Source organism: Bradyrhizobium sp. ERR14 (assembly GCF_014198235.1).
Classification (GTDB): domain Bacteria; phylum Pseudomonadota; class Alphaproteobacteria; order Rhizobiales; family Xanthobacteraceae; genus Bradyrhizobium.
The window spans coordinates 1-55,038 of sequence record NZ_JACIHD010000008.1 but is presented as its reverse complement, the minus strand read 5'-3'; the positions used below and the strand labels follow the sequence as shown (position 1 = coordinate 55,038).

The 55,038-nt window shown below is 64.3% G+C and carries 56 protein-coding genes and 1 pseudogene (1 of these 57 only partly in view); 38 read left to right on the top strand and 19 right to left on the bottom strand.

Annotation, left to right across the window (positions count from 1 at the left end; genetic code table 11):
• A protein-coding gene (locus GGD62_RS22620) for an aminotransferase (RefSeq protein ID WP_183710506.1) crosses the window boundary here: on the top strand, window positions 1–802 show its 3' portion. Its footprint begins 380 nt before the window's first position; the window shows 802 of its 1,182 coding nt (coding positions 381–1,182); the start codon falls outside the window, past its left edge; the stop codon is at window positions 800–802.
• 2 nt (window positions 803–804) lie between these two features.
• On the top strand, window positions 805–1,917 hold the full coding sequence (locus tag GGD62_RS22615; protein WP_183710308.1) for a polyamine ABC transporter substrate-binding protein: 1,113 nt from the start codon (window positions 805–807) through the stop codon (window positions 1,915–1,917).
• Between the two features lie 39 nt (window positions 1,918–1,956).
• Here the strand turns inward: GGD62_RS22615 and GGD62_RS22610 are convergent, their stop codons facing one another.
• The 6 genes from GGD62_RS22610 to GGD62_RS22585 all read right to left on the bottom strand — a co-directional run bounded on the left by GGD62_RS22610 (window position 1,957) and on the right by GGD62_RS22585 (window position 6,729).
• Window positions 1,957–2,889, bottom strand: coding sequence for a lipid A biosynthesis lauroyl acyltransferase (locus GGD62_RS22610; RefSeq protein WP_183710307.1), 933 nt, complete (start codon window positions 2,887–2,889; stop codon window positions 1,957–1,959).
• 8 nt (window positions 2,890–2,897) lie between these two features.
• Complete coding sequence (locus GGD62_RS22605; protein WP_018320949.1) at window positions 2,898–4,175, bottom strand: beta-ketoacyl-ACP synthase; 1,278 nt, start codon at window positions 4,173–4,175, stop codon at window positions 2,898–2,900.
• 19 nt (window positions 4,176–4,194) lie between these two features.
• Window positions 4,195–5,400, bottom strand: a complete 1,206-nt coding sequence (locus tag GGD62_RS22600; RefSeq protein ID WP_183710305.1) for a beta-ketoacyl-ACP synthase — start codon at window positions 5,398–5,400, stop codon at window positions 4,195–4,197.
• Window positions 5,397–5,867 carry a 3-hydroxyacyl-ACP dehydratase FabZ family protein gene (locus GGD62_RS22595; RefSeq protein ID WP_092252447.1) on the bottom strand — a complete coding sequence of 157 codons (471 nt, stop codon included), beginning with the start codon at window positions 5,865–5,867 and terminating at the stop codon, window positions 5,397–5,399. The genes GGD62_RS22600 and GGD62_RS22595 overlap by 4 nt, the downstream gene beginning before the upstream one ends.
• A gap of 10 nt (window positions 5,868–5,877) precedes the next feature.
• Window positions 5,878–6,165 carry an acyl carrier protein gene (locus tag GGD62_RS22590; protein ID WP_007592476.1) on the bottom strand — a complete coding sequence of 96 codons (288 nt, stop codon included), beginning with the start codon at window positions 6,163–6,165 and terminating at the stop codon, window positions 5,878–5,880.
• A 222-nt stretch (window positions 6,166–6,387) separates the two neighbouring features.
• A complete protein-coding gene (locus GGD62_RS22585) occupies window positions 6,388–6,729 on the bottom strand; it encodes a hypothetical protein (RefSeq protein WP_018320952.1) in 342 nt (113 codons plus the stop codon).
• Window positions 6,730–7,067: 338 nt separating this feature from the next.
• Here GGD62_RS22585 and GGD62_RS22580 point away from each other — a divergent pair, with 338 nt between their 5' ends.
• Entirely contained in the window at window positions 7,068–7,697 is a 630-nt protein-coding gene (locus GGD62_RS22580; protein WP_183710303.1) for a ParB-like protein, read from the top strand.
• 23 nt (window positions 7,698–7,720) lie between these two features.
• Entirely contained in the window at window positions 7,721–8,407 is a 687-nt protein-coding gene (locus GGD62_RS22575; RefSeq protein WP_018320955.1) for a hypothetical protein, read from the top strand.
• A gap of 24 nt (window positions 8,408–8,431) precedes the next feature.
• On the opposite strand, the gene GGD62_RS22570 is transcribed toward GGD62_RS22575, so the two are convergent.
• The gene (locus GGD62_RS22570; protein WP_177236918.1) at window positions 8,432–8,587 is read right to left on the bottom strand and encodes a hypothetical protein; all 156 of its coding nucleotides are present in this window, start codon (window positions 8,585–8,587) and stop codon (window positions 8,432–8,434) included.
• A 267-nt stretch (window positions 8,588–8,854) separates the two neighbouring features.
• On the opposite strand from GGD62_RS22570, the gene GGD62_RS22565 reads away from it, so the two are divergent.
• The 6 genes from GGD62_RS22565 to GGD62_RS22540 all read left to right on the top strand — a co-directional run bounded on the left by GGD62_RS22565 (window position 8,855) and on the right by GGD62_RS22540 (window position 15,822).
• Window positions 8,855–8,998, top strand: a complete 144-nt coding sequence (locus GGD62_RS22565; protein ID WP_179730950.1) for a hypothetical protein — start codon at window positions 8,855–8,857, stop codon at window positions 8,996–8,998.
• A gap of 197 nt (window positions 8,999–9,195) precedes the next feature.
• Complete coding sequence (locus GGD62_RS22560) at window positions 9,196–9,363, top strand: hypothetical protein (protein WP_177236920.1); 168 nt, start codon at window positions 9,196–9,198, stop codon at window positions 9,361–9,363.
• On the top strand, window positions 9,360–11,936 hold the full coding sequence (locus GGD62_RS22555) for an HAD-IC family P-type ATPase (RefSeq protein WP_183710301.1): 2,577 nt from the start codon (window positions 9,360–9,362) through the stop codon (window positions 11,934–11,936). The genes GGD62_RS22560 and GGD62_RS22555 overlap by 4 nt, the downstream gene beginning before the upstream one ends.
• Window positions 11,937–12,469: 533 nt before the next feature.
• Window positions 12,470–14,458 (top strand): TonB-dependent siderophore receptor, encoded by a 1,989-nt coding sequence (locus GGD62_RS22550; RefSeq protein ID WP_312014276.1) that lies wholly within the window; start codon window positions 12,470–12,472, stop codon window positions 14,456–14,458.
• A 5-nt stretch (window positions 14,459–14,463) separates the two neighbouring features.
• Window positions 14,464–15,609, top strand: coding sequence for a PepSY domain-containing protein (locus GGD62_RS22545; RefSeq protein WP_183710299.1), 1,146 nt, complete (start codon window positions 14,464–14,466; stop codon window positions 15,607–15,609).
• Between the two features lie 45 nt (window positions 15,610–15,654).
• Window positions 15,655–15,822, top strand: a complete 168-nt coding sequence (locus GGD62_RS22540) for a hypothetical protein (protein WP_312014275.1) — start codon at window positions 15,655–15,657, stop codon at window positions 15,820–15,822.
• A gap of 3 nt (window positions 15,823–15,825) precedes the next feature.
• On the opposite strand, the gene GGD62_RS22535 is transcribed toward GGD62_RS22540, so the two are convergent.
• Both GGD62_RS22535 and GGD62_RS22530 read right to left on the bottom strand, forming a co-directional pair.
• Window positions 15,826–16,341, bottom strand: coding sequence for an MgtC/SapB family protein (locus GGD62_RS22535; protein ID WP_183235888.1), 516 nt, complete (start codon window positions 16,339–16,341; stop codon window positions 15,826–15,828).
• Between the two features lie 291 nt (window positions 16,342–16,632).
• Window positions 16,633–18,372 (bottom strand): ATP-binding protein, encoded by a 1,740-nt coding sequence (locus GGD62_RS22530; protein WP_026202466.1) that lies wholly within the window; start codon window positions 18,370–18,372, stop codon window positions 16,633–16,635.
• A 415-nt stretch (window positions 18,373–18,787) separates the two neighbouring features.
• Here GGD62_RS22530 and GGD62_RS22525 point away from each other — a divergent pair, with 415 nt between their 5' ends.
• Window positions 18,788–19,756, top strand: a complete 969-nt coding sequence (locus tag GGD62_RS22525) for a catechol 2,3-dioxygenase (RefSeq protein ID WP_183710297.1) — start codon at window positions 18,788–18,790, stop codon at window positions 19,754–19,756.
• Here GGD62_RS22525 and GGD62_RS22520 read toward each other — a convergent pair.
• Both GGD62_RS22520 and GGD62_RS22515 read right to left on the bottom strand, forming a co-directional pair.
• Entirely contained in the window at window positions 19,753–23,274 is a 3,522-nt protein-coding gene (locus GGD62_RS22520) for a molybdopterin cofactor-binding domain-containing protein (protein ID WP_183710295.1), read from the bottom strand. The genes GGD62_RS22525 and GGD62_RS22520 overlap by 4 nt on opposite strands.
• A pseudogene (locus tag GGD62_RS22515) lies at window positions 23,274–23,755 on the bottom strand ((2Fe-2S)-binding protein). Before GGD62_RS22515 ends, GGD62_RS22520 begins: the two are co-directional and overlap by 1 nt.
• A 251-nt stretch (window positions 23,756–24,006) precedes the next feature.
• Here GGD62_RS22515 and GGD62_RS22510 point away from each other — a divergent pair.
• The 9 genes from GGD62_RS22510 to GGD62_RS22470 all read left to right on the top strand — a co-directional run bounded on the left by GGD62_RS22510 (window position 24,007) and on the right by GGD62_RS22470 (window position 32,871).
• The gene (locus GGD62_RS22510; protein WP_018320968.1) at window positions 24,007–25,464 is read left to right on the top strand and encodes a hypothetical protein; all 1,458 of its coding nucleotides are present in this window, start codon (window positions 24,007–24,009) and stop codon (window positions 25,462–25,464) included.
• A complete protein-coding gene (locus GGD62_RS22505) occupies window positions 25,461–26,357 on the top strand; it encodes a UPF0280 family protein (RefSeq protein WP_183710293.1) in 897 nt (298 codons plus the stop codon). Before GGD62_RS22510 ends, GGD62_RS22505 begins: the two co-directional genes overlap by 4 nt.
• Before the next feature lie 15 nt (window positions 26,358–26,372).
• Window positions 26,373–26,957 (top strand): amino acid synthesis family protein, encoded by a 585-nt coding sequence (locus tag GGD62_RS22500; protein ID WP_179730938.1) that lies wholly within the window; start codon window positions 26,373–26,375, stop codon window positions 26,955–26,957.
• Between the two features lie 77 nt (window positions 26,958–27,034).
• Complete coding sequence (locus tag GGD62_RS22495) at window positions 27,035–28,237, top strand: ABC transporter substrate-binding protein (protein ID WP_018320971.1); 1,203 nt, start codon at window positions 27,035–27,037, stop codon at window positions 28,235–28,237.
• A 202-nt stretch (window positions 28,238–28,439) separates the two neighbouring features.
• A complete protein-coding gene (locus GGD62_RS22490) occupies window positions 28,440–30,329 on the top strand; it encodes an ABC transporter permease (RefSeq protein ID WP_183710503.1) in 1,890 nt (629 codons plus the stop codon).
• Complete coding sequence (locus tag GGD62_RS22485; protein WP_183710291.1) at window positions 30,326–31,117, top strand: ABC transporter ATP-binding protein; 792 nt, start codon at window positions 30,326–30,328, stop codon at window positions 31,115–31,117. Before GGD62_RS22490 ends, GGD62_RS22485 begins: the two co-directional genes overlap by 4 nt.
• Entirely contained in the window at window positions 31,114–31,818 is a 705-nt protein-coding gene (locus GGD62_RS22480; protein ID WP_018320974.1) for an ABC transporter ATP-binding protein, read from the top strand. Before GGD62_RS22485 ends, GGD62_RS22480 begins: the two co-directional genes overlap by 4 nt.
• Before the next feature lie 14 nt (window positions 31,819–31,832).
• The gene (locus GGD62_RS22475; RefSeq protein WP_018320975.1) at window positions 31,833–32,288 is read left to right on the top strand and encodes a MarR family winged helix-turn-helix transcriptional regulator; all 456 of its coding nucleotides are present in this window, start codon (window positions 31,833–31,835) and stop codon (window positions 32,286–32,288) included.
• Between the two features lie 193 nt (window positions 32,289–32,481).
• A complete protein-coding gene (locus GGD62_RS22470; protein ID WP_183710289.1) occupies window positions 32,482–32,871 on the top strand; it encodes a hypothetical protein in 390 nt (129 codons plus the stop codon).
• Between the two features lie 10 nt (window positions 32,872–32,881).
• Here GGD62_RS22470 and GGD62_RS22465 read toward each other — a convergent pair whose 3' ends face one another.
• Both GGD62_RS22465 and GGD62_RS22460 read right to left on the bottom strand, forming a co-directional pair.
• Window positions 32,882–33,571 (bottom strand): hypothetical protein, encoded by a 690-nt coding sequence (locus tag GGD62_RS22465; RefSeq protein ID WP_183710287.1) that lies wholly within the window; start codon window positions 33,569–33,571, stop codon window positions 32,882–32,884.
• Between the two features lie 125 nt (window positions 33,572–33,696).
• Window positions 33,697–34,893 carry an amidohydrolase family protein gene (locus GGD62_RS22460; RefSeq protein WP_183710285.1) on the bottom strand — a complete coding sequence of 399 codons (1,197 nt, stop codon included), beginning with the start codon at window positions 34,891–34,893 and terminating at the stop codon, window positions 33,697–33,699.
• A 157-nt stretch (window positions 34,894–35,050) separates the two neighbouring features.
• Between GGD62_RS22460 and GGD62_RS22455 the strand changes: the two genes are divergently transcribed.
• The 7 genes from GGD62_RS22455 (at window position 35,051) to GGD62_RS22425 (ending at window position 38,704) form a co-directional block, all read left to right on the top strand.
• Entirely contained in the window at window positions 35,051–35,824 is a 774-nt protein-coding gene (locus GGD62_RS22455; protein ID WP_092252482.1) for a ferredoxin--NADP reductase, read from the top strand.
• A gap of 105 nt (window positions 35,825–35,929) precedes the next feature.
• Window positions 35,930–36,256: a hypothetical protein gene (locus GGD62_RS22450; protein WP_018320980.1), complete on the top strand. Its 327-nt coding sequence runs from the start codon at window positions 35,930–35,932 to the stop codon at window positions 36,254–36,256.
• Window positions 36,257–36,344: 88 nt separating this feature from the next.
• Window positions 36,345–37,613, top strand: coding sequence for a cytochrome P450 (locus tag GGD62_RS22445; protein WP_183235878.1), 1,269 nt, complete (start codon window positions 36,345–36,347; stop codon window positions 37,611–37,613).
• A gap of 141 nt (window positions 37,614–37,754) precedes the next feature.
• Window positions 37,755–37,940: a hypothetical protein gene (locus GGD62_RS22440; protein WP_183710283.1), complete on the top strand. Its 186-nt coding sequence runs from the start codon at window positions 37,755–37,757 to the stop codon at window positions 37,938–37,940.
• 13 nt (window positions 37,941–37,953) lie between these two features.
• Window positions 37,954–38,154 carry a hypothetical protein gene (locus GGD62_RS22435; RefSeq protein ID WP_183710281.1) on the top strand — a complete coding sequence of 67 codons (201 nt, stop codon included), beginning with the start codon at window positions 37,954–37,956 and terminating at the stop codon, window positions 38,152–38,154.
• A 15-nt stretch (window positions 38,155–38,169) separates the two neighbouring features.
• Window positions 38,170–38,433, top strand: a complete 264-nt coding sequence (locus GGD62_RS22430) for a hypothetical protein (RefSeq protein WP_183710279.1) — start codon at window positions 38,170–38,172, stop codon at window positions 38,431–38,433.
• Window positions 38,434–38,461: 28 nt separating this feature from the next.
• Window positions 38,462–38,704: a hypothetical protein gene (locus GGD62_RS22425; protein ID WP_183710277.1), complete on the top strand. Its 243-nt coding sequence runs from the start codon at window positions 38,462–38,464 to the stop codon at window positions 38,702–38,704.
• A gap of 37 nt (window positions 38,705–38,741) precedes the next feature.
• Here the strand turns inward: GGD62_RS22425 and GGD62_RS22420 are convergent, their stop codons facing one another.
• Window positions 38,742–39,992: a DUF763 domain-containing protein gene (locus GGD62_RS22420; protein WP_183710275.1), complete on the bottom strand. Its 1,251-nt coding sequence runs from the start codon at window positions 39,990–39,992 to the stop codon at window positions 38,742–38,744.
• Between the two features lie 128 nt (window positions 39,993–40,120).
• On the opposite strand from GGD62_RS22420, the gene GGD62_RS22415 reads away from it, so the two are divergent.
• Complete coding sequence (locus tag GGD62_RS22415) at window positions 40,121–41,263, top strand: mechanosensitive ion channel family protein (protein ID WP_092252494.1); 1,143 nt, start codon at window positions 40,121–40,123, stop codon at window positions 41,261–41,263.
• Window positions 41,264–41,275: 12 nt separating this feature from the next.
• On the opposite strand, the gene GGD62_RS22410 is transcribed toward GGD62_RS22415, so the two are convergent.
• The 3 genes from GGD62_RS22410 to GGD62_RS22400 all read right to left on the bottom strand — a co-directional run bounded on the left by GGD62_RS22410 (window position 41,276) and on the right by GGD62_RS22400 (window position 44,181).
• A complete protein-coding gene (locus tag GGD62_RS22410; RefSeq protein WP_179730923.1) occupies window positions 41,276–42,199 on the bottom strand; it encodes a PepSY domain-containing protein in 924 nt (307 codons plus the stop codon).
• 190 nt (window positions 42,200–42,389) lie between these two features.
• A complete protein-coding gene (locus tag GGD62_RS22405) occupies window positions 42,390–43,190 on the bottom strand; it encodes an ABC transporter substrate-binding protein (protein WP_179730921.1) in 801 nt (266 codons plus the stop codon).
• A 10-nt stretch (window positions 43,191–43,200) separates the two neighbouring features.
• The gene (locus GGD62_RS22400) at window positions 43,201–44,181 is read right to left on the bottom strand and encodes a tripartite tricarboxylate transporter substrate binding protein (protein WP_183710273.1); all 981 of its coding nucleotides are present in this window, start codon (window positions 44,179–44,181) and stop codon (window positions 43,201–43,203) included.
• Between the two features lie 116 nt (window positions 44,182–44,297).
• Between GGD62_RS22400 and GGD62_RS22395 the strand changes: the two genes are divergently transcribed.
• The 8 genes from GGD62_RS22395 to GGD62_RS22360 all read left to right on the top strand — a co-directional run bounded on the left by GGD62_RS22395 (window position 44,298) and on the right by GGD62_RS22360 (window position 51,488).
• The gene (locus GGD62_RS22395) at window positions 44,298–45,008 is read left to right on the top strand and encodes a TetR/AcrR family transcriptional regulator (protein WP_183235872.1); all 711 of its coding nucleotides are present in this window, start codon (window positions 44,298–44,300) and stop codon (window positions 45,006–45,008) included.
• A gap of 74 nt (window positions 45,009–45,082) precedes the next feature.
• Window positions 45,083–46,042, top strand: a complete 960-nt coding sequence (locus GGD62_RS22390) for an amidohydrolase (RefSeq protein ID WP_183710270.1) — start codon at window positions 45,083–45,085, stop codon at window positions 46,040–46,042.
• Entirely contained in the window at window positions 46,042–46,926 is an 885-nt protein-coding gene (locus GGD62_RS22385) for an amidohydrolase (protein ID WP_179730914.1), read from the top strand. Before GGD62_RS22390 ends, GGD62_RS22385 begins: the two co-directional genes overlap by 1 nt.
• Complete coding sequence (gene dctA / locus GGD62_RS22380; protein ID WP_183710268.1) at window positions 46,923–48,227, top strand: C4-dicarboxylate transporter DctA; 1,305 nt, start codon at window positions 46,923–46,925, stop codon at window positions 48,225–48,227. Before GGD62_RS22385 ends, dctA begins: the two co-directional genes overlap by 4 nt.
• 64 nt (window positions 48,228–48,291) lie before the next feature.
• Window positions 48,292–49,005 carry a PIG-L deacetylase family protein gene (locus GGD62_RS22375; protein ID WP_183710266.1) on the top strand — a complete coding sequence of 238 codons (714 nt, stop codon included), beginning with the start codon at window positions 48,292–48,294 and terminating at the stop codon, window positions 49,003–49,005.
• Window positions 49,002–49,685 carry a 4-carboxy-4-hydroxy-2-oxoadipate aldolase/oxaloacetate decarboxylase gene (locus tag GGD62_RS22370; protein ID WP_183710264.1) on the top strand — a complete coding sequence of 228 codons (684 nt, stop codon included), beginning with the start codon at window positions 49,002–49,004 and terminating at the stop codon, window positions 49,683–49,685. The genes GGD62_RS22375 and GGD62_RS22370 overlap by 4 nt, the downstream gene beginning before the upstream one ends.
• 19 nt (window positions 49,686–49,704) lie before the next feature.
• Window positions 49,705–50,574 carry a hypothetical protein gene (locus tag GGD62_RS22365; RefSeq protein WP_183710262.1) on the top strand — a complete coding sequence of 290 codons (870 nt, stop codon included), beginning with the start codon at window positions 49,705–49,707 and terminating at the stop codon, window positions 50,572–50,574.
• Window positions 50,574–51,488 carry a DUF1932 domain-containing protein gene (locus GGD62_RS22360; RefSeq protein ID WP_409333959.1) on the top strand — a complete coding sequence of 305 codons (915 nt, stop codon included), beginning with the start codon at window positions 50,574–50,576 and terminating at the stop codon, window positions 51,486–51,488. The genes GGD62_RS22365 and GGD62_RS22360 overlap by 1 nt, the downstream gene beginning before the upstream one ends.
• On the opposite strand, the gene GGD62_RS22355 is transcribed toward GGD62_RS22360, so the two are convergent.
• Together GGD62_RS22355 and GGD62_RS22350 are read right to left on the bottom strand one after the other, a co-directional pair.
• Complete coding sequence (locus tag GGD62_RS22355; protein WP_183710260.1) at window positions 51,478–51,825, bottom strand: hypothetical protein; 348 nt, start codon at window positions 51,823–51,825, stop codon at window positions 51,478–51,480. The genes GGD62_RS22360 and GGD62_RS22355 overlap by 11 nt on opposite strands.
• 206 nt (window positions 51,826–52,031) lie before the next feature.
• On the bottom strand, window positions 52,032–53,273 hold the full coding sequence (locus GGD62_RS22350) for an amidohydrolase family protein (protein WP_183710259.1): 1,242 nt from the start codon (window positions 53,271–53,273) through the stop codon (window positions 52,032–52,034).
• Window positions 53,274–53,416: 143 nt separating this feature from the next.
• On the opposite strand from GGD62_RS22350, the gene GGD62_RS22345 reads away from it, so the two are divergent.
• Together GGD62_RS22345 and GGD62_RS22340 are read left to right on the top strand one after the other, a co-directional pair.
• Window positions 53,417–53,836 (top strand): nuclear transport factor 2 family protein, encoded by a 420-nt coding sequence (locus GGD62_RS22345; protein WP_179730904.1) that lies wholly within the window; start codon window positions 53,417–53,419, stop codon window positions 53,834–53,836.
• Window positions 53,837–53,996: 160 nt separating this feature from the next.
• A complete protein-coding gene (locus tag GGD62_RS22340) occupies window positions 53,997–54,905 on the top strand; it encodes an amino acid ABC transporter substrate-binding protein (RefSeq protein ID WP_183710258.1) in 909 nt (302 codons plus the stop codon).
• Window positions 54,906–55,038: the final 133 nt, after the last annotated feature.

The window sequence follows — 55,038 nt, the reverse complement described above, 5'->3', positions numbered from 1 at the left end:
CTATCTGCCGATCATCCGCCAGGCCGGTGGCATTCCGCGCCTCGTACGGCTCGAGCCGCCGCACTGGCGGCTGAATGAGGACATGCTGAAAAGCGTCTTCAATTCAAAGACCAAGGCGGTGCTGTTCAACAACCCCTTGAATCCTAGCGCGGTGGTTTTTCCGCGCGAGGATCTCGAGCTGCTCGCACGCTACTGTCAGGAGTTCGACGTCATCGCGATCTGCGACGAGGTCTGGGAGCACGTCACCTTCGACGAGCACAAGCACATCCCGCTGATCACCATTCCCGGCATGCGCGAGCGCACCATCAAGGTCGGCTCGGCCGGCAAGATCTTCTCGCTGACGGGCTGGAAGATCGGCTTCGTCTGCGCCGCGCCGCCGCTGCTGCGCGTCGCCGCCAAGGTGCATCAGTTCCTGACCTTCACCACGGCGCCGAACCTGCAGGCCGCCGTCGCCTACGGCCTCGGCAAGCCGGACGAATATTTCCTGTCGATGCGGAAGGACCTGACGCGGAGCAGGGACCGCCTGACCAAGGGGCTGGAAAGCCTCGGCTTCCCCGTGCTGAAGTCGCAAGGCACCTACTTCCTCACCGTCGACCTGTCGCCGCTCGGGCTCAACGAGAGCGACACCGAGTTCTGCTGGCGGATCGTCAAGGACTACAAGGTGGCGGCGATCCCGGTGTCGGCGTTCTACGAGCAGGACCCCGTGACCTCGGTGGTGCGCTTCTGCTTTGCCAAGAAGGACGAGACGCTCGACACCGCGCTGGAGCGGCTGTCGGACGCGGTGCGTGGACGCAAGAGGTAGAGATGACCAATGTCGGCCGCTCCGGGCTTTGCCGTGCTTTTGCAATCGCCGCCGCGCTGACGTTGCTTTCCGCTCCCGTTAGGGCCGAGGAGCGGGTCGTCAATTTCTACAACTGGTCCAACTATATGGCGCCGGATGTCCTCGAGGCCTTCACCAAGGAGACCGGCATCAAGGTCGTCTACGACACCTTCGATGCCAACGAGACGCTGGAGACGCGCCTGATGGCCGGCAAGTCCGGCTACGACGTCGTGGTGCCCACGGCCTATTTCCTGCAGCGCCAGATCAAGGCCAACATCTTCCAGAAGCTCGACAAGTCGAAGCTGCCGAACCTGGAAAATGCCTGGCCGATGGTGACCAAGAACCTTGCGACCTACGATCCCGGCAACAACTACGCCGCCAACTACATGTGGGGCACGACGGGCATCGGCTACAACGTCGCCAAGGTGAAAGCGATCCTGGGGCCGGATGCCAAGATCGACAGCTGGGACATCGTCTTCAAGCCGGAGAACCTCGCCAAGTTCAAAGACTGCGGCGTGCACATGCTCGATTCCGCCGACGACATCTTTCCGGCGGCGCTGAATTATCTCGGGCTCGATCCGAACTCGACCAAGCAGGCCGACCTCGAGAAGGCCGCCGATGTCGTCGCAAAAGTCCGCCCCTCCGTGCGCAAATTCCACTCGTCTGAATATCTGAGCGCGCTCGCGACCGGCGAGATCTGCTTCGTGGTCGGCTGGTCCGGCGACATCATGCAGGCCCGCGCGCGTGCCGCCGAGGCGAAGAGTGGCATCGAGATCGGCTACGCCATTCCGAAGGAGGGCGCGCAGATGTTCTTCGACAATCTCGCGATCCCCGCGGATGCCAAGAACGTCAAGGAAGCCTACGAGCTGATCAACTATCTTTATCGCCCGGACGTCGCCGCCAAGAACTCGGACTTCCTGTCCTACGCGAGCGGCAACCTCGCCAGCCAGAAGCTGGTCGATCCGAAGATTTTGAACGACAAGAACGTCTATCCGGACGAGGCGACGCTCGCAAAACTGTTCGTCATCACGGCGCGCGAGCCGGCGACCCAGCGCACCATCAACCGGCTCTGGACCAAGGTGAAGACGGGGCGGTGAGGGGCATTCGTCGCTCCGCTCTTCGCAATGACGGCGTAACTACCGCCACCTGCGATGCAGCCAGAGCCACTGCTCGGGATGCTCGCGCACCCAGCCTTCCACCACGCTGGTGATTGCCTGGGTCGTGCCCTGGATGTCGATCTTGCCGTCGGCGTCGCGCACCGGCTTGACCTCTTCGGTGAGCTCGCCTCGAAAGCGGCCATCGGGCAGGCGGATGATGCGGACGCCGTGGATCGGGCATTCGACCTGGCGCAAGAGGCGGGCCAGCATCGGGTTGGCGCGGGTCTTGCGGCCGAAGAAGGTGACCTCGACGCCGGCGGTCAGATACTGGTCGATCAGCATGGCGACATGCTTGCCGTCCTTGAGCGCCTGCGCGAGCCGCAGCGGCGCGTCGCGGCCCGCCGGGATCAGCGTGCCCATGTTGACCTGGCGCATCTCCTGGATGATGCGGTCGGCGGAGGCGATGTTCGGCCGGCGATAGAGGATCGCGGTATCCAGCTCATGCGCGACGGCAGCGAGCGCCGGCAGCTCCCAATTGGCGAGATGCGCGGCAAAGATCAGCGCCGGCTTGCCGTCGTCGCGAATCTGGTCGAACAGCTCGATGCTGCGCGGCGACAATTCGATCCGGCTTTTTTCCGGATGGTCGCGATCGTAATCCCAGACATGGTCGATATGGGCGAATTCGGCGCCGACGCGGCCGAGATTGTCCCAGACGCCCATCAGGATCTGTTCGATCTCCTCGGGCGACTTCTCGGGAAACGCCGCGGTGAGGTTGGCGCGGCCGATGCGGTGCTCGCGCAGGCGCGGTCCGATCATCTTCACGACGCGCGCAAAGAAGTCCGAGGTCTTGGCCGGATCGAAATAGCGCGTGGTGCGCAGCATGCCCACGGTGGCGGCGCCGATCAGGCTGCCGCCGATCGATTTTGCAGCCTCCCGCGCGCGGGCCTTCGTCCTCGCAGGAAGCAGCGCCATGCGTCCGGTCAGGCCGGTTCGCGGGTCAGGATCAGCGAGGCGTTCTGGCCGCCGAAGCCGAACGAGTTCGACATCACCGCGGTGACGCGGGCGTCGCGCGCCTTGTTGCCGACGACGTTGAACAGGATCGTCGGATCCGGCGTCTCGTAGTTGATCGTCGGCGGGATGCGCTGATGCTCGAGCGTCAGCAGCGAGAAGATCGCCTCGACCGCCCCGGCGGCCGAGATGGTGTGGCCGACCATCGACTTGTTGGAGGTGACCGGAATCTTCTGCGCGAGCTCACCGAACACGGCCGATGTCGTGTTGAACTCCATCTTGTCGTTCTCGGGCGTCGCAGTGCCGTGCGCGTTGATGTGGTCGATCTGGTCCGGCGTCATGCCGGCATCGGCCAGCGTCTTGTTCATGCAGCCGATGATCGGCTTGCCGTCGGGCGAAGAGCGGGTGCGATGGAAGGAATCGGTGAGCTCGCCGCAGCCGGCGATCACGCCGAGGATCTTTGCGCCGCGCGCGGTGGCGGCCTCAAAGCTTTCCAGCACGAGCGCGCCGGCGCCTTCGGCCATGACGAAGCCGTCGCGGTTCTTGGAGAAGGGGCGGGAGGCCGCCTGCGGCGGATCGTTCTGGGTCGACAGCGCCGAAAGCAGCGAGAAGCGTACCAGGGCTTCCGGATTCACGGTGCCGTCGGTCGCAACGCACAGCGCAGCGTCGGTCTCGCCGCGGCGGATCGCCTCGACGCCGAGCTGGATCGAGGTGGCTCCGGACGCGCAGGCCGTCGACAGCGAGATCGGCGAGCCCTTGGTGCCGAAGGTCTCGGCGAGATGTGCGGCCACCGAGCCGAACATGAAGCGGTGATGATAGGCGCTGTACTTGCCGCCGCCGGAGATACGCAAGAGATCGTCATAGTTGAAGTCGAGCGCGCCGACGGCGCGGCCGAGCTCGCGGCGCTGCGGCCATTCGACCTCGACCGGCGCAACAGCGAGGAAGAGGGGCCCCGGAAAATCGGCCTTGGCGCCGATGCCGGCCTGCTCGAGCGCTTCCTCCGTCACGAGCTCAGCCATCCGCTCGGACAGGCCGGTGGAGGAGAACGGATCGACGCTGACGAAATCGACGGTGCCGGCCATCGTGGTCTTCAGGCCGTCGACCGGAAAGCGCGTGATGGTGCGGATGCCGGATTCGCCGGCAACGAGCTTGGCCCAATTGTCGGCCTTGCCGGCACCGAGCGAGGTCATGATGCCCATGCCGGTGACGACGACGACGGGGCGCCCGAGTTTATCGCGTGGTGCAGTCATGTCGATTCCCCCGGGTGAGCTAGCTAACTGCCTCGACCAGCGCCATGCCTTCGCCGCGCCAGTGTCCGGCTCCCACCACCACAATCTGGGTGGGCGCTCCCTGCATTTCAATCTCGGTCCCGGTGGAATCGTTCGGCGGGAACAGCGCACCGCGCGAGATCGACAGCGCGGCGAGCGCGATGCCGAGCGGGAATTGCGTCTCCATGGTGTGGCCGAACATCGTGCCGGTCGAACGCACCGGGAAGTCGGCATGGCCTTTCAGGAAGTCGCGCTCTTCGCTTGTCGCGGGCTCTGCACCGGTCGCGCCTGAGATGATCGCGCCCTTGCCTTCGCGCCTTGGCAGCTTGGTCCACAGCTGCTCCAGCGTCGCGGCCATGTCGCCGGGCTGCTTGCGCCGGGCGAGGTCGGCGACCACGCTCGACAGTCTTGCGAACGGCTTTGCGCCGCGCGCTTGCGCGTGTGCTTTCGACTCCAGCACCAGGAAGGCGCCGGCAGATCCCAGCGCGAAGCCGGCGTGGTCCTTGCGCGCCCAGACCGGAGCGAACTTGTCCTTGAGGTTGAAATCGCCGAATTCGTAGAGGACGAGCAAATCCTTGCGCTCGCCGTTATGCGAGCCGCCGACCAGCGCAATGTCGCTCTCGCCCGAGGCGATGCGCGCCAGCGCGATGCGGGCGGCATCGGCGCCGGCGACCTCTTCGCCCATGAAGGTGCGCGAGGTGCCGCCAAGTCCGTGCACGATCGCGATGTTGCCTGCGAGCAGGTTGGAGAGCTGCGCCAGGAACAGCGTCGGCCTGAGATCGCTCATCAGCCGTTCGTTGAGGAAGCCGGGCGCGTTCGCCCCCTTGGCCTCGGCCGTCAAGACGCCGGTGTCGACGTTGAGATCGCGCTCGCCGCCGCCGGCGGCCACCACCATGTCGATCTTCGACAGGATGTCCTTGTTGCCCTTGATCCCGGCGGAATCGAGCGCAAGGCCGGCGGCGTAGGTGCCGATGCGCTGCCAGGCTTCCATCTGGCGCTGGTCGCCCTTCTTCGGGATCTGGCTGTCGAAGCTAACAGGCGTCAAGGGATGCACGACGTAGGGCGCAAAGCCCTTCTCGTCGACATTGATGCGCTTCTCGGCAAGCGCGGCCCAGTTGGCGTCCAGGCCCTCGCCGAGCGAGGTCGCGAGTCCAATGCCGGTGATCCAGACTTCGGTCTGGCCGGGCTTCGAAGCAGTGTCAGTCATGGCGATACGGCCTGTTGCGGAAAGCCGACGCGCTCGGCGACTTTCGCCATGTAGCCGCGCATATCCGCATTGGGGAAGGGGATCAGCGTGAAGGTCAGCGCCGAGTTCGCGCGCAGCTTGCCGCCGACCCTGATCTTGGCTTCGGTCATGGCATAGCCGGAGCCTTCATGGACGAGGCTCGCCTCGATGCTCATGAGATCGCCTGGGAAGACCGAGCCGCGGACCTTGGCCTCCTTCACGGCGGCAAGGATCGGCATGCGCTCGAACTTGAACACGCCGAGTTGAAGCCAGCCCGAAGCCTGCGCCATCGATTCGATCAGGAGCACGCCGGGCATCAAGGGGTAACCCGGGAAGTGCCCCTCGAAGATGGTGCTCTCCTGCGGGACCTGCGCTTCGACGACGATCGTCTTCTCGTCGACCTTGAGGTCGACGATGCGATCGATCATGTGGAAGTATTCGAGTTGCATGACCGCGCGCTTAGGCGCTCGCGCCCTTGGCCGCAACCAGTTCGTCGATGCGGGCGCACAGATTCTTCAGCACGAAATACTGCTCGGTGGTCGCCTTGCCGTCGTTGACCTCCTGGGTCCACTTTTCCAGCGGGAGCTTGATGCCGAACTGCTTGTCGATCGCAAACGCGATATCGAGGAAATCGAGGCTGTCGATGCCGAGATCGTCAATGGCATGACTATCCGGCGTGATCGTGTCGCGCGGGATGTCGCAGGTTTCAGCGATGATCGTGGCGACCTGATCGAATGTGGAAGACATCACTAAGCCTTTGATATATTGCGGATATTTGTCAGATTATCCAGAGTGGCACGGTGGGTGGGCATCGCGCCCCTGATGACGCCCTCAAACCCCCCTCTGGCCGGGTCGAAAGCCCGTATATCGGAGCGCCGCCCTGAGTTCAATGGAGCCGGGCAGGCGGCGAGAGAGGGCTGGGGATGCCCCGCTGGAGTCCCTTGCCCGCCGGGGCGGGGCGAGGCGGGCCTAGATATGTGGCGTCGTGATCTTGACGCAGTCGCGACGGCCCATCAGCACGCAATCCTGGGTCCGGCGCAGGTCGGCGATGCTGACCGCGAGCCAAATTCCGATTGCGGTCAGCGCGATGGTAAAGGCCAGCGCCGCGATGTTGGCGAGCATGCGATGCCGGAAATCGTCCGGCTCGGCGCGGGGCTTCTCGTAGCGCGACAGGTCGAGTGGTTCGGGGGCGACTCGCAACGGCTGCACGGTGCCGCTACCGCGGTGGACCGTCGGGGAAGGCGAGGTGCGCGGCCTGAACTGGAGCACCCGGTGCTCGTCGTCAGAGCTTATGGGCCGCTGGGTAGTCATGGGGCGGGGATCACTCCGAAGCAGCGATTTTAGATAGCACACGGGATGAACGTGTTGCAGAAAATCTTCGCAATGCCCGCGTGCATTTGTGCGCTCGCACTATTTGTGCATGGACGGTGGGAAGCGACCGCGGAACCGGCCGTCGTGTCGGCGGCAGGGATGCAAGGGTTGCGTTGCAACAACGGAGGTAGCAAGGGCCAAGGACTTCACGCCTTCGTTCCCCTCTACATCGGCTTGTGATCTCCGCGTCCTTCCGAACACGTTTTGCCGCCGCAAGGCCCATGTCATAGTCGGGGAACCTGATCCGTCAGTTGCATCCATGCGAGGGGCCTTCGACCATGACCACGACCAACGCGCGTGAGCCGAGAGTGCACCCGGTCCCGATCCTGTCGCTCCGGCCGACGCAGATGACGGTCGGCATGCGCGAGGTCAAGGAGAAGCGCAAGCGCTGGCGCGAGCATGACAAGAAGAAGCAGGCCGATCTTCTCGGCAAGCACATGATCCCCGTCGTCTACGGCCCCGACGCGCGGTACTATGTGATCGACCATCATCATCTCGGCCGCGCACTGCACGACGAAGGCGTCAAGGAGGTGCTGGTCACCATCGTAGGCGACCTCCGCATGGTCGAGCGCGAGGCTTTCTGGGGCGTGATGGACAACAAGCGTTGGGTCTATCCTTACGACGCCAAGGGCGAACGGCGACAGTTCCGCGACCTGCCGAAATCGGTTGCCGATCTCAAGGACGATCCGTTCCGCAGCCTTGCCGGCGAATTGCGCCGCTTGGGTGGCTTCGCCAAGGACACTACGCCGTTCTCCGAATTCCTCTGGGCTGATTTCCTGCGCCGAAAAGTCTCGCGCAAGGCGGTGGAGGCTGATTACGACAAGGCGATCGAGAAGGCGATGTCGGCGGCCAAGAGCAAGGATGCGATCTATCTGCCCGGCTGGTGCGGTCCGGAGGACGATGATTAGGGCAGCGGGAATTGCGTGCTGTGATGCCTCAGCAGGGCGTTTTCATCTTCACGATGATGGCGGCAATCGCGCCGCTCATTGCCCTTCTCCGTCGGGATGGGCGGGCGCTGGGCTGGAGCTTGCTGGCCGTCGTTCTGGTGTGCTGGCTGGCCAGCTATCCATACTTGGTGCCAGTTGCGATCCTGCTCATCATTGCGTCGTTTGGATTGGCGTGCGGCGGATTGAGCTTGCGCCTGCCGGCCGTCTCAGCGGAGACGTCTCTCTGGATACGGACCATAGCGCTCTATTCGCTGTTCTTCGCCATCACCGGATATGCGCTGAATCTATTCCTCAGCTACAACTGGGCGCCTCCAAGAATCCTGGCGGAGCCGCTTGCCTCGCCTCTGAATGACCGTGATGGTCCAATGACGGCGACCCTGAATGCGCAGTTCCCGGAAGGGACCGACGAGGCAGTGTTGAGAGCATCCTTGCTGAAAGATGGTTTTTCGGACGTCGCGCAGCCGCGCCCGTTGTGCAGGTTGCCGGAGATACGGCCGGGATCGATGCGCCGCTACGGATCATGCCCTGCGGGTTCACGGGAGATGACTTACGAGTACCGCGGGCCGGTCAATTTCGTCTGCGGATCTACGCACGTCTCGGTGAAATGGTCGGCCAATCCAGATGGAAAGATCGTGGGGCTCCAGGCGACCGGATATACCCCGTGCCTCTGAACGGAATAGGCGCCTGCGCTCCCGTCAGTCGCGCTGGAAGATCCTGGCGCCGGGATAGGCGCGGCGGGCGTAAGTGACCACCAGCGCGCGGTCCTGGGTGTCCAGGAAGGGCGTTCGGATCTGGTACGACCCGACGATGAGGTGCCACAGGCCATTGAGCTTCTGGATCACGATATTCATTTGAATAGTCCTTGATGACTCCCATTCCAGCGAATGCTGCTGGTCGCCGCAGTGCTTAGGATCGTGTCCGCGGATGTAGAATTCCCAACACGGCCGCGCTCCTCTGCAAAATACGTCGACCATTGTTAGTTGGTTACGGAATGCCTCCAGATAAGCCGGATCCCATCACAGGCGCTTGAGTGAAATCAATTTCCGCGTCCATGAAACCGTCCTGAAACAGAGCCGTCCCATCTGTATGGGGTAGTCGAGCTCACACAGGAGGCGAACATGCGCCGTCTGGTTTTCGTAATTGCTTTGCTCGCGGTCGCTTCGGTAGGCATTTCGGCATCGTTTGCCGCAGTTCATCACGCGAAGTCGTTGACGTTCGCGGAGCGCTTTGCTCCGGCGCTCGAGTTGATGGCGAAGCGTTAGCGGCTGATCACTTCGACGCGGACATCAGGTCGCACCCGTCGACCGGCCGGGTGCGGCGATGGCCGAGTGAGGTTTGACCTGCCGCAAATCTGCGTCGCTCCGACCGGCTAAAGTCTGCCTGCATGGTTGCAGAAGCAGCGTTGTGCCCCGACGTCGCGGGCCCGGGCTCCAAGTCATGCAAGACTGGAGGCACGGCCGTGAGCATCATCTTTCGCATCGTCTTTATCGTCGCCGGCGCGGTCACCGCGCTGTTCGTCGCGCGAGATGCCCTGAACTTCACCATCATCCAGACCTTCGTCGCCGTCCTGCTGGTGACAGCCGTCGTGGGGGCTGGAAGTCTCTGGAGCATGCGGCGGAAGACGTGAGCAAGACAGAAAGCGGCGGTTCGCCCGGGCTCAGCGAAAGCGAAGCCGGGCTGCGGCTGCAGCAGGAAGGTTACAACGAACTGCCTCGGCCCGAACGGCGCACGCCGCTGCGCATCGTGCTCGAGGTGCTGCGCGAGCCGATGCTCGCCCTCCTTATGTGCGGCGGGCTGGTCTATCTGCTGCTCGGCGACCTCCGCGAGGCGCTGCTTCTGCTGGCATTCGGCGCCATCTCCGTCGTGATCACAATCGTGCAGGAAACCCGCACCGAGCGCGTGCTGGAGGCGTTGCGAGAGTTGACCAGTCCGCGAGCGCTCGTGGTCAGGGACGGGGAGCGCCGGCGCATCGCCGGCCGGGACGTCGTCCGCGGCGATCTCCTCGTCCTGGCCGAGGGCGATCGGATTCCGGCGGATGCGGTGCTCGTCAGCGCGCGTGATCTGGCGGTCGATGAGTCCCTGCTGACCGGAGAATCGTTCCCGGTTCGCAAGCAGGCCCTCAAGACGCCGGTCGCCAAAGCTTCCTTGACTGAAAAGGCCGGCTTGGCTGAGCATCGCCCGGGCGGCGATGACCTGCCTTTCGTGTATTCGGGCTCGCTGGTCGTGCGAGGCGAGGGCCTCGCCGAGGTCAAGGCCACCGGCCCTCGCAGCGAGATCGGGAAGATCGGACTGTCGCTGCATGGCCTGCAGCCGGAGCCGCCGCGGCTGCAGCAGCAGACCGCACGGCTCGTCCGGCTTTGCTTTCTCGGCGGCGCGATGATCAGCCTGGCGGCCGTCCTGCTTTACGGAACGCTGCGCGGGGATTGGCTGCAGGCGATGCTCGGAGGCATCGCGATCGGCATGTCCATGCTGCCTGAGGAGTTCGCCGTCGTCCTCACGGTGTTCATGGCCATGGGCGCCTGGCGGATCTCGAAGGCGCGGGTGCTGACGCGGCGCGCGGCCGCGATCGAGGTGCTCGGCTCCGCTACAGTGCTGTGCACCGACAAGACCGGCACGCTGACGCAGAACCGGATGTCGGTTGCGGAGCTGAGGCTACGCGGCGGGACAAGCGTGCGCCTCGTGTCTTCGCGACCGGCGTCCGTCGGAGCGGAGTTTTTCGAGCTGGCGCGTTGCAGTGCTCTGGCGAGCTCGCCCCAACCATTCGATCCAATGGAGAAGGCCCTGCACGCGTTCGCGCAGGCGAGCCTGCCGGAGGGTGATGAATTCCCGGGTGCTCGAACCTTGATCCGCACCTACGGCCTGCGTCCCGAGCTGCTGGCGATGACCCAGGTTTGGCAATCGTCCCAGGGATTGTTCGCCTCGGCCAAAGGTGCTCCCGAAGCGATTGCGCGCCTCTGTAAATTGGACGGTGCGGACCAGGACGCGCTGCGGGATGCGGTCGCGGCGATGGCGAAGGACGGTCTTCGCGTGCTCGGCGTGGCCGCAGCGACCTGCGAGGCTGAGATCCTGCCGAGCTCGCAGGAAGGTTTTTCGTTTCGCTTCCTCGGTCTGGTCGGGTTGGCCGATCCGCTTCGTCCGCACGTCCCCGAGGCGGTGGCCGAATGTCGTTCGGCCGGCATCCGCGTCGTCATGATTACGGGCGACTATCCGGCGACCGCCATGGCGATCGCCGGGCAGGCCGGGCTCGACGTCAATGAGGTCACGACCGGCGAGCAGATCAGGCTCGCGGACGAGAACGGGCTGGAGGCCCTCGTCAGGAACGTGAACGTGTTCGCGCGGGTCCTGCCGGAGCAGAAGCTGCGGATCGTTCAGGCGATGAAGCGCAACGGCGAGATCGTCGCGATGACCGGCGACGGCGTCAACGACGCGCCGTCCCTGAAGGCGGCCCATATCGGGATCGCGATGGGCGGCCGCGGCACCGATGTCGCCCGCGAGGCATCCTCGATCGTCCTGCTCGACGACGATTTCGGCTCCATCGTCGCATCGATCCGGCTGGGGCGCCGGATCTACGACAATCTCCGCAAGGCGATGGCCTTCATTTTCGCCGTCCACGTTCCGATCGCGGGGCTCGCCCTGCTTCCGCTGGTTTTCGGGCTGCCTCTGATTCTCGGACCCGTTCACATTGCGTTTCTGGAGCTGATCATCGATCCGGTCTGCTCGCTCGTGTTCGAAGCCGAGCGGGAGGAGCGCGATGTCATGACGCGCCCGCCACGGCGTGCCGATGCGGAATTGTTCTCGTGGGCTTTGGTCGGCTGGAGCATCCTTCAAGGCTTCATGGCATTTGCCTTGATCGCCATGATCTTCGTCGTTGCGCTTCGTACCGGTATTCCACCCGACGAGGCGCGCACGCTGGCTTTCATCGCGCTGGTCGTCTGCATCGTCGCGCTGGTGCTGGTCAACCGGTCCTTCAGCGCGTCGTTCTTGTCAGCCTTCTTCCGTCCGAACCCGGCTTTGCTCTGGATATTCCTGTCGATCGCGCTCGTTCTCGCCGCGGCCCTGTTCTGGCCGCCTGCGTCCAGTCTGTTTCGTTTCGGCCCTCTGCACCTGGACGATCTGATGGTCACGCTCGGCGCGGGATTGCTGGTGCTCACGGTGCTCGAACTGCTGAAACCCATATGGGCACGACGCTTGCGATTCTAGATCGTGACGCGGCAGGTCGATCGCTCATCGCGGCGCGCGGCGGAATTCGTTCAGCGTCGGGAATTCGTGCAGCCAACGGAAGACGCCTGCGAGATGCTGACGTCGTTTCATTAGAACAGGTCTAGTCTACATAGATTCTACGACGTGAATGTCCGAAAGACTTTGATTGTGCGTTCGGAGTCTTTGCATGCTCGTCCCCGTAAATTCGGGGACTGGGAATGCTGGAATTTGTGTTTCACGCACGCGCAACGAAGCGCGGATGCGTGTCGACGTTGTGCGGTCTTCTCGTGCTTCCTCCGGCCATCGCCTTTGGCGGCAACGCGCAAGCCCAGGGCGTGAGTGGAGCATCGGATCTTCCGCCCGTCGTGGTCGAGCAAGGCCGCGCGAACAAGCGTCAGGTCACGACATCGCGCAGCTCGCGATCTGCGAGTGTCCGACGTGCGCGATCACACGTGGCAGGACAGGCTGCCGAGGCCGCTTCTCAGCCGGCCTCCGCTGCGGTGGAACGCGGTACGGATCCGGTGAAGGGGTTTGTGTCCGTCGTCAGTTCGGCCGCGATGAAGTCCGACACACCTATTCTTGAGACACCTCAATCCGTTTCGGTGGTCAGCCGCGATCAGCTCGATGCGCGCTCGGCCACGACGCTTGTCGAAGGATTGCAGTATGTCGCAGGTCTCGCCATCCAGCCGGGCGGCAAAGACCCGCGCTTCGACAACGTCTTCATCCGCGGCTTCGACAACAATGGCTACGGTGCCTATCGCGACGGGCTTCGTGAGGTCGGCGATCCCAACTTCTTGTCGCTGTTCCGCAACGAGCCCTACGGCTTCGAACGCATCGACGTCATCAAGGGACCGAGCTCGGTCATGTATGGGCAGGGCGCGCCAGGCGGCCTCGTTGACGTCATCAGCAAGCGGCCGCCCGAACGGGCCTTCGGCGAGATCGTCGGCCAGTTCGGCAATTACGACCGCTTCCAGGGCGCTTTCGATTTCGGCGGTCCCGCGACCAAGGACGGTACGCTGCTCTATCGGCTGACCGGCGTGTTCAGGGATTCCGATGCGCAGATCGCGAACTTCTCGAATTTCGTGAAGGACAACCGGACCTATATCGCTCCGGCCGTGACCTGGAAGCCGACCAACGATACGACGCTGACCATTCTCGCCGACTACACGCACGATGTGACTGGAAATGCCTTTCCGCTGTCGATGGTCCATGTGACGGGCGGGAAGGTCACCGGCATCACGGCGTTGCCGGTGTTTCTCGGCGACCCCAGCTACAACAAATTCGACCAGGAGCAGGAGCGCGTCGGCTACCAGCTCGAGCACCGCTTCAGCAACAACCTGATCTTCGAATCCAAGGCTCGTTATGGTCACACCGAGCTCGACTATCGGTATCTGACGTTCATCGGAACTCCGCTCGATACGACCGCGGTTTTTCCGCGACGCTCGATGCGTATCCAGGAGCAGATCGACACACTGTCGACCGACAACCACCTGATCAGCAAGTTCAGCACCGGGCCGCTCCAACATACGGTGGTCTCCGGCGTCGACTATCTGACGTTCAACATGACGGACCGGACCTATTTCGGAGCTGCACCGCCGCTGAGCAAGATCAATCCCGTCTATGACCAGGCCATTGCGGTTCCGACTGCGCTCACTGCCCCCTCAGCGAACCAGACGATCGACCAAGTCGGCGTCTATGCGCAGGACCAGATGAAGATCCAGAACTGGATCTTCACGTTGGGCGGACGTTACGACGCCTCGGAACAGAATACCTACGCCTTGGCGACCAACAAGACCACCGACACCAAGGACACGGCCTTCACCAAGCGAGGAGCCGTCTCCTACGTGTTCGATTCCGGAGTGGCGCCTTACTACAGCTATTCGGAATCGTTTCTGCCGACGCCGGGCACGGACTTTGCGGGCAGCCCGTTCAAGCCGACGAGGGCGCAGCAGCATGAGGTCGGCGTCAAGTACCAACCGTCGCGGACCTTGTTGATGACGGTGGCGCTGTATGACTTGACGCGGCAAAACTCGCTCACGAGCGATCCATCGCATCTCGGCTTCTCGGTCCAGCTCGGCGACGTGAATTCGCGCGGCTTCGAGTTCGAGACGCTGGCGCAGATCATGCCCGGGCTGAACCTGGTGGCGACCTACACCAACCAGGATGTGAAGGTGACGCAAAGCACTGGCACCGACCTCGGCAAGGTGCCGACGCTGGTCGCCCGCCAGATGGCGTCGGCCTATCTCGACTACACTGTCCAGGGCGGCACATGGGACGGCTGGGGTCTTGGCGGCGGCGTCCGCTACAACGGGCCGACCTTCGCCGATATCACCAACACCATCGTCAACGAGGGCTACGTCGTGTTCGATGCCGGCCTGCATTATCGCCAGCCGAAGGGCGTCAACATGGCGCTCAACGTGAAGAACATCGCCGATCGCGTCACGCTTGCCTGCACGGCGAACGGCGGCTGCCAGTACACCAGCCCGCGCACCATCACAGGCACCGTCAGCTATCGCTGGTAGAGATCATGGTTCAGGCACGCACGATCCGGCTATGGTCGCGCATTCACACCTGGACGTCGCTGGTGTGCATGCTGTTCCTGCTGATGCTGTGCATGACCGGGCTTCCGCTGGTCTTCCACGACGAGATCGACGATCTGCTCGAGGATGAGATCGCGGCGCCCGCCATGCCGGAGGGAACGCCGCGTCTCTCGCTCGACCGGATGATCGCTGCGGTTCAAGCGCGCTTTCCGGGGCACTACGTCCTGCTTCTCAATCTCAAGCAGACGGAGCCGCTGGTGACGGTTGCGGTGTCTCCGACCGCTGTCCCGGCGCCGGGTAACTTCCATCGTCTAACGTTCGATGCGCGGACGGCCGAAATGCTCGGGGAGGAGGCTCCACATCAGAGCGTCATGGATTTCGTGTTGCGGATTCACAAGGACATGTTTGCAGGCCTGCCCGGCGAATTGTTTCTGGGCACGATGGGTCTTGTGTTCGCCGCGTCGATCATGTCCGGTGTGGTCGTCTATTGGCCGTTCATGCGGCGGCTCGATTTCGGCACGATCCGCCGGCGATCGTCTCCGCGCGCCAAATGGCTCGATACCCATAATCTCTTCGGCATCGTCACCGTGACCTGGGCGATGGTTGTGGGTCTCACCGGCATGATCAACACACTGGCGACGCCGCTGTTCGACCTGTGGCGCGCGCAGTTGATCCCGGTCTTGCTGGCGCCTCATCTCGGCAAGCCCGTGGCTCCGATCCCGTCGGTTCACACTGCCGTCGAGCTCGTCCGCGCAAGATTTCCGGATCGTCTGGTCACCTCGGTGACGATGCCGACATCGGCACGCTTCGGCAGCCCGCAGCATCTGGTCGTCTGGACCAAGGGCGCGACGCCCTTCACGGCGCGCATGCTCCAGCCGATGCTCGTCGACGCCAATGACGGCAAGACCATCGTGGCCCCCGAGGTGCCCTGGTATCTGAAGACGCTTCAGGTCTCCCGGCCGTTGCATTTCGGCGACTATGGTGGGCTTCCGCTGAAGATCATCTGGGCGCTGCTGGACATCATCACGATCATCATTCTCGTCAGCGGGATCTATCTCTGGGCGGCGCGGCGAAAGTCACCGGCCCGCCGCAAGCCGCTCGACGCGGGCCGCACCGCGGCAGTCGGCACATAGCCCATGGTCACTCCCGTCTCGAACCAGCCTCGGGTTCACAGAAGCGTGTGGGACGTCTTCCGCTGGCCTCTCCTCGTCGGCATCGTCTGCGGCGCAGGGCTCGGCCTTGCGCTGGTCGGAGACGATGTCTGGGACGCGCTTTCGTGGCTGGCGTTGTCGCTGCCGGTCGTTCTGGCGATTGTCTGCTGGCGCCGCGCAGGTGAGCCGCGCTGAGAATTATGGACGGCGATCGGCCTCTGACGGATGGCGCGCTTCGATATCGTGGCCGATGTCATGTCTCTCATCCTTGCCGCCAAGCATCCGATGCAGCCAGCGTTCGACGCGGCGGCCGATCGTGAGCAGCACGAAAGTGAACGCCAATGCGACCATGACGATCTTCCATTGCCCGGCGCCGCACGCAATGCCGAGACAGGCGGCGAGGAAGGTGCAGGCCGCGCTGGTCAGGCCGCGCACGCGAAAACGGTCGCTCTCGTGGACGATGACGCCGGCTCCGAGGAAGCCGATGCCGGTCAGGATGCCCTGGATCACACGGCTCGTCGCATCGGTGATCTTGCCGGGCTCGGCGAACTGGACCGCGAGCAGCACGACGGCCGCGGTGGAGAGCCCGACGATGCCGAGCGTCTTCAGCCCGATCGGCTTGCCGTGCAGGTCGCGGTTCAGGCCGATCGCGCTACCGGCGAGCGTCGCGGTGCCGAGGCGCAGCAGGATTTCGGGCCAGTCCATTTCGGTCATCTAGTCACTTCTTCGGCACGCGTCCCATGCGTTCGAGCGAGGGTTCGTCATGTGTAGAACGTCGGCTTCGTACCGGCAAAACATAGTCGATGCGGGCGAGAGGCTCCAGAGGAGTCGTTACGTCTCGTGCCCCGGACGCAGCGCGGCGCTCCCGGCGATGCGAAGCATCGTCCGTTGCAGTGCGCTGCTGAGCCGGGGCCCAGAATGTCGGAGAGGAGGGTGTGCGCGGCGTGGGTCCCGGCTCTGCGCAGCAGCGTTTCACGCTGCAGCGCGTCCGGGACACGCGAGTCCTTACCGCAGCGGCTTCTTCAGCAGCGAGAAGCGGTCCGGATCGAGCCCCATCGAGGGCTGCAGCATCGGGGCCTCGACATTGGAGAGCGTCTTGGCGGGCGGAGCCGAGAACACAGGGTCATTCGGCACGTCGCGCTGCGAGGTGGCGCCGCGCCAGCGTTCGAGCACGGCGCTGACGAAATGCATGTCGTGGCCGGAGGTGACCGAAGGCACGCTGCTGATGGTAGCCTCGCCGCGCGGCAATTGGTGCGGTGGCACCTCCTTGAAGCGCAACCGGGTCGGTAGTGCGACGCCTTCGCCGAAGGCCAGCACTTCACGCGTGCCGAGCGAGGGCACGAAGGAGAGCAGGTTCGCGGCGGCGTCCGACACAGCGGCGCGCAGCAGCGCCTGGTCGCGCTCGTTGGCAAGACGCATCGTGAACAGCGTATTGCACTGGGAGATGATGGTGGCGTCGAGCTCGGCCGGCCGCTGGGTGATAAGGCCGAGATAGACGCCGTATTTGCGGCCTTCCTTGGCGATACGCGACACCGCCTTGCGGGTCGGGCCGAAGCCGATATTGCGGTCGGCGGAGGCGTAGCGATGCGCTTCCTCGCAGACGAACAGCAGGGGCGAGACGCCGTCGCTCCACAGGCCGAAATCGAAGGCCATGCGGCACAGCACCGAGACGACGGAATCGATCACCTCGGCGGGGAAGCCGGCGAGCTGCATCACCGTCATCGGCTTGCCGTTCGCCGGCAGGCGGAACAGATGGCTGATGACCTCGGCCATGGTGTCGCCGCCGACATTGGCGTTGTCGAACATGAAGGCGTAGCGGGGGTCGTTGCGCACCGCTTCGATGCGCGAGATCAGCTTGTGATAGATGATGCGCGAGGAGCGGTTCTCGAGCTTGCCCATGCGCTCGTCGATCAGCGACATCAGGTCGACCAGGCGGTACGGCACAGGGGTGTCGACGGTGTAGCCGATCTGCTTGGGATCGATGCGCTTGAGGCCGATGCGGTCGGCGTTCTGATATTGGGTGTAGACGCCCTTGGCGAGCGGGATCACCTCGGCCAGGATGTCGAGCTCCTCCGGCACGCCGGCGCGGCCGCCGAACAGCACGTCGACGATTTCCTCAAAATTGAACAGCCAGAACGGCAGCTTCAGGTTTCGAGGGTTGAGCACCAGCGCGCGGTCGCCGAAGCAGCGGCCATATTCATTGTGCACGTCGAGCAGGAAGATGCGCAGGTTCGGGCGCGCCTTCAGGATCTCGTTGAGCAGGAGCGACACGCCGGTGGATTTGCCGACGCCGGTCGATCCCAGCACTGCAAAATGCTTGGACAGCATCTCCTCGACATCGACATAGGCGACGACCGAGCGATCCTGCTGGAGGAATCCGACATTGATCTGGTCCGAGCCGGTCGGCGCGTAGATCGTGCGCAGCTCCTGGCTGGTAATCAGATCGACGGAATCGCCGATGGTCGGATAGTTGGTGACGCCGCGCTGGAATTTCGGCTTGTCGCTGGCGTTGAGGATCTCGCCGAGCAGGTCGACCGAGGCAACCGCGATATAACTGTCGCTGCTCGACAGGTTCTCGCAGGACACCTCGGTGATCATCGCAACGATGACCGAGCTGGCGCTGCGAATACTGACGAAGCGGCCGACAGTCGCCCGAACTTCCGAGATCGGCATCTGGCTTTCTGCCAGCAGCCCGACCCGGGCCAGCGATCCGCGAACCGAAATCACGCGTCCAAAGGATGTCACGATGAATGAACCTGGCGAGAGCGAGGGATTTGCCCGGACTATGCGCGGCCGTGGCTGCACAAACGGTTAAGCGCCAGGCGCGGGCACTTCGTTAAATCCACGACAATTCGGCCGGGAGGTTTGTTCCGATTGCATACTTACTGGCGGAAACGGCGGGAAATTGGCCCGATTTCAGGCCGTTGGGAGCCCAAAGACAATTAAGGAACATTTTACCATCCGGCCAGTCAGTCCATCGTTCGGGGAACGTCTTCCTTCGATCCAGGGGTGTTTGATTTGTTGACGGGACCTAATCATTTGTACATTAGTACAAATAGCTGGGGGCCTCGTGACCACCTTGGAGGCGTGAGCGGTTTGCAGCTTGCGTCCGATGACGCGATCCGGTCGGCGGATCGCCAGCTGTGCCCCGGAGGAAAGCATGCAACCCGAATCGATCCTCGATCTCGCTCATCTCGGCCATATGGAGCTGCTGACGCCCAAGCCCGATGAGAGCCTGAAATTCTTCGTCGACGTCATGGGCATGACTGTCAGCGGCCAGAAGGGTGAGTCGGTCTACTTGCGCGGCTGGGACGATTACGAACGCTATTCGCTCAAGCTGACGGCATCGAAGACGTCGGGCATGGAACACATGGCACTGCGCGCGCGCAGCCAACAGGCGCTGGAGCGCCGCGTCGCCGCGCTCAAGGGTTCCGGTTTCGACATCGGCTGGATCGACGGCGACATGGGGCAGGGGCCGACCTTCCGCTGCCGCGATCCTGATGGTCACATCGTCGAGCTCTATTACGAGACCGAATGGTATCAGGCGCCGCCCGAGCTGATGCCCGCACTGAAGAACCAGGCGCAGCGCTTTCCCGCGCGCGGCGTCAATGTCCGCCGGCTCGATCATCTCAACTGCCTCGCCGTCGACATCAAGGCCAACCGCGAGTTCTTCGAGAATTACCTCGGCTGCCGCCTCACCGAGCAGATCGTGCTCAATGACGGCCGTGAAGCTGCGATGTGGCTGACGATGTCGAACAAGAGCTACGACTTCGCCTATTCGCTCGACCATTCAGGCGTGCCGGGCCGCTTCCACCACGTCACCTACGCGCTCGACAGCCGCGAGGAGATTCTGCGTGCTGCCGACATCTTCCTGGAGAACGGCATCCACATCGAGACCGGCCCGCACAAGCACGCGATCCAGCAGACCTTCTTCCTCTACGTCTACGAGCCCGGCGGCAACCGCGTCGAAGTCGCCAATGCCGGCGCACGCCTGATCCTCGCGCCGGACTGGAAGCCGATCGTGTGGACCGAGGAGGAGCGCAAGAAGGGCCAGGCGTGGGGGCTGAAGACGATCGAGTCCTTCCACACCCACGGCACGCCGCCGGTGGAGGCGAAGAAGCACGGTTAGTGGATTGAATTGCGCACCCGCGCGATCGTCTCGCGGACGCCTGACCATGCCGGCTTGCCCGGCGCGAATTGCTGGCGCAGGAAGTTGACGAGCTCCTCCACCTGTGCGTCGCTCATGCTGTTCCGGAACGCCGGCATGTAGCCGAGGTCGCTCGACACGGGCTCGGCGATGCCGTGGAGGATCACCTGCACGAGATTGTCCGATGTGGCGCTGTGCAGATTGCTGTTGAGCGCGAGCGAGGGCCGGCTGCCGAACAACGGCAGGCCGCCGACCTCGTGGCAGACGGCGCAGGCTCCCTGATAGAGCCGCGCGCCGGTGGACGAGGCGACGGTGACTTGGGTCGCGCTTTCAAGCCTCGCCGCGCGAGCGAGCGCATCGCCGGCTGCGTCGTTGAACGAATTGAGATAGACCGCCATCGCGCGGATGTCCTGGTCGGGCAGGGCCTTGAGATCCCTGACAACAGGTGCCATCGGGCCGGCGGCGACGCCGTGATAGCGTGAATGGCCGGTGCGCAAATAGGCGAACAGCTCATCCTCGCTCCATGGGATCGGCGCATGCGACAGCGAGGTCAGCGGCGGCGCCTCCCAGCCCTCCGCAAAGCCACCGGCGAGATAGGCATTGCGCTGCTCGGCGCCGAGCGCATTGCGCGGCGAGTGGCAGCCGCTGCAATGGCCGAGGCCCTCGACAAGATAGGCGCCGCGATTCCAGGCCTCGGACTTGGTGGGGTCGGGCTTGAATTCCTTTGCCTGGTGGAAGAGCGCATTCCAACCCGCGAGCAGCGGGCGCAGGTTGAACGGGAAGGCGAGCGTGTTCGCCGGCGCCGTCGCGCGCACTGCAGGCTGCGCCATCAGATAGGCATAGAGCGCCTGAAGGTCGGCTTCGCTTGTCTTGGAGAAGTGTGTGTAGGGAAATGCGGGATAGAGCTGCCGCCCGTCGCGATGCAAGCCGTCGCGCATTGCGCGCTCGAAGGCGGGATAGGACCATGCGCCGATGCCGGTCTCGACATCGGGCGTGATGTTGGTTGAATAGATCGTGCCGAATGGCGTCTCCAATGCGCGGCCGCCGGCATTGAGTACGCCGCCGATATTGGTGTGGCACTCCGCGCAATTGCCGAGCGCAGCAAGCTGCTCTCCCCGTGCGATCGTCGCGGCGGAATAGACCGATGCGTCGGGCCGCGCGATTGGCGCAATCGCGCGCCCCGGCAGAAGCGCCGCGCCGATGCCGATCGCGGCGGTGCAGACGGCAGCAATCGCAGCCAAGATGCCGGCGCGTTTGGCGAACGGATTCTCCCAGATGCGCGACGGCGGCGGCGCGGCGGGCGCGGGCAGGGCCTGCGGCACGGGCGAAGTTTCACCGTGCAATCCCCGCAGGATGCGTTCGGGCGTAAAGGGCGGCTCGCGAAAGCGCACGCCAGTGGCATCGAAGATCGCGTTCGCTATCGCTGCCGCGCTCGGGACCGAGGCGGATTCGCCGACGCCGAGCGGCGGCTGGTCCTGACGCGGCAGCATCAGCACGTCGATCTTGGGTACGTCGGGGAACGGGATGATCGGATAGGCGCCCCATTCCCGTGCCGCGACCGCGCCGCGCTCGAACGAGACTTCTTCCATCAGCGCGCGGCTGGTGGACTGGATGACGTTGCCGTGGATCTGGTGGCGGACGCCGTCCGGATTGATCATCAAGCCGGAATCCTGTCCCGCAACCACGCGCGTCACGCTGACATCGCCGGTCGATTTGTTCACTGCGACGTCGGCGATCCACGCCGACCACGCCGCGCCGTAGCCGGGAAACTTGCTGTGGACGTAGAGCGCATAGGCAAAGCCGCGGCCGTGCACGATCTCGCCGTCCTTCTCTTCGCGCACCGGTCGCGGCGCCCAGCCCGCGCGTTCGGCCACGGCATTGACGAGATCGACGGCGCGCTGGTCCTTGAGGTAGCGCAGGCGGTATTCGATCGGATCGACGCCGGCCTCGGCTGCGGCTTCGTCGATGTAGGATTCGTGGGCAAACGTGTTCGGCAGCGCCGAGACGCCGCGGAACCAGGATGCGCGCACGATCGGCGGCATGTCATGGGCGACGACGCGCATGTGGTCATAATCGTAGGGCGGGATCGCCGTGCGGTCGCCCATCTGCAGCACGGCAGGCTCGGATGGAATGCGACCGGTGAGCAGCAGCGCCAGCGTCGGCGCAGCGTTCGAGGGATAACGCGTGGCGAGATCATACGCTGCGATACCGCCGTTCGCATCCAGGCCGCCATTGACGTCGATGAGCTGCGCGGTGCCCTTGGGCTCCCAGGCGTGCTCCTGCTCGCGTGTCAGCTGCACGCGGACGGGCCGGCCGACGGCGCGCGACAGCAGTAGTGCATCCGCGGTGACATCGTCAGCGCAATTGCGCCCGTAGCAGCCGGCGGCTTCCAGCCGGATCACCTCGACCTCGCTCTCGGGACGCTCGACCAACAATGCGAGGTCGCTGCGCAGCACGTGCGGATTTTGCGTGCCGGACCAGACCCGGATGTTGCCGTCCTGGAAGTCGGCAACCGCACAGGACGGGCCGATCGAGGCGTGCATCTGATACGGCCACACGTAAGTGCGCTGCATCGGCTTGGCCGCGCCTGATATCGCCGCATCGACGTCGCCCTTGTCGATCAGCGTGCGCGGTGTCGATGGATTGGCGCGCAGCGCGGTCTCGACGTCGGCGAGATCGGTGAGGGTAGGCGTCGGCTTCCAGCTCACCTTGAGCTGCTCCGCCGCGCGGATCGCATTTTCCTCACGTTCGGCGACGATTCCGACGAAGTCGCCGATGCGCACCACAGCCACGAGGCCAGGAATGTCGCGTACTGACGCTTCATCGACCGCGATCAGGCTGGTGCCGACGAACGGCCCGGCATCGACACCGGCATAGGGCGGTCGCACCACGCGGCCGTGCAGCATGCCGGGGACGCGGATATCGTGCACGAAGGTCAATTCGCCCGTGGCCTTGGCGGGCAGGTCGACGCGCGGCGTCGACTGACCGACGATGGCATAATCGCCAACCGCTTTGACGGTGACGTCGTCGGCCAACTCCAGGCGGATCGTCTCGTCGCCGATCAATTCGCCGTAGCTGACGCTGCGGTTGTCATGTCCGCGCACCAGGCCATCCTCGATTCTGAGGCCCGCCGCCGGCAGCTCCAGCCGCTCGGCCGCGCGCGCGATCAGGAAGTGACGGGCTTGCGCCGCGGCCTTGCGTAGGGGAACAGCCGTGATCTGGATGGTCTCGCTTGCGATCGTCGCGCCCTGGTTCGGCACCACCGCAGTGTCGCCGAGCACCACGACGACGCGCGCAAAGGACACTTCCAGCTCTTCGGCGACGATCTGGCCGAGCGCGGTGCGGATGCCGGTGCCGAGATCGACATGGCCGTTATACGCGCTGACCGATCCATCCGCGGTGATGCGGATGAAAGACTCGGACGTGAGTTCATCCACGGTGCGGACGACGACGAGCGAACCGGATTGGCGCTCAGCTCCATCAGGGGCAGGGGAGGCCATCAATCAACGGCCTCGGTGAGCTGGCCTGAAGCGCGCATCACGGCACGCAGGATTTCGACATGCGTGCCGCAGCGGCAGAGATTGTAGCGCAGCGCCGCCAGCGCTTCCTGCTCGGTCGGCCGCGGGTTGATCGCGAGCAGCGCCTTGGTGGTCATGATCATGCCGTTGAGGCAATAGCCGCATTGCGCGGCCTGCTCGTCGATGAAGGCCTGCTGCACGAGGTCAGGCTTGTCGCGCGTGCCAGCCCTTCGAGCGTCACGATGTCGCGGCCGGCGCAGCCACCGACGGGAATCACGCAGGAGCGGGCCGCCGTCCCGTCGATCAGGACAGTGCAGGTGCCGCATTCGCCGAGGCCGCATCCATATTTCGGGCCGTTGAGCGCGAGATCGTTGCGCAGCACGTAGAGCAGCGGCGTCTCCGGCGCTGCAGCGACCTCGTGGATCCCCCCGTTCACGGTGAGGCGGATCGGTGTCTGCGTCATCCTCGTTTCCAAGCGCTCGGCCAAAGTCATGGCGAAAATCTACGTCGCGACGATACCGTTTGTACACAAACGTGCAAGCCATGCATGCCGCACTGCAGCGCGACTGCCTTCTTTGTGGACAGAGCGGATAGGCAAATGAGGTTTTATGCAGCAGCCGCATCTTTTGCGCTGCACCGCCGCTTGACAGCCATCCGGGGCGCGCGCACCATCGTTCGTATACGAATGATAACCGCGGTCTCGCTGGCTCTGACATGGTGATGGAAACGACGAGCGCTGCTATCGACAAGATCCGCTGCGATGCTTGTCCGGTGATGTGCTACATCAAGCCGGGCGCGGCGGGCGCCTGCGATCGCTACGCCAACCACGACGGCAAGCTCGTCCGCGTCGATCCGCATGTGATCCTGGAGCGCACGGTCTCGCATGGCGGCAAGCTGGTCCCGTTCAGCCGCACCGAAGACTGGGACGGCAAGATCGTCCACGAACCTTCGACCTTTGTGACTGCGATCGGTGCGGGCACGACCTACCCCGATTACAAGCCGGCGCCGTTCATCGTCTCCGCGGAGGTCGACGGCGTCGACATGGTGACTGTCGTCACCGAGGGCATCTTCTCCTATTGCGGCATCAAGGTGAAGATCGACACCGACCGCTATCTGGGGCCGGAGACCGCGACCGTGCGCGCGCAGGGCGAGGCGGTCGGCCATGTCACCACGAGCGAATACGGCTCGCAGATGCTGTCGCTGGGCGGCGTGCATCATCTCACCGGCGGCTCCAAGAAGGAGGGCCGCGTCACCTGCGACACGTTGATGGATCTCGCCAATTGCAAGGCGGTCGAGCTGACCATCGACGGCGGCGCGAGCGTCGTCGTCCAGGCCGGCCAACCGCCGATCGTCAACGGCATGAAAGAAGAGCGCATGCGCGTCGGCTGCGGCTCGGCGACGATCGGCATGTTCGCCAAGCAATGGCACGGCAAGGTCGACGAAGTCGTCGTGGTCGACGACCACATCACCGGCGTGCTCTCGGAGCATCAGGCCGGCAAGCTGCTCGACATCGCCGACACCGGCATCAAGATGAAGGGCCGCCGCTCGACGCCCGGCCGCTATTTCCAGGTCGCAGATCCCGGCACGGGGTGGGGTGGCACCAACATCTCCGATCCGCTCGCCATCCTCGGGCCGTTCGATGCCAAGGAGGCAAAACCGGGTCTCTCGATGCTGATGGTCTCCACGACCGGCGAGCATTCGTCTTACTACGTGCTTGACGAGGCCCTGAAGCCGGTCGAGACCGAGATGCCGGATGATCTGAAATTCTCGGTCGAGCGCATCCAGGAGAATTGCGAGCCGGCGCTGTGCACGGTGCTGTTCATGGCCGGTGCCGGCGGCTCGCTGCGTGCCGGTGTCACCGACAATCCGGTGCGGCTGACGCGCTCGGTGAAGGACGCGCTGACGCGCGTCACCAGCGGCGGTGCACCGGTCTATGTCTGGCCGGGGGGCGGCATCACCTACATGGTCGACGTGACGCAGATGCCGGCGGGCGCGTTCGGCTACGTGCCGACGCCGGCGCTGGTTGCGCCGATCGAGTTCACGATGAAGCTGTCCGACTATGCCGCGCTCGGCGGGCACATGGATTACGTGAAGCCGCTCTCCGAGGTCCAGAACGGCGACGATGTCCGCCAGCTGCCCTGGCAGAACCCGATCCCGGGGCCTCGGGCATGACGCGGCTCCCGCAAATTGCATTGCTGTCTGATGGCCGGCGGCTGCATTTGCAGGATGGACCGATTGATCTGGTCGTTGAGGCGAGGGGGCGCACGGACGATGTGCGTGCAGCCTATGAGGCGGCTGTGGGCCGCTTCACCGGACTGCTCGACGAGCTCTGCGCCGAATTGCCGGAGCTGCGCACGGCCGCCGGGAATCGGACTTCGCTGAAGGGCGTGGTGGCCCGCCGGATGCATGCCGCTGTCGCACCCTATGCCTCCGATTGCTTCATCACGCCGATGGCGGCTGTTGCCGGTAGCGTGGCGGAGGAGATCCTGGGCGCCATGCTGGGCGCTGCGACGCTGGATCAGGCCTATGTCAACAATGGCGGCGATATCGCGCTTCATCTCGGCAAGGGCGAGCATTTTTCGGTCGGCCTGATGGACCGGCCCGATCGCGCCGGCGTGATGCGGACGATGAGGGTTGACGCGGATGACCCCGTGCGGGGTATCGCGACAAGCGGCCGGCACGGCCGCAGCTTTTCGCTCGGCATTGCCGATGCCGTGACGGTGCTGGCGGCAACGGCGTCGCAGGCCGATGCGGCTGCCACGATCATCGGCAACGCTGTCGATCTGCCCGGGCATCCCTCCATTATCCGGACGCCTGCAAGCGAGCTGCAGCCCGACAGCGATCTCGGCGAGCGTCTCGTGACGCGCGACGTCGGCGCGTTGTCGCAGGACGAGATCGCCGTCGCGCTCGAATCTGGCGCGGAATGTGCACGCCAATTGTTCGATCGCGGATTGATCGAGGGTGCCGTGGTGCGGCTTTGTGGTGATATGCTTGTCATCGAACCTAAGGATATAGAAGAGCAACGAACGCGCCCGCTTGTGCTGGAGAACGCGGTCTGTGCCTGAACGGGGAAGCGAAACATGAGCGCGATCATCCGCAAGATCGTCACCGTCGTCGAAGAGACGCAGATGGAGATGGGCCGCCAGGTCTCGCCGCCGACCCGGCGTGCCGCGGCGATCGCAGTCATCGAAAATCCCTTTGCCGGACAGTATGTCGAGGATCTCTCGCCGCTGATCGCAATCGGCGAGGAGCTGGGCGAGCTGTTGTCGAAGCGCGCCGTGGCGGCGCTCGGCATCGATGGTGCGAAGGCGCAAAGCTATGGCAAGGCCGCCGCCGTCGGCGAGAACGGTGAGCTGGAGCATGCCGCCGCGATCCTCCACCCCAAGTTGGGCGCGCCGGTGCGCAAGGTGCTGGGCAAGGGCGCGGCTCTGATCCCGTCGTCGAAGAAGCGCAGCGGGCCGGGTACGACGCTCGACATCCCGCTGGGGCACAAGGACGCAGCCTTCGTGCGCAGCCATTTCGACGGCATGGAAGTGCAGATCAACGACGCGCCGCGTGCCAACGAGATCATGGTCGCGGTCGCCGTCACCGACAGCGGCCGTCCGCTACCGCGCGTCGGCGGGCTCACGGTTGCGGAAGTGAAGGGCGAGGACGGTCTGAGATAGGGCTCGAAGCGGGAGGCGGGCACAGCCTCTCGGATGAGATCACGCAGAAGACGTAAAGTTCAAAACTGGAGGTTGGGATGCGAGCAAGAAATTACTTCGTCGGCGCGGCCTTCGCGCTTCTGGCGGGCGGCATGGCTCATTCGGCCCTGGCGCAGGACATCAAGATCGGCGAGATCAACAGCTATTCGCTGCTGCCGGCGTTCACCGAGCCCTACCGCAAGGGCTGGCAGCTCGCGGTCGAAGAGATCAACGCGGCCGGCGGCATCAATGGCAAGAAGCTCGTTGTGATCTCCAAGGACGACGGCGGCAAGCCGGCGGACGCGCAGACCGCGGCGAACGAGTTGGTGTCGAGCGAGGGTGTCGCGATGCTGACGGGTACGTTCCTGTCGAACATCGGCCTTGCCGTCAGTGACTTCGCCAACCAGAAGAAGGTGTTCTTCCTCGCGGCCGAGCCGCTGACGGATGCCGTGACCTGGTCCAAGGGCAACAAGTACACCTTCCGCCTGCGTCCCTCCAACTACATGCAGGCGGCGATGCTGGTGGAAGCAGCCGCAAAGCTGCCGGCCAAGCGCTGGGCGACGATCGCGCCAAACTATGAGTACGGCCAGTCCGCCGTTGCCGTGTTCAAGAAGCTGATGTCGGAGAAGCGCCCTGACATCCAGTGGGTCGACGAGCAGTGGCCGCCGCAGGGTAAGATCGACGCGGGCCCCGTGGTGCAGGCCGTTGCTGCCGCCAATCCCGAAGCGATCCTCAACGTCACCTTCGGCGCCGACCTCGTCAAGCTCGTGCGCGAAGGCAACACCCGCGGCCTGTTCAAGGGGCGCGAGGTCGTCTCCTTCCTGACCGGCGAGCCGGAGTATCTTGATCCGCTCAAGGATGAGACGCCCGAGGGCTGGATCGTCACCGGGTACCCCTGGTACTCGATCAAGACGCCCGAGCATGACGCGTTCCTGAAGGCGTACCAGGCCAAGTACAACGACTATCCGCGCCTCGGCTCGATCGTCGGCTACCAGACCATCAAGGCGGCCGCCGCGATCCTGGCGAAGGCGGGCTCGACCGATCCGGAGAAGCTGATCGCTGCCGCGGAGGGACTGTCGATGCCCTCGCCATTCGGCGAGATCACCTTCCGCAAGATCGACCATCAGTCGACGCTCGGTGCTTTCGTCGGCAAGACCGCGCTGAAGGACGGCAAGGGGGTGATGGTGGATTCGGCTTACAAGAAGGGCGCGGACTATCTGCCCAGCGATGCCGAAGTCGAGAAGCTGCGTCCGAAGGATTGATGTCTTCCTTCTCCCTCGCCCCGCTTGCGGGGAGAGGGTCGGAGTGAGGGGGAGCCTCCGCGAGCGAGGTGACAGCGAGCCCCTGCGGAGACTCCCCCTCACCCGAATTTGCGCATCGCGCAAATTCGACCTCTCCCCGCAAGCGGGGAGAGGTGAACCAAGACCCGCGTGCCGCGGCATGCAACACCAACCCGGACCGCCGATGGCCTTTTACGTCGTACAGTTTCTGACCGGTCTCGCCAGCGCGGCGTCGCTGTTCCTGGTGGCCTCGGGCCTGTCGATCATCTTCGGCGTGACGCGGATCGTGAATTTCGCGCATGGCGCCTTCTACATGATCGGCGCTTACATCGCCTTCACGCTCACCGAGCGCCTGTCGGGTGCCTTCGGCTTCTGGGGCAGTATCGTGCTCGCGGCGATTGCGGTGGCGCTGATCGGTGTCCTGGTCGAGATGGTGCTGCTCCGGCGCATCTACCATGCGCCTGAACTGTTCCAGCTGCTCGCAACCTTTGGCCTGACCTTGATGGTCGAGGATCTCGTGGTGCTGATCTGGGGGCCTGACGATCTCGTCGGCCGTCGTGCGCCCGGCTTCAAGGGGGCCATCGATTTCTTCGGCCAGAACATCCCAAGCTACGACCTGTTCCTGATAGTGCTCGGGCCCGTCGTGCTCGGCATCCTCTGGCTGCTGTTCCAGCGCACGCGCTGGGGCGTCCTGGTGCGCGCGGCGACGCAAGACCGCGACATGGTCGCAGCGCTCGGCGTCAATCAAAAATGGCTGTTCACGTCCGTGTTCGCGGTCGGCGTCTTCCTCGCCGCGCTGGGCGGCGCGCTTCAGATCCCGCGCGATGCCGTGCACCACGCGATGGATCTGCGCATCATCGTCGAAGTCTTCGTCGTGGTCGTGATCGGCGGCCTCGGCAGCATCGTCGGCGCGTTCGTCGCGGCGGTGCTGGTCTCCGAGCTCAACGCCTTCGGCATCCTGATCTTCCCCAAGATTTCCATCATCCTGGTCTTCCTGGTGATGGCGGTGGTGCTGATCGTGCGACCGTGGGGCCTATTCGGCAAACCGGAGGCGCCGGCACGCAAGACGCCGGGGCTCACCGTCAATCCGTGGCGGCCATTGACGTCGAACGAGCGGCTTGCGGCGCTTGCGGCGCTCGTGATCGCGGCGACGCTGCCGCTGTTCGCCGGCAATTATGCACTGACCGTCGGCTCGGAGATCGCGATCTTCGTCATCTTCGCCGTCTCCTTGCACTTCCTGATGTCGGTCGGCGGCCTCGCGTCTTTCGGCCATGCCGCTTATTTTGGCCTCGGCGCCTATGGCGTCGCTTTCCTCGCCAAGATGGCGGGGCTGCCGATGATCGTGTGCCTGCTGCTCGGGCCGTTGCTCGGCTGCACGGGCGCCGCCGTGTTCGGCTTCTTCGCCGTGCAGCTCTCCGGCGTCTACTTCGCCATGCTGACGCTCGCCTTCGCGCAGATCGTCTGGTCGATCGCGTTCCAATGGGTGAGCGTCACCGGCGGCGACAACGGCATCTTGGGCGTCTGGCCGGAAAAATGGGCGGCGAGCCCGTCGCACTTCTACTGGTTGGCGCTCGGCGTTGCTACGCTGGTGACCATCGCGCTGCGGGCGATGGTGTTCTCGCCATTCGGCTACGCGCTAAGGGCGACGCGCGACTCTTTGCTGCGCACCGAGGCGATCGGCATCAATGCCAAGCGCATCCAGTGGACGGCCTTCGTGATCGCAGGGACGACCGCCGGCATCGGCGGCGCGCTGTTTGCCTACCTCAAGGGCAGTGTCTTCCCAGACAATCTCGGCATTTCGCTCTCGGTCGATGCGCTGGTGATGGTGCTGCTCGGCGGTGTCGAGACGGTGTCCGGCGCGGTGATCGGCGCCATCGTCTACAAGGCCTTGAACATCTGGCTGGTCAGCCAGACCGATTTGTCGAAGCTCGTGCTCGGCGGCTTCATCATGTTGATCGTCGTCGTCTTCCCCAAGGGCATTGTGGGCATGCTGGAGATGCTGGCGCAGCGCCGCAGGAAGGCATCGCCGCCGGGGTCTCCCTTGCTTGCCAAGCCGATCGAGTCTGCCGAATGAGTGTTGCACCTCCACTTCTCGCCGTTGAAGGCTTGACCAAATCGTATGGCGGCATCCACGCCGTGCGCGGCGTGTCGTTCTCGCTGCGCGCCGGCGAGATTCTGGCGCTGATCGGGCCGAACGGCGCGGGAAAAAGCACCTGCTTCGACATGCTCAACGGCCAGAACAAGCCCGATACCGGCCATGTTCGCCTGCTCGGTGAAGAGATCACGGGCAGGAAGCCGCGGGAGGTCTGGCGGCTCGGCGTCGGGCGCACCTTCCAGATCACCGCAACCTTCGCCACCATGACCGTGCGCGAGAATGTGCAGGTCGCGCTGATCTCGCACGGGAAGCAGCTGTTCAATCTGTTCGGCTCGGCGCCGAAGTTCGACCGCGGCGAGGCCGGCCGTCTGCTCGAGCTGGTCGGCATGGGCGGCTATGCCGATCGGCCCTGCGGTGAGCTTGCCTATGGCGACCTCAAGCGGCTCGAGCTTGCGGTGGCGCTCGCCAACCAGCCCAAGCTGCTGTTGATGGACGAGCCGACCGCCGGCATGGCGCCACGCGAACGGGTCGACCTGATGCGGCTGACCGCGAGCATTGCGCGGGAGAAATCGATCGGCGTGCTCTTCACCGAGCACGACATGGACGTGGTGTTCGAGCACGCCGACCGCATCATCGTGTTGAATCGAGGGACGTTGATCGCCGAGGGCACGCCAGCCGAGGTGCGCGGCAATCCGCAGGTGCAGGCGGTCTATCTCGGCGAGGGCCTGGTTTACGATGCCCGCCATCGCGAGGGAGCATCAATATGAAGCTCACCGTCGAGGGCCTCAACAGCCATTATGGCCCGGCGCATATCCTGTTCGACATCGGCTTCGAGGTCGGCGAGGGCGAGGTGGTAGCGCTGCTCGGGCGCAACGGTGCCGGCAAGTCGACGACGTTCCGCTCGATCGTCGGCCTGGTCGCGCAACGAACCGGCCGCATCATGTTCGAGGGCAAGGACGTCTCGGCCAAGCCGACCCACGAGATCGTGCGCGAGGGGCTCGGCTATGTGCCGGAGGAGCGCCGGATATTCACCGACCTGACCGTCGAAGAAAATCTCGAAGTGGGCAAGCAGCCCAAGCGTCCGAACGCGCCGCATTGGACGCGCGAAAAGCTGTTCGCGCTGTTTCCAAATCTCGGCGAGATGAAGAACCGTCCCGGCGGCCGCATGAGCGGCGGCGAGCAGCAGATGCTGACGATTGCGCGCACGCTGATGGGCAATCCGTCGCTGGTGCTGCTGGACGAGCCCTCGGAGGGCCTGTCGCCGAAGATCGTGGAGCAGATGGTCGATGCCATCCTGACCATGAAGAAGGAGGGCGTCAGCATCGTCGTCTCCGAGCAGAATCTGCATTTCGCGCGGTTGATTTCCGATCGCGCCTACATCATCGAGCGCGGCCGCATCTGCTTCGGCGGCACCATGGCCGAGCTCGACGCGCGTCCGGATATCCGCGACGCGCATCTGTCGTTGTGAGAGGCGGGGGACGGATGGCGAGAAGTGTCGCGGTGAAGAAGGGCGTCAAACCGGCAAAACCGCCTTACGTGCTCGACGAGCAGGTCGGTTTCATCCTGCGCCAGGTCTGGCAGCGCCACAGCTCGATCTTCTCCCGCGATATCGGCACCAATCTGACGCCGACGCAGTGGGCGGCATTGTCGAAGCTCGCCGAGACCGGGCCGTGCTCGCAGAACCAGCTCGGCCGGCTGACCGCGATGGACGTTGCGACGATCAAGGGCGTGATCGATCGGCTCACGGCGCGTGGCCTGACCGAGACCAGCCAGGATCCCGAGGACGGTCGGCGGCTGCTGGTCAGCCTGACGCGCGCCGGTCAGCAGCTTTCGGAGAAGGTCGCGCCGAACGCGCTCGCCATCACCCGCGAGACGCTGGCGCCGCTCGACACGAAAGAGCGCGAGATGCTGATGGCGCTGTTGAACAAGCTGCGGTGAGGGTGCCGTAGAAGGTCTCGTAGGGTGGGCAAAGGCGCGAAGCGCCGTGCCCACCGCTTCTCAATGGTGGGCACGCTTCCGCCGTCGCTCTTCGAGCTATGGCGGACAAGTCGCTTTGCCCACCCTACGGCAGTTGAACAAGGTGCGGGGACGGGCGACTAACCTCGATGAGGGACTTGTCGAGGTATTAGTCATGAGAGTCGCGGCGAAGTTTACGATGCTCCTCACTCTCGGTGCGGTGCTGGCGGGCAGTTGCGCGCCTGCCTTTGCCGCGCAGCCCTACGAGGGCTTCTGGGCGTCCACCAAAAAAGACTGCCGCGATGACGACAGCCCCAACCGCATGAGCATCGAAGGCGGCAATCGCCTCTACTGGTACGAGACGCGCTGCCGCGCCAGCGAGATCACCGCCGACGGAAAGCTCGGCTGGAAAATGAAGCTCGCCTGCGAAGGCGAGGGCGAGAAGTTTCGCTCCAATCCCCTGGTCTCCATCGCTGTGGACGGCAAGCTGGTGATGGACAACGGACCGGTCGGGCAGGCCAAACGCCAGACCTATGTGCGTTGTGAGATCGCGAAGAAGCGCTGATCTCGAATGCTTACGTCTTGCCCGGCCATTTGGCGCGGTAGCGGATTTCGCTGCCGTCGGCGAGCCGCCGCCAGGTCCCGAACTCCGGCGTATGCGGCGCCCGGGCCGTCAAGTCGATCGGATAGATTCGGCTCGGTTGGCCCTCGATATTGACAGCGAGCTGCCGGTGCGAGGTTCGAAACGCGAGCTCGACTTCGCCTGCGATGACGGGCTGGTCGCCGTCACGATAGAAGGCGGCCGGGGTCACTTCGCCCGGCATCGTGTTGAGGTCGGTCTGCAATTCGATGGTGATGCCCTGGGCCGATGCCGGCACCGCGACCCCGGCCGGAAAACGGACCTCAAATACGAGCAGGGGATTGCCGCCGTTCCGGTTGAGCCATGGCGTCGCAGTCGCATAGGCGTAGGCGATGTAGATGCCGATCCCGGCGACGCAGAGCAGGACGACGACGCCGAGAGACTTCAGGCTGTTGCGCGCGATGCTGCCATTGCCCGCGTCCTGGCCTGAACGCCTCACCAGCCAGTTGGCAACCACCGCGCCGGCGATCGCGCCGATGGGGGAGTAAACGAACAGTCCCAACAGACCCGAGGTGATCGGGTCCGCGCGGTTGCCGAAATCGAACAGGGAAAACAACACAAAGATCGCGACATAGCCCGCCACCGCGCCAGCAACGCCGACGGCTATTCGCGATGAGTTCTTCATGTTTGCCTCGATGGTCCAGCAATGAAATGCCGCCGCCGGGGGCTGCCTGCGTTAGACGCAGCAGGTCGCAGACTTGTTCAACGCCATCGAGGGGCGAGGCCGAGCGGTGTGCCGCTCCGGCTGCGTCACTTCGCCACCACCTCCGGCACTTTCCCCGCGGGCGGCGTGTTCCGGCTGCGCTGGGTGCGCACGATGCCGTCGATGATGGTCATGCCGATGCCCGGGAGGTCGCCGAGCTGGACGCTCTCCAGGATGTTCTTGCCGGGCGAGTGCTGGGCCTTGTCCATGATGACGAAGTCGGCGGAACGGTCGACTTCAATGAGGCCGCAATCGAGCTCGCGCATCCGGGCGGTGTTGCCGGTGGCGAGACAGAACGCAAGCTCGGCCGGCAGTCCGCCGAGCGAGGACAGCATCGAGACCATGCGCAAAATGCCGAGCGGCTGCACGCCGGAGCCGGCGGGCGCGTCGGTGCCGAGGATGACCCGGTGCAGATCGCCCATCTCGCGCGCGGTGCGCAGCGTAAACAGAGCGGAGCGCTCGTTGCCGTTATGCACGAGCTCGAGGCCGCGCTTGCAGCCCTCGCAGATGCAGCGGATCTGATCGTCGGGCAGGGCGGTGTGGCCGCCATTGATGTGGCCGACCACGTCGGTGTCGGCCTCCAGCACCACGTCCTTGTCGATCAGACCGGAGCCGGGGATCGAGGGGCCGCCGGTGTGGATGGTGCTCTGAATGCCGTATTTGCGCGCCCAGCCGACCATCTTGCGTGCAGTGGGACCGTCCTTGACGCCGCCGAGGCCGACCTCGCCGAGCAGCTTGACGCCGGCGGCGGCCAGCTCCTTGAAGTCCTCCTCGACCATCTCGCATTCGATCACGGGCGCACCGGCGTGAACCTTCACGCCGCCGGGGCGCAAATTCCAGAATGCGCGCTGCGCAAAGATCGCCATCGCCTTCAGTCCGACGACGTCGCGGGGGCGGCCGGGCATGTGCACCTCGCCGGCGGAGATCATGGTGGTAACGCCGCCGTGGAGGTTGCTGTCGATCCACCCGATCTGGTTCTGGCGCGGCGTCCAGTCGCCCGCCACAGGGTGGACGTGGCTGTCGATCAGGCCCGGCGCGACCGTGGTCCCGTTGGCCTCGACGATCGTGGTCGCGCCTTCGATGTCGACGTCCTTGAAGCGGCCGATCGCAGTGATCTTGCCGTTCTCGGCGACGATGGTGTCGCCATCCAGGATCGGCTTTTCCAGGGCGCCGGACAGGATCAGGCCGATATTTCGGATCACGAGCTTCGAGGGTCCGGTGGCCTGGGGGGCGTCATGCGCCATGGAAGGGGCTCCTTATTCCTAACTGCAACGCTTTCGATCTTGGGCAGCCTTGACCGCGGGATCAAGCAGGATTATTCATTAGTGTACGAATGATCGTGTACAAACGACGCATAGCTGCCCGCCTCGGAACCGCATTGGAAGCGACAGGGAAGGTGAGATGAGCAATTTCAACCAGGAAAGCGTTTTGAGCGTCCACCACTGGACCGATACGCTGTTCTCCTTCAAGACCACGCGCAGCCCGACTTTCCGCTTCCGCAACGGCGAATTCACCATGATCGGGCTCAAGGTCGGCGAGAAGCCGCTGCTGCGGGCCTACAGCGTCGCCAGCGCCAATTACGAGGACACGCTGGAGTTCTTCTCGATCAAGGTGCCGGACGGTCCGCTGACCTCGCGGCTCCAGCATTTGAGGGAAGGCGACGAGATCATCGTCAGCCGCAAAGCCACCGGCACGCTGGTGATCGACAATTTGGAGGAGGGGCGCAACCTCTACCTCATCGGCACCGGCACGGGCCTTGCGCCGTTCCTGAGCGTGATCAAGGACCCCGAGACCTATGAGCGGTTCGAGAAGGTCGTGCTGTTGCATGGCTGCCGGCACGTCAAGGAGCTCGCCTATGGCGAGATGATCACCGAGACGCTGCCGAAGGACGAACTGATCGGCGAGTACATTCAGAATCAGCTGATCTATTATCCGACCGTGACGCGTGATCCCTTCCGCAACCGCGGCCGCATCACCGACCTCATCACCACAGGCAAGCTGTTCGCCGATATCGGCCTGCCGGCGCTGGAGGCCGCCCACGACCGCGTCATGATTTGCGGCAGCCCGGCACTGGTCGCTGATACCCGCGTGCTCCTGGGTGAGCGCGGCTTTATCGAGGGCAATCACGGCGAGCCGGCCCAATTCGTGGTCGAAAAGGCCTTTGCCGAGCGCTAACGCGCAATTCTAGCTTGAGAAGACCGCATTTTCGCCGCGTGGGGCCCGTTGCGGCGCCGATTCGGCGCTTGATACACTGTGGGAACGAATCAGCGGAGTTCCCACATGGTTGCGGACAGCGACAGCAACATCGCCTGGCACCGGGTCCAGTTGAAGAAGAACCGCGCCGAGTTGAAGGCGCTGGAGACCGCGCGCTTCACGATGGGCGAGATCGCCTCCTCGAAGCGGAACGGCCAGACCCAGAAGGCGATCGCGGAACTCAAGCGCAAGATCGCCCAGTCCGAGCGCGTGATCGCCGATCACGACAAGCGCACGCGCCGTCCGCTCGGCACCGACATGCAGAGCCTCAGCAACGGCAGCTGGAGCCATTGGGACGCCTATACCAACCAGCAGCAGCGCAAGACCGGCCAGCGCTCGCCGGGGCGTGGATAGATCGCCGTCTCCTCGCGCGGGTTCCGACTTGCGGGTTGGCCCGCGCATACCATCTGGGTGAGACACCAACAATCACTCCGGTGATCCTATGACAGCGCGCCTCGATTTTACCAGCGAGGCCTTCTTTCGCGATCCGCCCAAGGCGATCGCGGCGTTGCGCATGTCCGGTCCTCTCGTCGCGACGCGATTTCCTCTGGTCGGCGATGTCTGGATCACCACGACCCATGACGCGACGGCTCAAGTGCTGAAGGACGGCGCTACCTTCACGCTGCGCAAGGAGGATGGCGACGTCGCGGGTCTGCGCTGGTGGATGCCGAGCTTCGTCAGGACCATCGCCAACAACATGCTGACGATGGACGAGCCTGACCATACCAGGCTCCGCAGCATCGTGGACGAGGCCTTTCGCCGTCGTGCCATCGTCGCGATGGAGCCGCGCATCCGTGCCATTGCCGACGGCCTGGCCGACGAGCTGTTCGCGGAGGGACGGCCAGCCGATCTGGTCCAGCGCTACGCGCGCATCCTGCCGCTCGCAGTGATCTCCGAGCTTCTGGGATTGCCTCTGGCCGACCGGCCCAAATTCATCGCCTGGGGCAACGCGATGTCCTCGCTGACGAATGTCGTCAGCTTCTTCCGCTTGCTGTGGGCGTTCCGAAAGATGCGGAGCTACCTGGAGCAGCAATTGCAGGCCGCGCGCGTGCAGGGCGGCGAAGGCCTGATCGCCGAGCTGGTCCAGGTCGAGCGCGAGGGTGCCCAGATCACGCCGGATGAAATGGTCTCGATGGTGTTTTTGCTGCTCGCAGCCGGCTCCGAGACGACCACGCATCTCATCAGCGGTTCCGCCTACGAGCTGCTTAGGAGTCCTGGCCTCCGCGATTGGCTGGAGCAGGACTGGAGCCGTGTCGGGCTTGCGGTGGAGGAGTTTCTTCGCTTCGTGTCACCGGTGCAGTTCTCCAAGCCACGCTATGTGCGGCGGGACGTCGAGGTCGAAGGCGTGCGTCTGAAGAAGGGCGACCGTGTCATGGTGATGCTCGCCGCCGCCAACATGGATCCGGCGATGCATGATCACCCTGAAAGCCTCGATCTCGAGCGCAAGCCGAACCGTCACCTCTCGTTCGGGACGGGAATCCATTTCTGCCTCGGCCATCAGCTTGCGCGGATCGAGGTGGCCTGCGCGCTGGAAGCGCTGTTCGTGCGCTGGCCGAAACTTGGTCTGGCCGTCGACCCCTCGCAGATCCATTGGCGCAAGCGCCCGGGGATTCGCATGATTGCGAAGCTTCCCGTCACGGCCGAGATCCACGGAACATTTGCCGCTGCGGCGCCAGCGATGGCCGATCGTTCTCCCGTGCGGGCGGAGTGAAGCTCTCTCCTTCGGCAAATCGTCGCTGACCATGATCCGCTCGGAACGGCCTGCGGCGCTTGCTGTTGTCCACCGGGACCTGAGGGCATGCGAAGGAACAGTTCCGTGCCCAGGATTCCCATCTTTCAAAGAGGTTGGATCATGACCAGCAAAATGCCGAATGTTCCGCCGGAGAATCAGAGCCGGAAGGGAACTGGCGATACCAAGCAAACATCGGCCGATCAGACTCCGCGCGGCCAGCAGCGCGCGGAAAATCCGGACCAACAGGGACAGCAAGGCAACATCAAGCAGAACACGACCAATCAGGGATACCAGCAAGACCGTTGAGGAGGCGACATTCATGTCGACATCCACCAAGACACCCAACAGCATTCGCCAGGGCGGCCCCGGCGCATCGCATGAGAACGCGAAGGCGCCGCTGGAGGTGAAGAAGCCGCCTGCGGACGATGAGCAGCGAAGCCACAGCCGCGTCTCCGGCGGTGGAGGCGAGCGGGATTCTCATCACCGCCACGACGCGGCCGGCAAGGGCGGCGGCAGGTGACGATTGGAGATCAGAATGCAAGGCAGAAAGACCCACGAACAGCAGGTTCGCATTCTCGAGCGCAAGCCTGACATTCCCGATGCGAGGGAGCTCGATCAGGCATCCGGCCGCAACGTCGATGGTACCGCTGCTCATCGCGCGCGGCCGGAAGCTCGACACAGCGAATTTCCGGTGAGCCGCGGCGGCCTCAACCAGGAGAGCGACCACAACAAGCACAACGACGCCGGCCAGAGCGGCCACAAGCCGCTGAAACCGACAGCGGCGCAACAGAAGCACTAGAGAAGATCACGGCCAAGAGGAGAGACTGATGCCAGGTGGGCACGGTAGCAAGACGCACTTCAGATCCGGCATGCATGGCAAGGGCGACGGCACCGGTGCATTGACCGATGTGCCCAAGGAGAAGATCGGCGATAACATGGTCCTGTCCAACCGCGACAAGGCCCAGCATTCGGACATTCGCGGCATGGACGGCAAGTCCATTCAGACCGAACAGTATCAGGATCATGCAGCCAACCGGCTCGACGAGAGGCCGGAGACTGATGAGACCTGAGAGGGGCGTTCCTCCCGCTGAACTCGCGGACCGGTCTTCAGCCGGTCCGCTTTTTTGTCGGCACGAGGTCGCGCTCCCAGCCGAACACGGAGCGGCCGTCGAGGTCGGGTGAGGCCGCACGCTCGCCGGCGATATAGGTCTCGACGGACGGGCCGCGCGCGGTGCGTTCCAGCCGCCGCGCCTGGTCGTCGAGGCGCCTGATCGCCTGCATCTCTTCGTCACGTCCGAGCTTGGCGCTCTGGATCGCGCCCTTCAGCACGCGAATGGTCTCGTCGTAGACCTTGATCGGGACAGGGTAGGGATGCCGATCCTTGCCGCCATGGGCGAGCGAGAAGCGCGCGGGATCCTTGAAGCGATAAGGCGCGCCGTGCACGACCTCGGCGACCATCGCCAGTGAGCGCACGGTGCGCGCGCCGACGCCGGGCGTCAGCAGCAGCTCCGGGAAATCGACCGGGCCGCGTTCGGCGGCTGCGGCGAGGGTGCCGTGCAGGCGCCGCGCGAACACATCCTTCGGCCGGACATCATGATGCGCGGGCATGATCAGATGCGGCAGCATGGCCTGCGCAGGCTCGGGCGCAGTCCCGGTGAGCCGCTCGAATTCAGTGAGGATGCGATCGGGGCCGAGATCGCTGAGGAGCTCGAGCTGCGCGTTGCGCGAGACATCGGCGCGGTGGTCGGTCAGATTGACGATCTCGCCTTGTTGTGGGCCGTCGATCGCGCTGTGCGGCGCATCGACAAAGCTCTTCAGCACCTCGGAATGCCAGTGATACCGGCGGGCCTGCCGCTTGTCGCCGTTCATGCCCTGCTGCACCACCGTCCATTTGCCGTCGGCGGTCACGAAGAAGCCGTGGAGATAGAGATCGAAGCCGTCCTGCACGGCCGCGCTGTCGACCTTCGCCACCAGGCGGCTGGCGCGGGTGAGCCTTGCGCCGTCGAATCCGACGCGGTCGCCGAGCTGCATCAACTCGTCCGGCGTCTTGCGCGAATGCTGGCCGCGTCCGCCGCAGACATAGATGCCAAGCTCATCCTGAAGCGGCCCGAGCCCGCGCTTCAGCGCGCCGATTACGGATGTGGTGATGCCGGAGGAGTGCCAGTCCATTCCCATCACGGCGCCGAACGACTGGAACCAGAACGGATGCGACAGCCGCTGGAGAAACGCATCGCGGCCGTAATGATGCACGATCGCCTGCGTGACGATCGATCCGAGAGAAGCCATGCGGCTCGCAAGCCACGGCGGAACCCGCCCGGTGTGCAAGGGAAGATCGGCGCTGCCGGTACGTCTGGTCATCGTGCCCCCAAATTAGCGCAGTTCGGCGACGGTTGCATCTGCGGAATGCTGCGTTGCACGAGAGAGGGGAGCCAAGCCGGCCGGGAGGCGTTGAGCGGGCTACGCGAATGCAATGACGGGGACAATCGATGAATCTGCAGGCCCTGATGGCCGACATCGACAGGATGTTCGGCTGGATACCGTCGTGGTTTGTCGGCCTCGGTCTGGTTCTCGGCGCGATCTTGCTTGCGCTGTTCGTCTATCGGGTCGCCGTATGGCTGCTCGCGCGCGCCTTCGGAACCCGCCTTCCGCTGCTGAGCGTGTTCATTGACCGCACCGCGGGGCCGGCCCAGCTGGCGCTTTGCCTGGCGGCCGTCGCATTGGTCCTGCCGCTTGCCCCGCTCGACGACATGATCCGCACGCCGCTGATGCGCCTGTTCGTCGTGGCCGTCATCGCCCTGATCGGCTGGATCTCGATCCGGGTCGTTGACATGAGCGCGGCGCGGTACCTGCAGAATTTCCGCGATGTCACCGAGAATTTCGTCGCGCGCAAGCACGTCACGCAAGTTCGCGTGTTCAAGCGCGTCACCGATACCATCATCGTCGTCATCACGGTGTCCACCGCGCTGATGACGTTCGATTCGGTGAGGCAATACGGCGTCAGCCTGTTCGCCTCCGCCGGCGCGGCCGGCATCATCGTCGGTCTTGCCGCACGGCCGCTGCTCAGCAACCTGATCGCCGGCCTGCAGATTGCGATCACGCAGCCGATCCGCATCGAGGATGCCGTGATCATCGAGAACGAATGGGGCTGGGTGGAGGATATCGCCTCGACCTATGTCGTGATCCGGCTGTGGGACTGGCGCCGCATGGTGGTGCCGCTGTCCTATTTCATCGAAAAGCCGTTCCAGAACTGGACCCGAGACACCGCCTCCCTGATCGGCGTGATCGCGCTGCACGTCGATTATCGCGCCGACGTGCCGCGCATCCGGCGTTGGCTGGAGGATGCCGTGAAGCAGTCCAAGCTCTGGGATGGCGCGGTGGTCAATCTCCAGGTGATCGACGCGGACTCCCGGACCATCGAGCTACGTGCGCTGGTCAGCGCAAGAAACGCGCCGCAATCCTGGGACCTGCGCTGCGAGATCAGGGAAAAGCTCGTCGCCTTCATCCGCGACGAGATGCCGGAGGCGCTGCCGCGCGAGCGCGCGATCCTGATCCCGTCGGCCGACGATGATGCCGATCTCCTGCGGCCCGTCGCGCGGCCGGAGAAGATGCGGGCGAGCGCGCATAATTGACCGTCCGAGCGATCAGCGGGCGCCGACCACGGCCGCGCCGGCCTGGCGGTCGGAGCGCGGTCGCCGCTTGCGCAGCTTACGTCGGGCCCAGATCAGGAGACCGGTCGACAGCAGCGTGAGCAGCGCGATCGACGTCACCACATTGAGCGACGAGGCGATCAGGGCCGACCAGTTTCCCTCATGGATCAGGCGCGGCCAATTGCGTGGCAGTGGCGTGACCTCCGATGAATTGACGGCATAGGCGCGTAGTTCTCCTCCGTCATAGATTCGCGCCATCATGTGGCCACCGCGCAGACCGATCGAGATCACGTGCGTGAGATCGTGGGAGGCCGCGACCATGCGTATCGCGTCAGGCAGGGCGAGGGGGCGGCCGCTGCCGGCCGGAACGCCTCCGCTCTGAAACGTCAGGCCGAACGCCATGCACAGGCCGCTCAGCGGGCTCAACAGGACGAGTGGCAGCGCGAACCAGGCCGTGCCCTTGTGCCATCCGGACAGCGTGTTGCGCAGCCGCGGCAGTCCCATGAGGCTGCCGAGCAGCATCAGGATGACCATGGCGATGGTCGAGCTTGTCGCCAGCCACGCCTGGCCGAGCAGCCGTTCATGCGTGATCCGCGCCCACCGGAAGAGATCGGTCGGGCCGGAGCTGGCCGCAGCGGGTGCGCCGGTCACGAGATCGATGGCCGGCGCGCCGGAGCCTTGCAGCGTCATCCGCTGGCTAGCCGCATTGATCGAAAGCCCGCGCGCCTTGTTGTGTGGATCGTACGTCTTCACCAGCTCAACGACGCGCGCGGCATCGATCGCCGGACCGCCGATGCCATTGACTTGCATCAGCGGCTCGAACGACAGGATCAGGCCGGTGGTGATGATCGCGAACAGGGGAAGCGCAAAGACCAGCGTGATCCAGCGATGGAGTGTCAACAACAGGGGTTTGTTCATTCTTCGGTCTCCGGCGATCTTGGCACTGGTCGCCTAGCGCAGCCCCGAAGACAAATGACGCTTTGTCCACCTTGTCGCGTTGATTTGCAGCAAATGGACGCGAGGCTATCGCGATGCTGCGATCGCCAATCGTTCGCAGGTTTTCGAGAGACTTGCAGCAGCTGCGTCGTGCGGTCTCGCTCGGCGGGACCTACTCGCGCGTTACCTTCATCGCGCCGCGCAAGCCAGCCTGACGTTGGATCGTCTCCAACGCGCCGGACGACTGTTTCTCCGCAACGAAGCTGTTGAGCAGTGACAGCGCCTCCTCGCGTCCTCTGGGGATCGCGATGGCCATGTGCTCCAGGCCCCAATTGCCGTCGAGAATCCTTGCGCCCGGCATCTGGTCGGACATTTCGAACAGCGTCGGCTTGTTGGTCGCGTAGAGATCGATCTCACTGCTCCCGAACATCGCGATGGCGGCCTTGACGCTTGCGGCGGGAACGATGGCCGCGTTCTTGAATTTTGTCGGCAGCGTGCGCTCGGAGGTCGAGCCTTTGGTGACGCCGATCTTCACACCGGGCTTGTCGATGTCCTCGACCTCTCTGATCGGCGAATTCGCCGGGACGAGAAAGCCGAGCTCGATTGCCAGCACGGGCCGGCTGAAGCTCACCTCGTTGGCGCGGGCCGGCGTGGCGTTGGTCACGGTGAAGTCGATCTTGCCATCGTGGATCGCGCTGACGATGTCGGCAACGCGCTCGAACCTGACATAATCGACGCCAACGCCGAGCCGTTTGGCGAGCTCGGCGCCGAGATCATAGGCGAGGCCGTGCGGCTTGCCGACGGCATCCGTCACCATCGAGGTCGGGCTGCCCGGATAGATGCCGACGCGCAAGCTGCCACTCGGCGCCAGCAGCTTTGCCTCGCCGTCGGCGCGCGCGGACGCGCCGACGAGGCTGATGATTGCGGCCACCAGCAGGGCGGTGCGGGCGAGGCGTCCAGAGAAGGCCCTCATGCAAAGAGGCTCACTGCGCGCGGATGTTGGCCGCCTTCAGCACCGGCTCCCATTTGGTCGCCTCGGCGTGCATATAGGCGTCAAACTCCTTGGCGGAGGAGCCGACCGGAGCGGCGCCGATCTTGCCGAGCGTCGACAGCACGTTCGGATCCTGCAGCGCCGCCTTGAGATCGGTTTCGAGCTTCGCCACGATCTCCGGCGGCATTTTTGCCGGACCAAGCACGCCCCACCAGACCGAGACGTCATAGCCGGAGACGCCGGACTCGGCGACGGTCGGGACGTCAGGCAGCGCCTTGGAGCGTTCAGCCGAGGTCACCGCGAGCGCGCGCACCGGACCGCCTTCGAGCTGGCCGATCGCTTCCGCAAGCGGATTGATGCTGAGCGGGATTTCGCCGGCGATGACAGCGGTCAATGCCGGCGCGCCGCCCTTGTAGGGGATCGCGACGATCTTGCTGCCGGACATGTGTTTCAGCAGTTCGCCGGCCAGATGCGCCGAGGTACCGTTTCCGGACATGCCGTAAGATAGCTTGTCCGGCTCTTTCTTCGCCGCAGCCAGGAGATCGCCGAGCGTCTTGTAGGGACTGTCCTTGGCCACCACGATCGCGAGCGGTGAGGAGGCGACTTCGGTGATTGCGGTAAAATCCCTGAACGTGTCGTAGGGCACGCTCGGATAGATGAACTGGTTGAGCGGATGGCCGCTCGCGACCAGGATCAGCGTGTAGCCGTCGGGCGCGGCCTGCGTCAGCGCCTGCGAGGCAACGATGCCGCCGGCGCCGGGACGATTGTCGACTACCGGCTGCTGACCCCAGGATTTGGCCAGCGCCTGGCTCAGCGTGCGCGCGAGCACGTCGACCGCGCCACCGGCCGCGTAAGGCACGAGGATGTGAACCGGCTTGCTTGGATAAGTGTCGGCGGCCTGCGCGGCGCTGCCCGCGAGCAGCAAACCGGCGCCCAGCAACAATCCGCCGATTGTCTTGTTCAAACCCAGCATTTTCCCAGCACTCCTTGCGGGCGCACGCATCCTTGCATCGGTCTTCCAGGCCGTCCGGATGCCGCCCATGGTTTTTGTTGACGAGACCTGATCTTTTGTACGATAGTACAAATCACATGGTACGCAAGCCCACCAGCAAGGAAACGGCCCGCAAGCCGAACATGCGCGAGGCAATCCTCGCCGCGGCCGAGGAGCTGTTCGCCACCAACGGCTTCAACGCCGTCTCGGTGCGCGACATCGCGCAGGCTGCCGGAGCCAATCCCGGCAGCGTGACCTATCATTTCAAGACCAAGGACGGCCTGCTGCTGGAGATCTACCGGCGCCATTGCGGGCCGATGAATTTGCGACGTTCGGAGCTGCTCGCCGCCGCCAGGCGGGTGCGCGATCTCCAGGACCGGCTGGAAGCGATCGTGCGCGCCTATGTGGTGCCGGCCTTCACCTCGGGCAGCGACCTCGCCGGCGGGGGGGCGCGCTTCACGCGGCTGCGCGCCGTGATGTCGGCCGAGGGCAACGAGGTCGCGCGAAAAATCATCGCGCAGACTTTTGACGACACCAGTCACGCCTTCATCGATGCGATCCACGAGAGCCTGCCGCACATTCCGCGCACCGACATCGTCTGGCGCAGTCACTTCCTGCTCGGCGCACTCTATTACTCGCTGGTGACACCGGATCGCGTCTCGCGCCTGTCGCGCGGCGAGGCCGATGGCGGCGATGCCGCCAGCGCTATCGAGCAGCTGGTGCAGGCCACGGTCGCCTCATTCCAGGCGCCGCCGCTCGATCATGCCGCGCCGGCGCGGCGGCGGCCGGTCGTCAGCAGCAAGACTTGAAAGAAGCCACCCGAGCGGAGGCGCGTAACAGCGCTTCCGCTCGCAGGCGGACGGTGTGACAGGGTGTTGGGAACATGAACAGGCGGGAGTGCTTGCATCTCTTGACCGGACTGGCAGGTACGGCGCTTGCGAGCGAGGCGTGTGCGCAAGGCGCAGAGCCGAAAGCGATGCCGACGATCACGACGCCGGACCCAAATCCCACGACGCCGTCGTTCAAGCTGCCGACAAAATCCTGCGACAGCCATACCCACATCTTCGGGCCGGCGTCGCGTTACCCCTTCGCGGAAAGGCGCCCCTACAACACGGCTGATGCGCCACTGGAGGCGTTCCGCAGCGTGCACGAGACGATCGGCGTCGAGCGCTGCGTCATCGTGAATGCGACCGTGCACGGCACCGACAATCGCGTCGTCACCGACGCCATCGCCCAGAGCGAGGGGGCCTATAGGGGCATCGCCAACGTCAATGACGAGATGACCGAGAAGGAGCTGGCGGCGCTCGACAAGGCCGGCATCTGCGGCTGCCGTTTTGCCTTCCTCAGGCGTCTCGGTGGCGTCGGCGATATGGGTAAGTTCCAGCGCATCGTGCACCGCGTTGTCGAGCTCGGCTGGCACATCGACGTCTATTTTGAGCCGGGCACGATCGCCGAATTCGCAGGCCTCCTGACTGCGCTGCCGACGCCTTATGTGATCGATCACATGGGCACGGTGCAGGCCGGGAAGGGGCTTGACGATCCCGGCTTCACCGCGCTGCTCGACCTTCAGAAAAAGGACGAGAAGTGCTGGGTCAAGATCACCGGCCTCGAGCGCGCCTCCGCCGTCGGCAAGCCGTTCCACGATGCGGTGCCGTTTGCCAAGGCGCTGATCGACAACGCGCCCGATCGCGTGCTCTGGGGCACCGATTGGCCGCACCCTAACGTCAAGGTCATGCCGAACGACGGCGAGATCGTTGACCTGATTCCCCTCTACGCGCCCGACGCAAAGGTCCGGCAAAAGCTGCTGGTCGACAATCCCGCACGCCTGTTCAAGTTCACCTGATGACGATGATGTACACACCCACCATTCCGCCGCCCGATCGGAACACGCGCACGCCGAAGTTCAAGCTGCCAAAACTGTCCTGCGATGCGCACTGCCACATCTTCGGGCCCGGCTCGAAATACCCTTACGCGCCTGACCGATCCTACACGCCGCCGGATGCGCCGCTGGAGGATTTCCGCGCGCTGCATGCCAAGATCGGTGTCGAGCGCGCCGTCATCGTCAATGCCAGCGTGCACGGCACCGACAACAGTGTGGCGCTCGATGCCATCGCGCAGAGTAGCGGCGCCTACCGCGCCGTCGCCAATATCGACGGCACCATCACCGAGCGCGGGCTTCGTGCGCTGCACGAGGGCGGTTTTCGCGGCTGCCGCTTCAATTTCGTCCGCCATCTCGGCGGCGTCCCTGACAAGGGCGTGTTCGATCGCGTCATCGCCATGGTCGCGCCGCTCGGCTGGCACATCGACCTGCATTTCGATGCGATCGACCTGCCTGATTATGCCGACATGCTGGCAAGGCTGCCGCTGAGCTACACCATCGATCATATGGGACGGGTGAAGGCCTCCGAGGGGCTCGACCAGTTGCCGTTCAAGATTTTGATCGAGCTGATGCAGCGCGACGAAAAATGCTGGGTCAAGATCTGTGGCTCGGAGCGGGTGTCCTCCAGCGGTCCGCCCTTTACCGACGCGGTGCCGTTCGCGCGAAAGATCGTCGAGACTGCGCTTGACCGCGTCATCTGGGGCACCGACTGGCCGCATCCCAACGTCAAGGTGATGCCGAATGACGGCGACCTCGTCGATCTGATTCCGCTGTTCGCGCCGGAGCCGGAGTTCCAGCAGAAGATCCTTGTCGACAATCCGGCGCGCCTGTTCGAGTTCGACCGATGACGGTGCTCGCGATCGACAAGCCGCGCGGGCGGCCCTGGTGGAGGGAGCTCTGGATCCAGGTGCTCATCGCCATGGCGGCCGGCATCGCGCTTGGGATCGCCAGTCCGGAGGCGGGCGCCAAGATGCAGCCGCTCGGGGATGCCTTCATCAAGGCGATCCGGATGCTGATCGCGCCGATCATCTTCTGCACCGTCGTGCACGGCATCGCCCACATGGCCGATATGGCGCGGGTCGGGCGCGTCGCGGTGAAGGCGATCGTCTATTTCGAGATCATGACCACGATCGCGCTGATCATCGGTCTCATCGCGATCAATTTGCTCAAGCCCGGCGTCGGCATGAACATCGATCCCGCCAGCATCAATGCCAGCGCGATCGAGCCTTATGTCAAGCAGACCAGCGTCATCGGCTTCGTGCCATTCCTGATGAACATCGTGCCCGCGACGTTCATCGGCGCCTTCGCCGAAGGCAACATCCTCCAGGTGCTGTTCATCTCGGTCCTTTGCGGCTTTGCGCTGGTGCAGCTCGGCGAACGGGCCGCGCCGCTGGTCCATCTGATCGACATCGCCGCAAAAATGGTGTTCGCCGTCGTCGGCTTCGTGATGTGGGCGGCGCCGATCGGTGCATTCGGCGCCATCGCCTTCACGGTCGGCAAGTTCGGCGTGGGATCGCTGGCCTCGCTCGGCAAGCTCCTCGGCGGTTTCTATCTCACCTGCGTGGTCTTCATCGTCGTGGCACTCGGCCCCGTCGCGCGGCTCTGCGGCTTCTCGCTGCTCAAGCTGATCCGTTACATCTGGGAAGAGCTGCTGATCTGCATCGCCACGACGTCGTCGGAGACGGTGCTGCCGCGGATGCTGACCAAGCTGGAGAAGGCGGGCTGCGAGAAGAGCGTGGTCGGGCTCGTGATCCCGACCGGCTACTCCTTCAATCTCGACGGCACCTGCCTCTACCTTGCCGCGGCCTCGGTGTTCCTGGCGCAGGCGACCAACACGCCGTTCGGGCTTGCCGAGCAGATCGAGCTCTTGCTGATCCTGCTGGTGACTTCCAAGGGCGCGGCGGGGATCGCGGGCGCCGCCTTCGTCGTGCTGGCGGCGACGCTGTCGGCGACCGGCACCATCCCGGTGACGAGCGTGGCACTGGTGCTCGGCATCCATCGCCTGATGTCGCAGGGCTTGACGCCGACCAATCTGATCGGGAACGCGGTCGCGACCATCGCGATTGCCAAATGGGAAGGCGCGCTCGACGGCGAACGGCTGAGGCGCGTGCTCGACGGCGAGGAACAAGCGGCCGCTGCGATCCGATGAATTGGCTTCCGGCGCGACGCAGGCGGCTTATGATGCTTACGAACAAGAGAGGGGAGTTTCTCCCATGAAGACAGGTCTGGTCATCACCGCCCATCCCGGCGATTTCGTCTGGCGCGCCGGCGGCGCGATCGCGCTGCATGCGAAGAAGGGCTATCGCATGAAGATCGTCTGCCTGTCCTTTGGCGAGCGCGGCGAGAGCCAGTTTGCCTGGAAGGAAAAGGGCGCGACGCTGGAATCGGTCAAGGCCGGGCGCAAGGACGAGGCGGAGCGGGCGGCAAAGCTGCTAGGCGCGGAGATCGAGTTCTTCGATTGCGGGGATTATCCCCTCAAGCTGACCGAGGCGCATTTCGACCGCATGGTCGACATCTACCGCGAGCTCAATCCCAGCTTCGTGCTGACCCACGCGCTGGAAGACCCTTATAATTTCGACCACCCGAACGCAGCGCATTTCGCCCAGGAGACGCGTGTGATCGCGCAGGCGATGGGTCACAAGCCCGGCGCGCAGTACAAATATTCGGCGCCGCCGGTGTTCCTGTTCGAGCCGCATCAGCCTGAGCAGTGCAACTACAAGCCGGATCTGCTCCTCAAGATCGATGAGGTCTGGAAGGAGAAGTACGAGGCATTCCAGATCCTCGCCGCGCAAAAACATCTGTGGGGCTATTACGAGCGCGTCGCGCTCAACCGCGGCATCCAGGGCAGCCGCAACACCGGCGTGCCCATGACCTATGGCGAGGCCTATCAGCGCCTGTTCCCAACGGTTGCGGAGGAGCTGGCATGAAGCCGGTCGTCGTTCGCAATATCAAGCGTGCCGATCCCGCCGGAATGGCGGCGTACGGCGTCTCGACCGTGCACGAGGCTTACGGGCGCGTGGGTCTGATGAAGCCCTATTTGCGCCCGGTCTGGGCGGGCGCGTCGATCGCCGGGCCCGCCGTCACCGTGCTGGCGCAGCCCGGCGACAATTGGATGATCCATGTCGCCGTCGAGCAGTGCAAAAAGGGCGACATCCTCGTCGTCGGCTGCACCACCGACAATACCGATGGCATGTTCGGCGAATTGCTGGCGACCTCGCTGCAGGCACGCGGCGTGCAGGGGCTGATCATCGATGCCGGCTGCCGCGACGTCAATGCGCTGCATGAGATGAAATTTCCGGTATGGTCGCGCGCTGTCTCGGCCAAGGGCACAGTCAAGGCGACGCTCGGCTCGGTCAACATTCCCGTGGTCTGTGCCGGCGTCAATGTCGATCCCGGCGACATCGTCGTCGCCGATGACGATGGCGTCGTCGTGGTCCCGAAGCGCTACGCCGCCGAGGTTGCCGAGAAGGCGAGGAAGCGCAACGCTGACGAAGGCGGCAAGCGCAAGCGCCTTGCCTCGGGCGAACTGGGTCTCGACATGTACGGCATGCGCGAGGCGCTGGCGAAGGCCGGGCTCGTCTATGTCGACAATCCCGAGGACGTCTGAAGATTAGCGGAGCGGGCGGATGGATCGTCTCAAGCTGAAGGCCGTGCTCGGCAATCATCCCCACGTGCAGGCGGTGAAGAGCGGCGCGCTCCGCTCCGATCTTTTCGATCTCGACTTCATCACGTACACGCCGACCAACACCGCGTTCAAGCCGATGGTGCGGGAGCAGGCCTTCGATGTCTGCGAGATGGCGATTGTCACCTACCTGATGGCGAAAGCCCACGGCAAGCCGCTGGTGCTGCTGCCGGCGACCATGCTTGGTCGCTTCCAGCATTCCTATGCGCTCTACAATCCCACGAAGGGAACGCTCGGGCCGTCCGATCTCGAAGGCAAGCGCGTCGGCATCCGCTCGTTCACGACGACGACCGGCGCCTGGATCCGGGGCATTCTCGCCAACGATTACGGCGTCAATCTCGACAAGATCCGCTGGGTCACCTTCGAGGATCCGCACGTCGCCGAATATGTCGACACCACCGAGCGCGCCCCAAAGGACAAGAAGATCCTGCAGATGCTGCTCGACGGTGAGCTCGACGCTGTCCTCGGTGAGATCTCCGATAATCCCGAGCTGAAGCCGCTATTTCCCGATCCAGCCGCGGAGGCCGCCAAATGGTACGCCAAGCGCGGTGTCGTACCGGTCAATCATCTCGTGGTCGTGACCGAGCAACTCGCGAGAACGCGTCCCGAGATCGTTGCGGGTGTCTATGATCTCCTCAAGCAGGACAAGGTGCAGGTGGGGCCTGCGGCAGCGCCCGACCTTGTCCCGTTCGGGATCGAGGCCAACCGGAAGCCGCTGGAGTTGATCGTCGACTACGCATTCCAGCAGGCGCTGATCCCGCGCCGCTATGCGGTCGAGGAGCTGTTCGACGAGACGACACGAGGATTGAACTGATGGTGGATCCGAAACGATGGCAGATCGGGCTGGTCGGCTATGGCGAAGTCGGTAGGATCCTGGCCGAGGATTTGCGCCAGCAGGATATCAAGGTCTCGGCCTATGACATCAAGCTCGGTGGCGAGCAGGGCGCTTCGCTGAAGGAGCATGCGATAAAGTTTGGTGTGACGCTGGCGGCGTCGCACGCTGAGCTGACCGCGAAATCCGATTTCATCATCTCCGCGGTCACAGCAAGCCAGGCCGTTCCGGTGGCAAAGGCCTGCGCCGCTGCGGTCAATCAGGGCACTTGGTTCCTCGATTTCAACTCGGCATCGCCCGGCGCCAAGCAGCGCGCCGCTGCGTTGATCGATGGCGCCGCCGGCCGCTATGTCGAGGGTGCGGTGATGACCTCGGTGCCGCCCTATCGCATCAAGGTGCCGTTGCTGCTCGGCGGTCCCGGCGCGAGAGAGTTGGAGCCGCTGCTCAACGCGATCGGCTTTGCCGCCAGGGTTGCGAGCGACGAGCTCGGAGTGTCCTCCGCGGTGAAGATGTGCCGCAGCATCATGATCAAGGGCCTGGAGGCCATGGTCATCGAGAGTTTTACGACCGCGCGGGCCTATGGGGTCGAGGATGCCGTGCTGGCCTCGCTCGCGGAGACCTTCCCCGCGATCAACTGGGAGAAGCAGGGCGCCTATTTCTTCCAGCGCGTCATTGAGCACGGCCGCCGGCGCGCCGAGGAGGTGCGTGAGGTCGCCGAGACCGTGCGTGAGGCGGGACTGACACCATGGTCCGCGCAGGGCACAGCCGAGCGTCAGGCCTGGGTCGCTGATCTCGCCGATGAAGGGTTGTTCGGCGCCAGGGGCACCAAGGAGTTCGCGCGCAGCGCTGATTGGCGTACCGAGGCAGATCGAATCCTGAGCAAGATCAAACGCTGACGCCGAACGCGCAGGTTGAGCTCAAAACCCTGCCGCGGTCGCGATAGTTCGAGATTTCGTCACGGGCGAGCTCGATCAGGTCGACCAGGCATTTGGCCTCGCGGACGACCTGCTCCTTGGCGGGCGCGGTGCGGAACTCTGCGAGAATCATGCGGATGCACTTGTCGGCAGTATCCAGCGTCCAAAGCGCGCGGGTCATGTCGTCCTGCGTCTGGATCGCCGAGATATCGAGGCCAGATAGGACTTCGCCGATTCCCTTCAGGCGTTTGACGGCCGTTTCCGCCGGCGAGTCGGCCCGAATGGAGCGATAATCCATGCTACTGAATGCGCTGAACATGTACATGCTTCCCCACTGAACAGGTCGTTCAGTGCGTCCCCTTAATATGATCCGGGCGGCCTGTTGTGCAATGCGCACAGCTACGGTCCGGGATTCTACCGGGCTCGGATCTTAGGGAGGAATCGGCCGTGAATCGGCGCGAAACGGTCCGATGATCAGCCGTGTTCCTGACGATTTTACCGTTGGAGCTTCGACCGGAAACGCGTTCAGGCCCCAGGCCGGAACAGCGCGGGCCGCTGCCGTGCGAACGTCTGTCGGCCATCCTTGAAGCCCATCATGACGTCGGGCAGCTCGGCGATGGCGAAGCGGCTGTCTTGCGTATCGAGCACGATGAGATCGGCGGGATTGCCGACCTTGATGCCGTAATCGTCGAGGTTCATCAGCCGCGCCGGCAGCTCGGTCACGAGATCGAGGCAGGTGTCGAAATCCCCCACCGAGGCGTGCGCGACATTGGCGTAGAAGTTCGCCATCCGCAGCAGCGAGGCATCGCCGAACGGCGTGAAGGGATTGAGGACGTTGTTGGTGGCGACCGAGCAAACCACGCCGTCGCCCGCGAGCTTGTGGGCGAGGGTCAGCCCGCGTGGCGCGTTGTGGGTGGCGTCGCGCCCCATCAGATAGAGATCGGTCGCGGGCAGCACGGTGACGGCGACGCCGGCTTTCGCCAGTTGCACCGTGGCCGTCTTCATCCGCTCCGGCGGCAGGGCCGAGAGCTTTGTCGCATGGCCGATCGTGACGCGGCCGTGATAGTTGCGCCGCTCGGTCTGGCGGCAGACCTCGTCGAGATGCCACCAGGAAGGATCGAGATCAAAGTCGAGATGGAGATCGACGTCGACGTCGAATTCCTGGGCGAGATCGAAGATGCGCGCAAGATGCGCGGTCGGATCGGTGTCGGTATAGGGACAGCCGCCGATCGTCTCGCCGCCGTCGCGCAGCGCCTGGACCAGGAGCTCCTCAGCTCCGGGATCGTTGGTTAGCCCCTCCTGCGGGAACACGCAGAGCGACAGGTCGAGCGCCCATGCATAGTCGCGCTTCAGCGCCTTCACCGCCTCGAAGCTTCGCAGACCGATCCGCGGGTCAATCTCCACATGCGTGCGCATGCGCGTCGTGCCGTTTACGATCGCGCGTTCGAGCACCTTGGCGCCGCGCGTGTAAACATCCTCGACGGTGAAGTCGCGTTTCATCGCCGACACGGCCCGGATGGCGTCACCGAGACTGCCGTGATCGTGGCCGCAGCGGTCGAGCAGGCAGGCCTTGTCGAGATGGATGTGGGTGTCGACGAAACCGGGCAGGGCGAGATGCCCGCCGATATCGACCTCGACCGCTTCGCAGGCGAGCTTTGGCTCGATCGCGGCGATCCGGCCGGCCTTCACGCCGATGTCGACAGGCGCGGCGGATGATCGCAACAGTGCGTTACGGAAGATCAGGTCGAAGGCGGGCTGGGTGATCATGGCTCTTGCGGACGGAATTTAGAGCAATCAGCCGGGATCGGCGGCTCCAGATTGTCGGCAGTGTAGCGAGGCAGATGTTCAAAATATATGCATGGATTCGGCGACAGTGGCGGTAATATTCCGCCAATCCGGGAGAGCCTGCCATGTCCGTTGCCGCCAAAGCCGAAACTGCTCAATTGTCCGATGCCGCGATCGTGGAGGCCTATCTCACGGCATCGATGATCCCCGATCCCGATGCTGCGGCCGCCTATATGGCGCCGGGCACCGTGATCACCTTCACCGGCGGGCGCGAGTTCGATCATCCGCGCGGCCCGACCGGCTTCAACGCCAAGCGCTACCGCTGGGTCAAGAAGAAGATGGACCGGTTCGACGTCTGCCCCGGCGACGGCGAGACCGTGGTTTACAGCGTCGGTACGCTCTACGGCGAATGGAAGGATGGGACCCCGTTCGAGGGCAACCGTTACGTCGACCGCTTCGTGGTGCGCAATGGCAAGATCACCAAGATGGATGTCTGGAACGACAGCGCCGAGCGCATCCTGGTCCAACGCGGCATCGACGCGTAATATCCGTCTCGGCAAAGGCGGAGCCGAACGGCCGCTCGTCATATCGAAAGCTGCGATAGCTGATAGGCGCGAGCCCGTCTGGCGGCTGGCCTGCGCCTGCGCTATCAAATCCCGCGATCGCGCCCGGGATGGAGGCGCGAGCCCCCTTTAGGAGCAGCCGATGCGTCTACCCACCGTTATCCTGGCCCTGACATGTCTTGCGGGCGCAGCTTCAGCCGAAGATCTGTCGGGCACGCTCCAGAAGGTCAAGGAGACCAAAAAGATCACCCTGGGCTATCAGGAGGCCTCGGTCCCGTTCAGCTATCTTGACGGCAACCAGAAGCCGGTCGGCTTCGCCATGGACATCTGCCTTAGGATCGTCGACGTCGTGAAGAAACAGCTGGGCATGCCCGACATCGCCGTCGACACGCTCGCGGTGACCTCGTCGAACCGGATCCCCTTGATGGTGAACGGCACGCTCGACCTGCACTGCTCGGCGACCACCAACAACGCCGACCGCCAGAAGCAGGTCGCCTTCACCAACACGCATTTCCTCAGTGCGACGCGGTTCGCCGCCAAGAAGGCCGCAAAGATCAACACCATCGACGATCTCAAGGGCAAGGCGGTCACGGCCGTGGCCGGCTCGGTCAACCTGACGCAGCTCGCCAAGGTCAATACGGAACGCAATCTCGGCATCAGTCTGATGCCGGCGAAGGATCAGGCCGAAGCCTTCCTGCTCTTGGAAACCGACCGCGCCCAGGCCTACGCACTCGACGACGTGCAGCTCGCGGTCGCGATCGCGCGCTCGAAGGAGCCGCAAGCCTTCATGATCAGCGAGGAGGCGTTCTCCAAGCCGGAGCCCTACGGCATCATGCTGCGGCGGGAGGACGCGCCGTTCAAGGCGCTCGCCGACCGCGCGACTGCGGAGCTCTATGCAAGCCCGGAGATCGAGGTGCTCTACAAGAAATGGCTGCAGTCCCCGACGCCGCCGAAGGGCCTCAACTACAACGTCCCGATGTCGCCCGCCTTGCGCAACGCTTTCAAGAAGCCGAGCTGGAGCGCCGATCCGGACGTGTATCTGGCGAACTGAGGCGAGAGGTTGCGCATTACTGTGCCCTCTCCCCTTGTGGGCCTGTTGCGTAATCCGCCAGTTGTGATTCCCTAGGGCAAAGCCTTGGAGGTATCGATGGCGGTGAAGCGGACAGGACAGCCGAGCTTTGTAG

Coding starts and splice junctions, on each gene's coding strand:
- GGD62_RS22370 (WP_183710264.1), top strand. CDS start 49,002: ATGAAGCCGGTCGTCGTTCGCAATATCAAGCGTGCCGATCCCGCCGGA.
- GGD62_RS22435 (WP_183710281.1), top strand. CDS start 37,954: ATGTCGACATCCACCAAGACACCCAACAGCATTCGCCAGGGCGGCCCC.
- GGD62_RS22565 (WP_179730950.1), top strand. CDS start 8,855: ATGCGCCGTCTGGTTTTCGTAATTGCTTTGCTCGCGGTCGCTTCGGTA.
- GGD62_RS22505 (WP_183710293.1), top strand. CDS start 25,461: ATGACGCGGCTCCCGCAAATTGCATTGCTGTCTGATGGCCGGCGGCTG.
- GGD62_RS22455 (WP_092252482.1), top strand. CDS start 35,051: ATGAGCAATTTCAACCAGGAAAGCGTTTTGAGCGTCCACCACTGGACC.
- GGD62_RS22340 (WP_183710258.1), top strand. CDS start 53,997: ATGCGTCTACCCACCGTTATCCTGGCCCTGACATGTCTTGCGGGCGCA.
- GGD62_RS22585 (WP_018320952.1), bottom strand. CDS start 6,729: ATGACTACCCAGCGGCCCATAAGCTCTGACGACGAGCACCGGGTGCTC.
- GGD62_RS22425 (WP_183710277.1), top strand. CDS start 38,462: ATGCCAGGTGGGCACGGTAGCAAGACGCACTTCAGATCCGGCATGCAT.
- GGD62_RS22535 (WP_183235888.1), bottom strand. CDS start 16,341: ATGACCGAAATGGACTGGCCCGAAATCCTGCTGCGCCTCGGCACCGCG.
- GGD62_RS22615 (WP_183710308.1), top strand. CDS start 805: ATGACCAATGTCGGCCGCTCCGGGCTTTGCCGTGCTTTTGCAATCGCC.
- GGD62_RS22595 (WP_092252447.1), bottom strand. CDS start 5,867: ATGCAACTCGAATACTTCCACATGATCGATCGCATCGTCGACCTCAAG.
- GGD62_RS22580 (WP_183710303.1), top strand. CDS start 7,068: ATGACCACGACCAACGCGCGTGAGCCGAGAGTGCACCCGGTCCCGATC.
- GGD62_RS22480 (WP_018320974.1), top strand. CDS start 31,114: ATGAAGCTCACCGTCGAGGGCCTCAACAGCCATTATGGCCCGGCGCAT.
- GGD62_RS22440 (WP_183710283.1), top strand. CDS start 37,755: ATGACCAGCAAAATGCCGAATGTTCCGCCGGAGAATCAGAGCCGGAAG.
- GGD62_RS22450 (WP_018320980.1), top strand. CDS start 35,930: ATGGTTGCGGACAGCGACAGCAACATCGCCTGGCACCGGGTCCAGTTG.
- GGD62_RS22415 (WP_092252494.1), top strand. CDS start 40,121: ATGAATCTGCAGGCCCTGATGGCCGACATCGACAGGATGTTCGGCTGG.
- GGD62_RS22460 (WP_183710285.1), bottom strand. CDS start 34,893: ATGGCGCATGACGCCCCCCAGGCCACCGGACCCTCGAAGCTCGTGATC.
- GGD62_RS22600 (WP_183710305.1), bottom strand. CDS start 5,400: ATGACTGACACTGCTTCGAAGCCCGGCCAGACCGAAGTCTGGATCACC.
- GGD62_RS22470 (WP_183710289.1), top strand. CDS start 32,482: ATGAGAGTCGCGGCGAAGTTTACGATGCTCCTCACTCTCGGTGCGGTG.
- GGD62_RS22500 (WP_179730938.1), top strand. CDS start 26,373: ATGAGCGCGATCATCCGCAAGATCGTCACCGTCGTCGAAGAGACGCAG.
- GGD62_RS22610 (WP_183710307.1), bottom strand. CDS start 2,889: ATGGCGCTGCTTCCTGCGAGGACGAAGGCCCGCGCGCGGGAGGCTGCA.
- dctA (WP_183710268.1), top strand. CDS start 46,923: ATGACGGTGCTCGCGATCGACAAGCCGCGCGGGCGGCCCTGGTGGAGG.
- GGD62_RS22395 (WP_183235872.1), top strand. CDS start 44,298: ATGGTACGCAAGCCCACCAGCAAGGAAACGGCCCGCAAGCCGAACATG.
- GGD62_RS22375 (WP_183710266.1), top strand. CDS start 48,292: ATGAAGACAGGTCTGGTCATCACCGCCCATCCCGGCGATTTCGTCTGG.
- GGD62_RS22520 (WP_183710295.1), bottom strand. CDS start 23,274: ATGGCCTCCCCTGCCCCTGATGGAGCTGAGCGCCAATCCGGTTCGCTC.
- GGD62_RS22605 (WP_018320949.1), bottom strand. CDS start 4,175: ATGACTGCACCACGCGATAAACTCGGGCGCCCCGTCGTCGTCGTCACC.
- GGD62_RS22350 (WP_183710259.1), bottom strand. CDS start 53,273: ATGATCACCCAGCCCGCCTTCGACCTGATCTTCCGTAACGCACTGTTG.
- GGD62_RS22345 (WP_179730904.1), top strand. CDS start 53,417: ATGTCCGTTGCCGCCAAAGCCGAAACTGCTCAATTGTCCGATGCCGCG.
- GGD62_RS22590 (WP_007592476.1), bottom strand. CDS start 6,165: ATGTCTTCCACATTCGATCAGGTCGCCACGATCATCGCTGAAACCTGC.
- GGD62_RS22430 (WP_183710279.1), top strand. CDS start 38,170: ATGCAAGGCAGAAAGACCCACGAACAGCAGGTTCGCATTCTCGAGCGC.
- GGD62_RS22525 (WP_183710297.1), top strand. CDS start 18,788: ATGCAACCCGAATCGATCCTCGATCTCGCTCATCTCGGCCATATGGAG.
- GGD62_RS22385 (WP_179730914.1), top strand. CDS start 46,042: ATGACGATGATGTACACACCCACCATTCCGCCGCCCGATCGGAACACG.
- GGD62_RS22355 (WP_183710260.1), bottom strand. CDS start 51,825: ATGTTCAGCGCATTCAGTAGCATGGATTATCGCTCCATTCGGGCCGAC.
- GGD62_RS22360 (WP_409333959.1), top strand. CDS start 50,574: ATGGTGGATCCGAAACGATGGCAGATCGGGCTGGTCGGCTATGGCGAA.
- GGD62_RS22465 (WP_183710287.1), bottom strand. CDS start 33,571: ATGAAGAACTCATCGCGAATAGCCGTCGGCGTTGCTGGCGCGGTGGCG.
- GGD62_RS22490 (WP_183710503.1), top strand. CDS start 28,440: ATGGCCTTTTACGTCGTACAGTTTCTGACCGGTCTCGCCAGCGCGGCG.
- GGD62_RS22545 (WP_183710299.1), top strand. CDS start 14,464: ATGGTTCAGGCACGCACGATCCGGCTATGGTCGCGCATTCACACCTGG.
- GGD62_RS22575 (WP_018320955.1), top strand. CDS start 7,721: ATGCCTCAGCAGGGCGTTTTCATCTTCACGATGATGGCGGCAATCGCG.
- GGD62_RS22410 (WP_179730923.1), bottom strand. CDS start 42,199: ATGAACAAACCCCTGTTGTTGACACTCCATCGCTGGATCACGCTGGTC.
- GGD62_RS22570 (WP_177236918.1), bottom strand. CDS start 8,587: ATGAATATCGTGATCCAGAAGCTCAATGGCCTGTGGCACCTCATCGTC.
- GGD62_RS22485 (WP_183710291.1), top strand. CDS start 30,326: ATGAGTGTTGCACCTCCACTTCTCGCCGTTGAAGGCTTGACCAAATCG.
- GGD62_RS22510 (WP_018320968.1), top strand. CDS start 24,007: ATGGTGATGGAAACGACGAGCGCTGCTATCGACAAGATCCGCTGCGAT.
- GGD62_RS22420 (WP_183710275.1), bottom strand. CDS start 39,992: ATGACCAGACGTACCGGCAGCGCCGATCTTCCCTTGCACACCGGGCGG.
- GGD62_RS22495 (WP_018320971.1), top strand. CDS start 27,035: ATGCGAGCAAGAAATTACTTCGTCGGCGCGGCCTTCGCGCTTCTGGCG.
- GGD62_RS22445 (WP_183235878.1), top strand. CDS start 36,345: ATGACAGCGCGCCTCGATTTTACCAGCGAGGCCTTCTTTCGCGATCCG.
- GGD62_RS22390 (WP_183710270.1), top strand. CDS start 45,083: ATGAACAGGCGGGAGTGCTTGCATCTCTTGACCGGACTGGCAGGTACG.
- GGD62_RS22400 (WP_183710273.1), bottom strand. CDS start 44,181: ATGCTGGGTTTGAACAAGACAATCGGCGGATTGTTGCTGGGCGCCGGT.
- GGD62_RS22475 (WP_018320975.1), top strand. CDS start 31,833: ATGGCGAGAAGTGTCGCGGTGAAGAAGGGCGTCAAACCGGCAAAACCG.
- GGD62_RS22365 (WP_183710262.1), top strand. CDS start 49,705: ATGGATCGTCTCAAGCTGAAGGCCGTGCTCGGCAATCATCCCCACGTG.
- GGD62_RS22405 (WP_179730921.1), bottom strand. CDS start 43,190: ATGAGGGCCTTCTCTGGACGCCTCGCCCGCACCGCCCTGCTGGTGGCC.